This window comes from Vibrio sp. Vb1337, assembly GCF_033338715.1.
GTDB lineage: Bacteria > Pseudomonadota > Gammaproteobacteria > Enterobacterales > Vibrionaceae > Vibrio > Vibrio alginolyticus.
In genome coordinates, this window is the sequence record NZ_JAWOTD010000015.1 from 57,672 (window position 1) to 115,342 (window position 57,671).

Sequence of the window (57,671 nt, forward strand, 5' to 3'; positions counted from 1 at the left end):
AAAGGCTTGCGCCTATAAGCTTTTGTTTTAATGATAATTTCATATTTATAGTTTTTTGAGTTGGGAGAACAGTTAAGGTGCATGAATATTACACACTTTTTTACGACTATTCACTAATTTTTAAAAAACAAAATAGCACATTAACTCTTTGTAAAATATGAACTTTCATGTGTCATTTTTTTGTCTCGAGCGTCATAAAAACCGCACAAAAAAAGCCAGCAAATTGCTGGCCTTTTGATTAATTGTTAGTCAGACGGTTTTATAAAATGCCGAATTACTGACGCTCAGTTCGCATACCCATCAATAAGCTCACACACATTGCAAGCAGAATGAAGGTAAATGGCAATGCTGTAGAAATGGCACCGGCCTGAAGAGCTTGAACCGCCTCGGAGCCACCAATCCATAGCAGAGCAACCGCAATTGCACCTTCCATGAATGCCCAGAAGACACGTTGAAGTACAGGAGCATCGACTTTACCACCTGCCGTGATACTGTCGATAACAAGTGAACCAGAGTCAGAAGACGTAATGAAGAACACAAGTACCAGCACAACAGCGATGATAGAAAGCATGCTACCAAATGGAAGAACATCAAACATTTGGAACATAGCAAGTGATACGTCAGTCAAGCCATTTGTGCCCAGCTCACCTACTTTATCAACAACTTGCTCGATCGCCAGACCACCAAATACAGACATCCAAACAACGGTAACCGCAGTTGGAACCAGTAGAACTGCTGTGATGAACTCGCGAACGGTACGACCACGAGAAACACGTGCGATGAACATGCCTACGAATGGCGACCATGAAATCCACCAAGCCCAGTAGAACACTGTCCAGCCTTGGAACCAAGCTTCGTCCGTACGACCAAACGGGTTACTTAGTGGGATGATATTCTCTACATATGCCATAAGTGTGGTTGGAATCGAACCTAGGCTCGCCGCCCAACCGATAAGACCAACAAGGAGAAGTAGCAAGAACGCCACAACCATGTTGATGTTACTAATGACTTTAACACCACCATCGATGCCGCGTACGACTGAAACAACAGCAAGTAAAGTCACCACGGTAATAACGACGATTTGCAGACCTAGGCCTGGCTCAACACCAAATACGTGATGAATACCACTTGCTGCTTGCTGCGCACCTAGACCTAGGGATGTAGCAAGACCAAATAAAGTCGCAAGCACAGCCAGAATGTCCACAATGTGGCCAGCCCAACCCCATGCACGATCACCCAGAAGTGGGTAGAAGATCGAACGCATAGATAGCGGTAAACCTTTGTTGTAGGCAAAGAATGCTAAAGAAAGTGCTACAACACCGTAAATTGCCCATGGGTGAAGGCCCCAGTGGAACATCGTTGCACCCAGTGCCAATCTCGCGGCTTCTGGTGTATTTGCCTCAACACCAAGTGGCGTTTCATACCAACCGGTGAAGTAAGCGACAGGTTCTGCAACACTCCAGAACATTAAACCGATACCCATACCAGCTGCAAATAGCATTGCAAGCCATGACATAAACGAGTAATCGGCAACAGCGTCTTTACCACCTAGTCGGATCTTACCCATTGGTGAGACGATAAGCGCCAAACAGAAAATAACGAAAATGTTACCTGCAATAATGAACAACCAATCGAATGAACCAATAATTTTCCACTTCAGCCCATCAAGTGCCGTCTTTGCGGTATGTGCATCTAGAACTAATGCAGCGACAAGAAACAGCGCAATTAAACCTGCACTAATACCAAAAACTGGGTTATGAACATCAAAACCCCATTTTTGAACGTTGTCCTGACCTACCGTATAGTCGGTACTATCGATACTGTACTTATCTATACCCTTTGTCATCGTTCCTCTCTATTTTTGTAGTGTTTTTACGTACCAAACAAAAAAATCTTTCGAACACGATACGTTTTGCATTCCGTGAAGGCGCAAGATCCTATCATTTGACACGTTTTTGTCTATCTTTTTGCTATTAAAAAATCCAATAACTTACTTTTCACTGTGTGGTTACGGCCTTTGATAGAACAAATCACTACTACAATAGTTAGACCACAAACATTTATTGCTATAATAATTTTAGCTCTTCTTATTTTGTCGAAAAGGCGCGACAAAATGGTATTGAGGACACGGCGTAAAATTGTAGAGGTAATTTTTGATTTCCCCCCTTTAAATAAGGGCGCATTTAAGTTAGTGTCGCCTCGATAAATGTTCCCTACAGACTGGATGAATAAATTGGAAAAGTACGAAGAAGTATTGGTCTCGATTCGTCAGATCATCCGCGCTATTGATTTACATTCTAAAAAGCTGAGCAAAGAGTCTGGATTGACTGCTCCACAGTTGATTTTGATGCGCGCTATCAATGACTTAGATAACGTGACGATTAAACAGTTGTCTAGCCACACTAACATGAGCCAAGCGACCGCAACGACCATTCTAGATAGACTAGAACGAGGCCAGTTTGTTGAGCGTCAGCGCAGTGTTCAAGACAAGCGTAAAGTGCATGCTGTACTTACGAGCAAGGGCCAAGAAGCCTTAAAACAAGCACCAACGCCGCTGCAAGAGCACTTCATTAATCGATTCCAAAAATTGGAAGAATGGGAGCAATCCCTTCTACTATCTTCCGTTCAACGCATCTCGACGATGATGAATGCAGAGGACATCGATGTTGCTCCAATGCTAGAGCTTGGTAGCATTACCAAAGCCGATTAGTTTCGCTCCCACGTGCTCGCTTTTTGCGGGCACTACTCTCCTACTCAGTCAACCCAGTTTCAAACGCATATTTTGCTAACTCTGCCGTCGAATGTAAGTCCAACTTGTGCTTAATGTTATGGCGATGCGTCTCTACCGTTCGATAACTAATATTGAGTAAAGTGGCGATTTTCTTGCTGCTGTTTCCTTGAGCAACTAATTTAAGTACCGCTTCTTCCCTGCGGCTGAGAGGATTCGTTTTTTGCGTGGCAGGCACCACTTCTTGGGTAAAGAGTGTTTGTGTGACGGATTCACAGAAATACGTCGAGCCTTGGTTCACCGTTTTTATTGCTTGCACCATTTTCTCGGCCGAGATTTCCTTGAGCATATATCCTACGGCACCAGCTTGCATGACCTTCATGATGTACTCGCGATTATCGTGCATGGTCAACATCAGTATTTTGCTCTCTGGGCGCGCTTCTTTAATTACACCAGTCGCTTCAATACCGTTCATTATTGGCATGCTGATATCCATCAATATGACGTCCGGTTGCAAGTGCTTTGCGACCTCTATCGCTTCCAAGCCATTACTTGCTGTACCCACCACTTCGATGTCAGGCTCTAACTCCAAACGAGCCATGAAGCCATCCAATACTACTTGATGATCATCGACAATCACTACACTAATCGGTTTATCCATAAACTATTTCATCCAAATTAAGCAGCACAGTAATCTCTGTTCCCAAGCCAAGCTCACTCATTAGCTCAAATTCACCACCGATGAACTCTACACGCTCTTGCATGTTCCTTAACCCAATCCCTTGTTGGTGCACTGCATGGTTAACCACAAATCCAACCCCATCGTCACGTATGAGTAATTGCAGCATATTGCCCATTTTTTGCAAAGTAACCGTTACTTTTTTCGCTCGCGCATGTTTTTCAATGTTATTCAAAGACTCCTGAGCGACGCGATATAGCGTCGTTGCGACTTCCGAAGTCAGTTTGTGCTGCTGAGTATCGAAATTGCTCTCGATATCAATCCCGGAATGGGAATGAAAATCCTGTAGCAAGGTCGTCAGTGCTGCTTCTAAACCGATATCATCGAGGGCGCTTGGACGGAGCTGATGAGAAATATGCCGCACCTCATTTATCGCGGTGACGAGCGATCGTTGTGATTTATCTAAGTGGGATTTGAGTTTTTCGTCTTCCAGTCTATGACTCATTAAGTCTAAATGACATTTACTGGAGACTAACAACTGATTGATTCCATCATGCAGTTCTCGCGCTAAATGCTTTTTCTCATCTTCTTGGAACATCACGGTTTTATGTGCCAATTCTTTCAGGTTCTTATCAGCGAGGCGATGCTCGTGCAGATTGATCGCCAGAGTGAGAACAATGATTACAGCAACGGTCACCGCTAAGATCACGACGACTGAGAAAAATGTCGTTTCGATATTTTTGTTCACCGCCGCGCGCATATTGGCGACTTCTCGGCTTACATCCTCAATATACAGCCCAGTCCCTATCATCCATTCCCACTTATCGAGCCATGCAGCGTAACTAAGCTTAGGGACAACTTCACCCGTAGATGGCTTTTGCCACAGGTACTGATGAAATCCACCACCGGATTGCGCTTGATACAATAGAGCTTCGATTAAGCGATCGCCATTTTCGTCTTCAAGATAGAGTAAGTTTTCCCCGACAAGCTCAGGAAGAACTGGGTGTACAAGGTTGGTACCATATTTATCATAAGCAAAAAAATAGCCGTCCGACCCATAACTCAAACGATTTAAAATCGCTTTCACACGCGTTTTGGCAACACTCTCTTCTAAAGTCGGATCGTTGTAGATGTAAGAAATGGAGTCAAAAGCGACGTCGACCGTATCTTTCAGCGCCGCTTCTTTTGATTGGATCAGGTTTTGATGAAAGATCTCTACCTCCCTTTTGCCAAGGGTCTTGGTTTGATAGATAGAGATCCAGCTGATACTCGCTGACACCAATACCACGGGTATCAGTGTCAGCAGAATTAACTTTGCTTTGAGAGGCATCCCTTCCCTCCATGAAACGCTGCCTTTACAGCTTACTATCTTAGCAGTACAAACGAATCGATTGTGTCTGCATAGACATAATTAACAGCTTAACAACTTGTCTCAAAAGGTAAAAACTCTCAGTTCACAAAATCTCTTTATTATCGAGTGATTAACTCATACCGTAAAAACCTGGGAAAAACAGCAAAGACGCCAACACAACAATCTGAATCGCGATGAACGGCATCACACCTTTGTAGATATCACGCGTAGTAACCCCTGCTGGAGCGACACCTTTTAGATAGAACAAACTAAAGCCAAATGGCGGTGTGAGGAACGACGTCTGCAAGTTCATCGCAATAAGAATCGCAAACCACGTCATATTAATGCCCATCAATTCAGCGACTGGCGCAATAATTGGCACGATGATAAAACAGATTTCAACGAAGTCGATAAAGAAACCTAAAATCAGAATCACCACCATGGTAATAATAAGGAATCCCCACTTTTCACCCGGCAGTTCTAACATCCACTCTTCAACTAAATAATCACCACCAGTGTAGGTAAATGCCATTGAAAAGGCGGTCGCACCAAGTAAGATCGCAAAGACCATTGCGGTTACTTTAACTGTCTCTTTTGATGCATCATAAATCATCGACCAACTAAACTGCTTATACAATAGCGATAAAATAATCGCACCTGCACCACCCAGTGCCGCTGACTCTGTTGGTGTTGCAATCCCTGCAAAGATGGAGCCCAATACCACGATGATCAATGCTAAAGGTGGCAATACAGCTTTCAGTGCGGTGAGCACTTCTTGTTTACGACTGATCGACTCATCACGCTCTATCGCCTGTGCGGCTTGAGGGTTCAACTTCGCGTAGATGAGAATATAGATCACATAGGCGCCAACAAGTGTAATACCGGGCCAGATCGCAGCTTGAAATAGGTCCCCTACCGGTACGCCAAGTACATCACCCAACAAGATCAACACGATAGAAGGTGGGATAATTTGGCCCAACGTGCCAGACGCACAAATAGTCCCACACGCTAAACCTTTGTCGTAATTGTACTTGAGCATCACAGGAAGAGATATTAAGCCCATCGCAACAACTGATGCGCCTACCACACCCGTTGAAGCTGCAAGCAATGCGCCAACTAACACGGTAGAAATAGCGATACCACCGCGAACGCCACCGAACAAACGCCCCATTGATTCTAGTAGCTGTTCAGCAAGCTTCGTTTTCTGTAGCACTAGCCCCATAAAAACGAACAGCGGTACGGCCATTAGCACCGTATTTTCCATAATGGACTGAATTCGATATGGCATAAAAGCAAACATCTCGATGCCTTCAGCCCAAACACCAAAAATCAGCGCGATACCACCAAAAGTAAAAGCAACGGGAAATCCCAATAGAAGCGCAAAGAGCGCAACAAAAAACATCACTATACCGATCATAATGACTTCCTTTTACGACTTACCGTTATTACCGGCATAGATAAGATGAGGGTTGACAATTTTGTTGATTGAATGAAGTAACAATCCAATACCACTCACCGCCATAAAGAAAAATGACAGCGGAATCATCGCTTTGATAATCCAACGATATGGTAAGCCACCTGGGTCACCAGACGTCTCGCCTAACGCGTAACTTTCCTTAGCGAAATCAACACCAAACCAAGCTACCAGTAGGCAAAAAGGGAATAAGAAAAATAGTGTGCCTATGATGTCGATGATGGATTGTGCTTTGTAAGATAAGCGTTCATAAAAAATGTCGACGCGAACATGGCCACCGGACTTAATTGCGTAAGGCACACCAAGCAAGAACACGGCAGAGAATAGATGCCATTCCATTTCTTGGAATGCGATAGACACATCATTAAACACGTAACGCATGACAACGTCGTACACAACGTTTGCTAACAACAAAGTAAACAGGATGCTGGATAACCATCCGAGAAAATCGCTAAAGCGGTTAAATAATCGCTCAATATAAATAAGACTTCTCATTCCGAACTCCGTGGAACGTTTAGATGCGCTCCGCTATGGTGCGGAGCATTCATTATGAAGTTTTCTTGGGCTTCGATAGCAGGCTAAACCTCTCGGCATCGCCTGCTTCATAACGTTATTGTTGAGCTTGACTGTTTAAGTACGCTCGGTGCGAAATATCTGACCATGGTCGAACTTGATTCATATAGTTCGCTTGCGACTCTTGAATCTCTTTCGCCAAAGCATCTTTTTCTGCATGTTCTTTCAACAAACGATCGTTTGCTTCTCTCAACGCAGCTACTACTTCAGGTGGGAAATCTTTTACTTCAACATTTGGGTATTCAGACTTAATAGATGCCCAGTTTTTGCCGCTTTCGTGTTTCGATTGCGTGTACATATCGTAAGCGGCCGTTTTCATGGCTACTTGCAAAATCGCTTTTAGATCATCAGGTAGACGGTTCCAGGTGCGCTTGTTAACGAGGAACTGAAGCTCAGTCGCTGGCTCATGCCAACCTGTGTAGTAGTAAGGCGCGATTTTGTGGAAGCCCATACGTAGATCCAGCGATGGACCAACCCATTCCAAGGCATCAATTGTGCGACGCTCTAGAGAAGTATATAGCTCACCAGGGGCGATATTCGTTGGCTTGGCACCTAACTCAGCCAAAATCTCACCAGCAAACCCTGGGATACGCATTTTCAAACCCTGTAAGTCCTCGACGGACTTGATCTCTTTTTGGAACCACCCCCCCATCTGAGTATCGGTATTACCCCCAGGGAAAGACATCAAGTTATGTGGAGAGTACACTTTTTCCATCAGCTCCATACCACCGCCGTAGTAAAACCATGCATACTGCTCAGTTGGCAACATACCGAAGGGCATAGAAGTGAAGTAAAGTGTGTTTGGAACCTTACCCTTCCAGTAATAAGACGCTGAGTGACCCATGTCATACTGACCCGACTTAACCATATCAAACACCCCAAAAGGCGCTTTATGCTTGTTTGCGGAATCAATGCGGATTTGCAAACGTCCGTTGGACATCTCTTCCGCCATTTTGGCCATGTTTTTTGTGGTATCACCAAAAATTGGGAAATTAGGCCCCCAAGTTTCAGCAAGCTTTAAACGATAGACTTTTTCAGCAGCGTTTACAGAAGTCGCTGCGAGTGCCATCGCGGCAGCGACAGCGGTTGTTTTGAGCACTCGTTTTAAAGATTTTTGGATTAGACTCATCGTTCACGTCCTTTATCACCAAGGTTATTGTTGTCATCCATTTCATTAGGATTGGCTGTATTCGGTATAAAAGATGTAACAATGTTGTCTAATGCGAAATGGGCATGAACACGGAAGCGAGTAATTCATCAATAAGGTATTAGCCTAAGGTATTACGTACAAGTACGTAGGAAAACCGTCATGACAAAAGACTAATAATAGCAAAATCAATAAATTATATTTTTATCTATGAATAAAAATAAAAGACAATACTTACGTATTTTTCTGCCAAAAAATTTACATAGTATTTAAGAAAATGTGACAAACCACTTATTGGTAGTGTTAAAGTCAGTACTTAATGCATTATTTCCAATACCAAGATAAAAAAATACCTCGGCATCAGCCGAGGTATTCAATCTAGAACGGTAGCGGTAATTAAACTGCTTTGTAGATAACTTTGTTACCTGCTAACTGCTCTTTTTGAACTAGGTTTTCTTCAAGAAGCTTCTTTAGTGCGCCAGTAGCCCATGATGCCGCTTTAGTATCTTCTTGACCTGCAGCTAGACCGATGCCTTTAGGGTTAATACCTTCAGCATTCGCAATAACGATGTCTAATACTTGTTGTTGCTTAGGAGTAAGGGCAACATCAACTGTTTTCACTGCAGCTACTTTTTTATCAGCTACTACTTTCTCCGCAACAGCTTTTTCAGCAACAGAAGGTGCTACTGCTTTTTCCGCAACAGGCTTCACTGCTTTAGGTGCTGCAGCTAAGTTTGCTACTGTCGCTTTAATGCGTTTTTGCAGTTTCATCTGCACTTTACGCTTATGAGCAAGTCTCATTGAATATTTCTCCAGTTCACTGCATCTCAGCAGGGATGAAAATTTGAAGCGCGTTTTATACCAAAATTCACAAGCAATTTGTAGGTTTTAGCGGCGAAACGCGATGAAAAATGCGCTCAAAGCATAGAACGTCTACTATTTAATCAGATATTTTATGAACGGATTTATTGAATACTGGGTATAAAAACAGAGGTTTGTTTTATTTTAAATGCAAATCAATGCACATAAAGCTGCCCACTCATTTTTGGACAAGTATTCGATGAGGTTATAAGCATGGAAACGCTGCACCTAACAAATTCACATTTCAAACCCGACTCCCCTATCAACAGAATACTTTTGTTGCTTGTTGCACTCATCACTTTGTTTTTGGTTGCCATTTCTCCGGGATGGAAGCAAGCCATGTTGTCGGTCATCTTGATGTCTGCAATCGTTGGTTTCGCCATCTTGATGATTAAGAAAAGCCAAGTCACTTTTACGCTGACAGCTTCTCACTTTCAGCAACACCTTTTTAAAGGAGGTTGGGTCGTCAGATGGCGAAATATTGAGTCAATCGGTATTTGTAGCTACCAACAGGAAGGCTGGCACCAACCGCTACCTTGGATCGGTATTCGTCTAAAACACTACTCACCCTACTTAAATTCAATCTGCCCTCGTATAGCGACTGAAATTCTCCTCAGCCAGCGAGCACTGCTTTACTTAGGCGCGAAACAAAATCAGTGTGAAGATAAGTTTGAGGATATGGTGCTTGACCCTAAACCATATATAAACAGAGATGGGATTGAGTACAAAGGTTTGTTAGCGATGCTCGCCAACCGGATGAAGTATCAGAGAGGTTTCTACGGCTACGATCTATTTATATCAGCAAGTGATCTAGATCGTGAGGCTGAGGACTTTGTGGGACTGACTCGGCGATACTTAGCTGCCGCCGAGCCAGAATAATGCTTAGTACACGCACTTTTAGTAAAGCGGCATCTCGTCAGCAACGAACGGGTTAGTTTTACGCTCGTGACCGAAAGTCGATTGAGGGCCGTGACCAGGGACAAACGTGACATCATTGCCTAAAGGCCACAATTTCTCTTTGATAGAGCTAATCAACGTATTGAAATCGCCTTGTGGGAAGTCAGTTCGACCAATGCTACCGTTAAACAAAACGTCACCCACAAACGCTAAACGCGCTTCTTCGCTGTAAAGCACAACGTGACCAGGTGTATGACCAGGTGTATGGAATACGTTCAGCACTTGATTACCGAAAGTGACAGTGTCACCCTCATTTAGCCATTGGTGCGGTTCAAACGCTTCTGTCAGCGGGAAACCAAACATTTGGCTCTGACCTTCCAAACCTTGCAACCAGAAGTTATCTGCCTTGTGAGGACCTACAATCTCTGTACCGCCAAGCAGTGCAGACAGCGGCTCCGTGCCACCTACGTGGTCCAAGTGACCGTGTGTTAGCACTAGGTTTACCACGTCAACACCCAGCTCTTTGATAAGCATAGCGAGCTGCTTTTCATCGCCGCCTGGGTCAACCACAATGCCTTTCATGGTTTCGTCACACCAGACAATAGAACAGTTTTGAGAGAAAGATGTTACTGGAACAACTTGGTATTTCAGAGCCATAGATAACCTATACCGAATAAATTTGCGTGAAAACTGCCGCAACTATGACACTAAGGCCTATCGACTTCAAGCTTTGAACTGTGGGTAATCGACGACGTTCTGAGACTAGAAACCTTGTCTCAACTGGCACTACCAGGAACGAACAGCACCCGTATCGATATGAACAAAGTTACTGCCTGGATAATAACCCACGCCACCGGCTTTTAGGCTTAAGGCAGCATCACGAACCGTTGAAAGCTTCACACCGTCTAAACGGAAATCAATGGCCTTTCCTTCCATGTGCATGCTCTTTTTCGCTACACGAGAAGACCCGTTGCGCAGCGAGGCATTAGTGGCAGGAGAACGGTAACCTGAAATGACGATCACCTCTGCTTCTGTACCAATTAACTTTTGAATTTGACTTATTTGATCGAACAAGCGTCTATCCATGGGATGAACCTCATTTCGTCGATGGTCTCGACAAAACTCATTCAGCCTTTGCAGTTCATCATTAATGTATCGTTTTCCATCGAAATAGCATGTTTCGAGGATCTCTCCAGTATTAAGGTTGTTCATCGCCAGCGCACGTGGCTCGTCAGGGAGTGAAGCCCAAGAAAATGATGGCAGGGCAGACGCCAACACCACACCACCAGCGGTCATTTTAAGGAAATCTCGGCGGGAAAAGTTACGACTTACCATTTCAAAATACAGTGCTCAACAACTAGACAAGTCGTGGACATTAACCAAACACATTTGTCACGTCAAACGCATAAAACACTCCATCTTGATTTTCAGACGCAGTAATTATTGTTTAATTATTGAACGAAAAGAGAATTCTTCGTTTTGTAAATTTTCCTTAAAGATTTCAACTGCGGTGATCGTACTTATAGATATCATCACGGTAGTAAAGCGTTCCCTCTTCCAACCATGCTGTTTGATAAATGATGTGTACTTGAATGCGCTCTCCCAAAGGAACTGACGTGTTAGACCGACGAGAACTTTCTCGCTTTTTCGCTAAACGTTCTTCCAACCCCTGAGTTTTGAACAGAAGTTCTGCTAACTGGCCTGCATGTTCTACACGAACACATCCTGAGCTGAATGCGCGTCTGTCCTGTTCAAACAAGTTCTTACTTGGCGTGTCATGCAAATAAATAGCTTGTGGGTTAGGCATATTGAACTTGTACAATCCCAGTGCATTTTGTAAGCCCGACGCCTGTCGCATACGATAAGGAAATGTTCTCGGATTCACCGTTGCCCAATTGATGGTTGTAGGGTCAATAATTTCGTTCGAAGTCCAAGACCGAATGATTTGAATGTTATGGTTAATCAAATACATCGGATTACGTTTTACTTTAGGAATAATGTCTTTAACCATGATAGTCCAAGGCACGTTCCAAGTTGGGTTGAGAATAACTGAATCCAGTGCTACCGACATGATGGGCGTTTTTCTTGATGCTCTCCCTACCACAACTTTAGACTCAAACAAGGGTTGACCGTCATGCCAATACGTGACTTCGTATCCAGGCACGTTAACAAAGACAACATTATCCCTTTCTTTCGACCAAATTCTTGAACGCTCAGAATTCAACGCCAGCAGATGCAATCGCTCTTGAGGAGAAAAGTTGATCCATCGAATGGTATTCGGGCCGATAACGCCATCTTCTTTCAAACCATGAATACGCTGGAACTCTTTTATCGCAAGCTCTAATTGTTCGTCATATTCTTCAGTGACTAAATCCAAGTAAGAAACATCTACGCCTACGATCTCCATTCGCTCAATCAATAGGGGTCTGTTTTCTAATATATCGCCAACACGTGCTAGCCCAGTTTGTTGATAGGCAGGATATTGGTACTGAGAATGTTCCGATAGCGAAGAATATGCGGAGTAGAAAGCATCATCTGTTTGTAATGGAGACCGGAGACTTGCCAAAAACTGACCAAGTTTGCCAACCGTAATCTCATTACTCAAAACCGATAAAGTATCGATGCTAGGAGCGGGTAACGTAACATGGGCTTTGTCTGTAAATAGCCAATTAATCCCTTCTTCGGGGAGTTGCTCAAGATAACTAAGGTACATCAAGAGTGAATCTGTCATCACTAAATCGAAGTCGAGATTATCTCCCTGCCACCTTACTTGGTTTATCCGGTGAAGTTGATTTTCGAATTCATCGGTGACATCCGCAAGTGCAACCAGGTTTACTTGAAAAAGAAACTGCTCAATATCACTTTCATTTTCCCAGTTCAAACGGTAATTGGTGCTTTGATACAGTTGATCAATCACCTCTGGATAATGGATCATTTTTTCTACAGACAGCTTTTGTACCGCTCCCTCTTGCTCGACTTGCGCTGAAGCTTCGAGAGAAACGACGGTGGAAAAGCTGCAAAACGGCACCAGAAGTGCCGTCATGATTAAAACCCTAGCAAACACTGAAATGATCCTTGCGCTACTTGCCATAATAAAAAGTATGGCAAATATCTCACAGCTTGCAGGTTTAAAATTAAGAATCTGATGCCGAAAACGACAACAAAATTCTCAATAAGTGCTTACTCAATGATCTTTCTAGGTAATTCTCGACCAATGGTTATCCCATTGCACACCGCTCGCGAAGGTATTTTTTGACTCTTCAGGCCTTTGTTCAACCACTTTTCCCGCCCCAGAACTGACTCGGAACTCATCGCCATAGACCACAACACCAGAGGCATCTGGTAACGCACTTAGCTCGACCAATTTGCCCGTAGATTTAGACCATATACCATAACAACTGCCCGGAGGCGAAGTGGCTAAGATCCATTCATCGGTTGCTGCAATACTCGCAACGTAGTGATTCAAACGCGCCCACTCTTCAGGCTCAGCTTGAAGATCTTGCATTTCACCACCACGCGTGTGCATGGCGATCAAGGCTGGATACTCGTCCGGCTCACCACGATATTGCTGACCACAAAGCACGGTTTCCGCACCATCATGAGCTAAATGGCGAATACTCAACTTATGATCCGGTAAAGACACTTGATCCAATAGCTCCCCTTCCTGTGAAAGGTAACTCAGGCTAGGTCTCATGCTATCAAGATTGAGAGGTTCACGGCCGTTGGTGTGTACGCCACCGACGCCAATCGCTAATGCGCCATCAGGCATCATGATCACTTCATGAGGACCAAGACCAAAACCCGTTAACTCATCGATCTTTTGATATTGCTTCTGTACATCATAAACACCAATGATCCCACGGCTTGTCCCCCTCTCACCTTCTGTGGCAAATAGTAATGTGCCGTCATGGGAGTAAACGCCATGCCCATAGAAATGACGATTTGACTTTGCTAGTTGCAGTTTGATCATCTGCTCTGAGCGATAATCAAACACCATGAAGAAAGTACCTGGTCGACGACCAAAAACTACGGCGTGGCCTTGTTGGTTTGTTGCCACACCGTGACCACGCCCAGGAATCGGCAATGAAGATAGCGGCATACCATGCTCATCCGCCACCACCGCTGCGAATTTATCTCGACCAATGATAGAACAGCCGATCAACGCAGGTTCACGTGAGCTTGTTGAAGCACAACCAAATGGCATCATAGGTATAGCCGCCCCGAATAGAGCGGCTTTCAGCAAGGTTCGGCGGGTTTGATCAGTCACCATCGGTTGCATTAAATCCTATAACTACGCCAAGCTCGATCGCCACTTCTTCGTGAATCAGGTACTTCAATTGCTCTAGCTTATTGTATTGAGAGAGCACCATGCGATAGCCTTCTTTTGTTTGTAGTGCAGCAAACAAGCTCTTATCTTCTGGCCAAGTTTCTAACGCCATTTCAAACTGATGAACGACACGGTCTGCGAGATCTGCATGGCCTTGCTCTCTAAGTAGCGCATCTAAACCATTCCCGTTAGCAAAGTACAACGCTTCCATCCCTTGAAGGTTGGCTTTTAAGTTTGAAAGCGAGGTCTCGGAACGCCACGATTCTGAGAAATACGGGCGAGGCTTACCAATCTTCGCTAGCGGTCGGCTCAACTTCTTCATGCTGTATTCAAGCTGATTCGAGAGCAGTGAAATGTACTCAGATTCCCATTCCGTCATCTCTAGCGATTTCCAAGGGTTCTCTGCCCAAGAATCCGCGATGATCTGCGCTTTGTCATCAAGGTTTTCAGCAATCGAAACGCCTGTCGCACAAGTATTGCCGTTGCTAGATAAGGTCGACGCTTTATCGTAAAGCAGCCATTCCAGAGCCCCTAAACCTTGCACGGTGACACTTTGGGTGGAAATATCTTCTGCACTCCAAACTTGATCAGATTTCGTCAGTACAGACATTTTACGACCAGTGGTGTTCTTTTTATCTGGCCAAAACTGAACATTCCAGCTTTGCTCCAATGCCGTAGCAGGGCCACGTTCTTGACCTTGTAATGCCATCCACGCAAGCATCGTTTGATGCCACTGCTGTTTTACTTGTGCATCATCTTTCGACTCTGATGCGCAGTAATCCGCGAAGCGCTGTTCAAGTTCTGTGGTTTGCGCTAAAAACGTCTGAGCTGATTGAAACTCGACCTCGTACACGCTTTGAGAAATATGACTTGTACTCTCAGGCTTGGCAGAGCTCGAACCGATGGTCGATTGGCAACCAACCAAACTTAACGTTGCGGCAATCGCACTCACTAATAGTGTTTTTTTCATGGCTGCTTCCTTATAGAGAATTCAGAAACGCAATCAATGCGTCACGTTCTTTTTTGTTCAGTGCTAAGACGTTTTGTTTCGCCGTTTCAGCTTCGCCGCCGTGCCACAACACCGCTTCCATCAGGTTACGAGCGCGGCCATCATGTAGAAAGTAAGTGTGTCCGTTTACTTCTTCGGTATAACCAATGCCCCATAGCGGTGCTGTTCGCCACTCGCGGCCGTTTGCTTGATATTCCGGACGGTTATCGGCTAAGCCTTCACCCATGTCATGCAAAAGCATGTCGGTGTATGGGTGGATAAGCTGCTCAGAAAGCGCTGGTAACTCTGGTCGTTTCGCCGTTTTAACACTGGTCTTGTGGCAGCTTTCACAGCCAGACGCAGCAAAGATTTGCTGACCAAGTTTCACGTTAGGGTCATTGACATTACGGCGAATAGGTACAGCTAAGTGCAGGCTGTAAAACTCTACGAAGTCGAGAATATTTTCACTCACTTCTGGTTTGCCGCCATTTGGCATGTCGTCACAAATGCTTTGTTTCGAGGTACAGTTTTCATTTGGGAATAAATGGCTCGTAAGACCCACATCACCATTAAATGCTGCTGCATTTTGCTGCATTAGCGTCGGTTGTCCTGCTTTCCAGCCAAAACGACCAATCGAGAAGTCGTCCTTCTCAATATCCCACACCTTATTGACTTTGCCTGAGATACCGTCTTTGTCGGCATCTTGTTCATCAGCCCAAGCAAGTAGCGTTTCGTCGGGAATACTCTCTAACAAACCAAGGCCGATCATTGGCGGTGCCACGCGTGCTGAGAACTCGGTATCAGGGTGCATATCGCCGTAACCCAGATCGGTAATGTTCAAATGAGGTTTTCTTAGCGTCACCGTCGTACCGTCTTTAAATTTCACTGGGACATCGGTGTAAGTGATTTCGATTATGCCTTCTGGCGTTTGATCCTGCAGGGCGAAATCTTGAAGCTGACCACCATAAGTCGGCTCAGGTATGCCACCGTCTTTGATGTAGGCTTTCTTTTGTTCTGGCGTCATCGCAGGAATGCTTAAGCGCACTAACATAGACACGGCATGTAAATCATCTTTCTCTGGCGGATGACCACGACCGTCTTTGATGTGACAGTTCTGACAACCATTGGTGTTAAAAAGCGGACCTAGGCCATCACGAGCGTCTGTTGACGCTGGCGCTTGTACCCAAGGGTTGCGGAAAAAGCTGTTACCCACACTAAAATCTAGGCGTTTGCTCATCGGCAGGTTGGCAGCAGGAAGAGAATAGGCATTCGCGCCATCTTTTTTAACACTGGTTTTGCCACCAGACTTAACATCGTAAGCCATGGCAGAAGAAGAAAGGATCGCGGCTAGCGCAGAAATTAGGTATGGCTTCATATCATTGCTCTACATAGACAACAAGGGTGATAACAACGAGCTCAAACGGCAAAAGGGCTCACAAAGAGCCCTTATTTATTATGGTTTTCTTATTAAAACTCGTGGTCAGCAGTATCAGGGCTTAGGCTGTCGATGCCGACAATGTTTGCCGCTCGCTCAATCGCACCAGTTTGCGCTACCAACGACATGATGGTGTCGTTTACCAGCGCGTTGCCTTGTGCGTTACCCGCCGCAATAAGTTGGTCAAAATGCTGGTTATTCTTCTCTGCAGAAGTCACTAGCTCACCAACTTGGCTAAGTGTTGTATCAAACTGCTTTTGAATGTCGGTCGCGGCTTTCTTATCTTTTTGAGCAACAAGATCAGCAATACTTGGACCAGATAGCTCTTTGCCGTTTACACCTTTGTATGTACCTGTGTAAACGTTGTAGATGCCTTGCTCGTTGTAGTAGTGAGAATTATGCGTGTTGTCTGAGAAACAATCGTGCTCGTCTTCAGTTGAGTTCGCTTCTAGTGCCACTTTCATGCGCTCACCCGCTAGCTCACCTAGAGAAAGAGAACCCATGCCGAATAGCATCTTACGTAGACCATTGTCCGCTGAGTCGTTCAGTAGCTCTTCACGGTAGTTACCTTTTACTTCAGCAGACCACTGCTTTTCCATCCACTCAAGGTCTTGAACCAGTAGATCAGCGGCTGCTTTTAGGTACTCTCCACGACGCTCACAATGGCCATTCGTACACTCAGAACCCACAACGAAATCAGTGTAAGCGCGTTGACCTGCGCCTGCGTTAGTGCCGTTTAGGTCTTGGCCCCAAAGCAAGAATTCAATCGCGTGGTAACCTGATGCAACGTTTGCCTCAGAACCACCTACTTCGTTTAAATCTGCTAGTAATTCTGGCGTAATTTTTGAAACGTCCAGTTTAGAAGCACCAATCTGCAGACTTGTGTTTGCGATGATGTTTGCAGCCGCACCTTCGTTACCCAATTCGTATTGGTAGTCCGCTGCTACGTAGTCGATCAGACCTTCATCAAGTGGCCACGCGTTTAACTGACCTTCCCAATCGTCAACAATCGCGTTACCAAAACGGAAAACTTCAGACTGTTGGTAAGGCACGCGAGAATCTAGCCAAGCTTGTTTTACTTCTTCAAGCTTTTTCGCTGATGGTGATTTTAGAAATTCGTCGATTTTTACGTCAAGCGCCTTCGCTGTTGTTACTGAATCAGCAAACACAGCATGGGCAACGTCCGCGTAATGTTCGACTACTTGTTGTTTAGTTACTGTGGCAGCAACGGTAGAACCACTGGCAATGAGGAGTGATGCAGCAATAGATTGGACTAAAACTTTTTTTGCATTCATCTGAAGCATCCTTGTTGAGCTTTTCAATTATCGTATTGGTAGTGCTAATTATTCTTATTTGCACTTTAGTCTCGAGATAATACAAATTTACAATTTATTTGCAACTCCAGATACAAAAAAACCTCATAAAAATGAGGTTTTTCACAGGCTTTATTGTCAGTTTTATCTTTAGGATTAAACCTTTAGGTCATGTTTTCCGTGAGAGACTTTTGCCTTCAGATAATTTTCGTTGCCATCTTTGATATGTGCAGAGGTATTGACAACCTCGCCAATTTCAATTCCGTACTCAGATAACTCACGAATTTTCTTAGGGTTGTTCGTCACGAGGCGGATCTTATTCACGCCTAAAGCTTCTAGCATTTGTGCTGCTTCTGTGAAATCACGCAGGTCATCATCAAAGCCCAAATGGTTGTTAGCTTCGTACGTGTTCATGCCCTGGCTTTGTAAGCGGTATGCATCGATCTTATTGTACAAGCCAATACCACGACCTTCCTGACGGAGATACAAGATGATACCACCGGACTCGCCCATGCGATTGATCGTCTCTTCTAGTTGCTCACCACAGTCACAGCGTGAAGAGTGGAACACATCGCCTGTCAAACACTCAGAGTGCATACGAACTAAAGGCATGTCCTGAGTTTGGTCCGCTTGTTTAAAGATAATAGCAACATGCTCTTTGTCTGTCTTCAGACCATGGAAAGACAGAATTTCGGCATCAATGTTACTTTTTGCCCCGACTTTAAAATCTACTCTGGCACGTACTTCCGCCATATCTATACTCACTCGATTTATTGCTTGATGCGCTTGATGCGTTTTCGTTATTGCATTCATGGGATTTACTCGTTGCTCTTCAACTATGGGGACTGATACCGCATTTTGCAATATAGAGATCACAATTGAGGGCAGTTATCCACTCAAGACAGCAAAAGAGAACCACTCTCCAACTGAACAATTGTTATATTATAACAATTTAAAAAAACTACAATAAAAAACCCCAGACAAATTTTGTCTGGGGTTTCAAGAAGGTCGTTTGGTCTATCTTTTAATGGGTCTGACTGCGCTTCCAAACGGCGAGTTCAATCCAAACTGCTTCGAGTTCTTGGATTTCCTCGTCGGTCAACACGGCGAGCGTTGAAGTAACTTGAGGCAGGTTCGGTGATTGCAATGCACGAATCTGCGAATAGAAGTCTTTTTTAAGTTGTAATATAACTGAATCCACTGCGTGCACCTATTTCGTTCTTTTATTACTTATCCAGCTCAAAATTTTTATTTTCTTTATACTGGAAACTTCATAAATTCGGAAAAATGATAACATTCTGCTTGTTAAGTGCACAATTTATTTTTAATAGTGGAATAACGGTCACATTAATTACGCTTCACCATTCGGATCGAATATAAGACAAAAAAGATCAAAAATAGCACAGGAAAGATCCACAACAGCGCCGTGGAATAATTTAATGGTGGTTGATACAGAACAATATTCCCATAACGAGCAACTAGATAGTCCTTTATTTCTTGATCTGAGCTGCCTTCATTGGCCATCGTATACACTTTCAACCTCAGGTCTTTGGCCGCCTGTGCATTAGACTCGACAAGGTTTTGGTTTTGACACTGCGGGCAGCGTAATGTCTTGGCTAGCGAGGTTGCACGCTGTTGCACTTCAACAGAATGAAACTCAAACAGATCAACATTCTGTTCTAAATCCGCACTTATCGTGAAAGGAGAAAATAGTATAAATAGGATTAAAGTGAGGAGAAGATTATTAAATCGAAACATTCAAGTATCCTGAAAATATATCGTTCCATTTATCTGCCGTTATCTCTCCACGATATTTGATCAATATACGACCATTTGGATCAATCAAGTAAGTTTCCGGCGTTCCGATAACACCTAGCTCCACAGCGAGCTTTCCATTAGGGTCACTAATTACTTCAATATATGGATTTCGTTTAGAGCTCAAATATTCACGAGCGGCTTGTTTTTGATCTCTATAATTCAGCCCAATAATAGGCACACCGAGTTCTGCTAACTGCAATAACTCTTCATGCTCTCGTTTGCATACTCCGCACCAAGATGCCCAAACATTCAATAATTTATATCCGTCGCTTTTGAACAACTGCTCAGAAACCATGTCATCAGAGATCAGAGAAGTAGAGCGAAAATTCGGTGTCTCTAAATTTCGTTGTGGGGACAATTCAACATGTGGTCGCTCAGACAAAGCCACCGCAGTTACTACAGCAAACACGGCAACAGCCACAAACAGACCTGCGAGTTTAAGCGTATTTCTCGATCGCATTGATAGCCTCTCTCCTTTTCTTTAGGCCGGTTAATAGCGCACCAAACACAGCTAGTAGCCCGCCAGACCATATCCACCAAATACCTGCGCGGTACTGAACTTTAATCGCATAAGCATGAGTATCGACTTTGTCACCCAATGTCACGTAATAATCGCCATGCCATAGTGAACGAATCGCAGGCTCGGTCATATTCATCACTCGCACAGGGTAATGACGCTTTTGCGGGTTGAAATTGAGCATGCGGCCATCTTCCAAGTGCAAGGTGATCTGTCCTTGTTCCGCGGTATAGTTCGGCCCCACCAGCCATTCGATACCATGATAATCGATAGTGATCCCCGCCCTTTGTTGAGAACTGCCGGGGTCGACACGTAAATTGTATTCATAAGAGTAGTGACTATTGAATACAGCCCCACTCACCGCCAGTGCAAAACCGATATGTGCCATCACGATTGGCATGAGTTTACGCTTATTGGAACAGCGAAACAGCATAACGAGATGCGCCACAATCACCCAAGTAGCCAACGTTATGGTTAACAATACTTCGAAATGCAGTGCATTCACTGAGAACATAAACCCGATCCCAGAGACTAGAGATAACGCGATACTGATCGCGATATCAGCGCTTACACTCAGCACTGTGCCTTTTGTCCATTTCAGCACCGGCATCAAAGCTAAAGCAATCAGAGCCAGTATGCTTAATGGGAAGATCAGACTATTAAAGTAAGGCGCGCCAACTGAAATGTTCCCTAAGCCGAGCAGTTGATAAACCATCGGATAAAAAGTGCCAAGAAAAACGATGGCAGTCGCAACAACCAGCAGCCCTTTGGCGATGTAAGCAGTGTAAGCTCGGCTCGTTAGAGATTGAAGTTTAAAACGAGGGAGTTGTTCTCCTCGCAAAATCAATACGCCAAAAGTGATGATGACAAGCAAGCTCAATACACCAAGCAGCACCAAACCTTTAGTTGGGTCCACCGCAAAAGCATGCACTGAAGTCAACACACCAGAGCGCACCACGAATGTCCCTAAAATGCTTAGGCTGAACGTAGCAAACGCCAGTGCGTAGGTGCTCCAAATTGCGCCTCTGCTGCGTGTTGCGACAACACCGCTGTGCAACAAAGCAGTACCAGTAAGCCAAGGTAGTAAAGAAGCGTTCTCCACAGGGTCCCAAAACCACCAGCCGCCCCACCCTAGCTCATTGTACGCCCACCATGATCCCACCAAGATACCCATCGTGAGCGTTCCCCATGCAAAAAACGCTGCGCTTCGAGCAACCACATACCAATCGCTCATCGGTTGTTTACCCAATAGCGCCGCTAATGCAAAAGCTAATATTGCTGCGTAACCGACATAACCGAGATAAAGCAATGGTGGATGAATGATAAGCCCAACGTCTTGCAACATTGGATTTAGATCTCGCCCTTCCGAAGCCAATAATTGGGCATATTCGAACGGGTTAGAGGTCATTAACGTGAACCATGCAAACGTCCCAATCAGAACGTTCATGATTCCTAAACAGTCACCAGTATATTGGGCGTTGAGCGGTGACTTAAATGCAATAAACGACGCCCATAAACTCAAGGTTACGACCCAAAACAACATGGAGCCTTGGTGCCCGCCCCAAGCGGCAGCAATTTTGAATGCTACGGGAAGTTGACTGTTTGAATGCGTAACAACATATTCCAACGCGAAGTTGTCTTGCACGAAGCAGACGATCAGAAGTGCTAAACAAATGATGGAAGCTAAGCTAATGATGTGGGACATCGCGACTTGATGCGGCAATGTCGCCTTCTTACCCATAGCACGACGTAGCCAATGCAGCAACGATGCACAAGTCGATGTTACAGCCACCAATATCAGTAAGAAGAACCCTAGCTCAGCCTCCATTTTTCCCCCTTACACTATGGTCATTTGACCGGCATAGAGAATGAAAGTACGTAGCATAAGTACGCCAACCAAGCTCAACGTCGTGACCACAAAAACGTAACTGCCTTTGTGGCGCACTTCTGAAGGCGTTAACCAATTGAGAGTCAAAGGCGTAATCATGCCGATGAACACTACGCCAACCCAGAACCATTGAGCCCAGAATCCACTCGAAATAGCATTCCAAGCCGCGACTTCGTTCTGACCACCGCTGAAGATCAATCCAGTAAAGAAGGTCACTAAGACAAACAACTCAAACAACACTACTGGGCGTTCAAATCCGTGCACCCAAGACACACTTGGGCTGCTGGTCGACTCTTTAAACACCAAGATGCCGAACATCAAGCATGCCGCTGCACCCGAGGACAAACTAGAGAACAGGAACAAGATTGGCAGTACTGGATTGTTTAGCATTGGGTAAGTCTTCAACGCAGACAATAGAAAGCCAGTGTACGCTGCAAGTACGATGGCTAAGAAGCCCAAGAATAATTCAATTGCGTTGTTGGCTTTCCCCGCCTTAATCAAAATGCCATCGGCAAAATCCAGCAGTTTGCTTGGTAACTTCCCTTCACAGAAGCTGATGATTTGATGGCGGAAGATAACGCCAATCCAAACAAACAGCACTAGCATGTACACTTGGAACAAGATCACGCCCATCGACATCACAGACGTTGGGTTGTAGTAGATCATGATCTTCCAAAACTCTAAAGGCTTGGTTAAATGGAAAATCAAAATTACCAACCCAGCAATGATGCCAAATGGTGCGAGCCAAGCCATCGCTTTCATGATGCCGTTGTTTGCAGGATCACCTTCAATCACTTTGCGTTTTAAATAGATAGAAATAATCACCGCACCCGCTGACATCCCAGCAAGGAATAAGTAAATCGCGATGATCCAATCCCAGACTAACGAGTCAAAGTGGAATGCACTTTCGAAGCCGTTCATGATGACACCTCCCCTTTGCTATGCGGAATTTTGTACAGTTTAGGTTGCGTACCTAAATGCGATTTATCGCGATAGACAACATGGCTTTCGATAGCTTTGCTCACCTCGCTAGTTGGGTCATTTAAATCACCAAAGATGAGTGCTTTTGTTGGGCAAGATTCCACGCAAGCTGGCTGCTTACCTTGCGCTAGGTTGGTATCACGGCAGAAGTTACATTTATCCGCAGAGTGATCGACTGGATTAAAGAAGCGCACTTGGTAAGGGCAAGCAGCAAGGCAATAACCACATCCGACACATTTCTCTTTGTGTACATCCACGATGCCGGTCGCTTCATCTTTGTATGCAGCGCCTGTTGGACAAACGTATACACATGGTGGGTTATCACAGTGCTGACAGGATTCACGAGTAAACTGGTATTCCACATCTGGGAACTCGCCAATCGGTTCACTGCGATGAATTTTAAGTCGCGTTACGCCTTCAGGGACTTTATTTACTTCGCGACAAGCATCGGTACAAGCGGTACAGCCAATGCAGGCATTTTCATCATGAACCATACCCATGCGTTTCGCTTGTTCACGGTTGCTGGCATAAAGAGAGGAGCTAACAACGGAAGTGCCTGCAACGCCTGTAGTTAAAATCAACGCGCCGCTGCCGGCTAAAAAGTTTCTTCTCGAACATTTCATGCTATCTCTCCTCTTCTTTGGCAAGTTCAGGTTCGACGGCAAATTCAGAGTGACAATCCACACACTGCTTGATCAGTTGTTTTCTGTCGTACGACAACGCTTTGGTTTTCGCTGCGTGTACATCGTGGCAATTTGAACAAGTGAGGTTTTTGGCGTGCACATCGTGCGTCCAGTGGATTTCTCTCAGCTGTGTCGGTGCGTGGCAATCCACACATTGGCTGTTGGCTTTAAGAATCATGCTTGGATCAAGGAACACTTTGTCGTGTACCTCTTTCGATTGCGCGGCAGAAAACTTAATCACATCAGGCGCGCCCTCACGATGGTCGGGACCAATGTTGCTATGGCAATTGGTGCAATTAAGTTGCTTCCCTTGGCTGAGTAGAGCTTGCGGGTCATGCGAAAGGTTCAGAGTCTCTTTTGCATCCTTATGACATTGCAGACACTTGTAGTCACGGTCACGGATCAACTCGACTTGATGACGCTCAGCTTGAGCACCTTCAATCGGCTCTGAAGAAGTCGCATGGGCGGCGATGGAGAAACCATAGATGGCAAAGACGAAGAGAAGTTTCAGCATTGTCTCTATGGTCAATTTTATATTGCCCATATTGTTCTTTCCTTAGCTCGATAATAATTGATAACTATTCTCAATTATTTATTTGAGCGACAATTAATTTCCTCTGAAGATATTTTTTAGATCTTCAAATGACATCAATTCTTATTTCGGAAAGCCACAACGCTAAACCTATATTTATAATACCTCTATTATTCATAAGGGGTAGAAACGCCTGCTCAAAAAGCGAACTAAATCACCCTATTCTTAAAAAGGTTAAAACCCAAAGCATTGCAGAACAATGACTTAACAACTACCACTTTAGAGGTATATAAATTCAAACATGACTGAGATCACTGGTGTAAATTGATCTAAAACAAGACAAGATTCACTCACTATTTCATCTATCCAATTAAGCAATATTATTAATCGTAGATCTCCAGTTCTTATTTGGAATAGCTCCTCACAACGCTGCTAATAAAAACGAATATGGAGATAACACTGTGAGCATAAAACACTGGATGAGCGCACCTATTGCGGTTGCGACCTTATTCGCCAGCCAATTATTTTTGGTTGACGCTCCGTTAGCGGCAGAAGAGAAGGATTTTATCGATCCTCGTAACGATGTCTTTGAACAGAACCACCCTGATCAATACCATTCTTGGAAAGCAACATCCGAAAGTGAGCACATTGAAGATGCTCTAAGTGAAGACCCAAACATGGTTATCCTGTGGGCAGGTTATGGCTTCGCGAAAGACTACAACAAAGCGCGCGGTCACTTTTACGCAATTGATGATGTTCGTCAAACCTTACGTACCGGCGCACCGACTGATGAAAAATCCGGCCCTATGCCGATGGCGTGCTGGAGCTGTAAAAGCCCAGACGTTGCTCGCGTGATTGATGAACGTGGTGAAGACGGTTATTTCGAAGGTAAATGGGCACGCTTAGGCTCAGAAATCGTCAACCCTATCGGTTGTTCCGATTGCCACAACACAGGCTCTGAAGCCTTCAAGAAAGGCGAACCTGCGCTAGCACTGACTCGCCCATACGTCGAGCGTGCTTTTGATACTATTGGTAAAAACTTTGATGAACAGTCTCGCCTAGATAAGCAAGCATCGGTCTGCGCTCAATGTCACGTTGAATACTACTTCACCGGCCCAACTAAAGCGGTTAAATTCCCATGGGATATGGGCACCACCGTTAATGACATGGAGAAATACTACGACGCGTTGAATTTCAAAGATTGGACGCATGCCGTATCTAAAGCGCCGATGCTAAAAGCGCAACATCCAGGTTTCGAAACTTGGAGAGCGGGTATTCATGGTAAAAACAAAGTGGTGTGTGTGGACTGCCACATGCCTAAAGTGACCAAAGAAGACGGTACGGTGTACACAGACCACAAAGTGGGTAACCCATTTGATCGTTTTGAAGACACCTGTGCGCAATGCCATACCCAAACTAAAGAGCAGCTACAAGGCATCGTTTCGACTCGCAAAGCGCAAGTACTGAACATGAAGCTAACCGCCGAGAAGCAAATCGTAGCGGCACACTTTGAAGCAGGAGCAGCGTGGAAAGCAGGTGCAACAGAAGCAGAGATGGAACCTATCCTACAAGATATTCGCCATGCACAATGGCGTTGGGACTACGCGATTGCTTCTCACGGTGTTCACATGCATGCTCCTGAGGTAGCACTTGAAGTACTAGGTACTGCAGTTGACCGCGCTGCTGACGCCCGTACCAAATTGGTTCGTTTACTGGCAACCAAAGGCATTACTGACCCTGTTCAAATTCCAGATATCTCGACCAAAGCGAAAGCACAACAAGCACTGGGCATGGATATGGATAAGATGAACGCAGACAAGAAACACTTCCTAGAAACAGTAGCGCCAGAGTGGGATAAAGCAGCAGCTGAACGCGAAGCCACGTATTAGTCTAACTGGCAACGGTTAACTTATAGATACAACAAGGGGCGTACTGAACGCCCCTTTTCTTTCTTTATTATCTTTATCTCTTCATCCTGATTCTATCGAGAGACAAAAATCGAATGTACTAGCGACGAGGAAGCCTAGGTCTAGGTTGAATATTTGGACGTGCTTTAGGTATCTGCACATTTGGACGAGCAACTGGACGCTGGATCTTCGTTTCCGGTAATGCTTTTCTTTGTTGAACCTTTTCTTTCACCGCCTTGCCTTGTAAAGTCGCTGGTTCAATATGCTCCGGACGATTCTCCCATTGGGTTCGAATCTCTTGCTTTTGCTCGTCAGGCAGTGATTGCCAATGATCGTCAAGTTGGCGTTTCATGTTATCGATATTGGCGGACATATCGTCGTCTTTCCAATCTTCGATTTTGTCTTTGATGGATTGCTGTTGGTCTTCATCTAAACCATTCCACCACTCTTCCAGTTTCTCTTTGTATTCATCGTCGTTATCGCAACAGCCCGGATAGTAATAAATCCAGTAGTCGTCATGATCGTACCACCACGGGTCGTAGTAACCCGATGAATAATAAACCGTAGAGGAAGAGCCAGAATGATCGGAAGAGCTACAACCCGACAGCACAGAGCCGCACAGCAAAACCAATATGCTTAGTGCTTTATTTTTCATTCGTTGCCCACCTTTCCCTCTATTGCTTGTTAAATTGTACGCTTACAACAGCTCTTTTGCTTTGTTAATAGAGTTAATGATTTGCACCCTATCTAAATTTGGATCATTAGAATCTAATAATAGTACCCAGGCATCAATCGCTTCCTGAAATCGGAATGACAGAAAATGATCATTTGCGATCAAAGACAAAGCGGCTTCATTGTGCGGTTCTATCTGCAAAGCTTGCTCCAAAAGCAAGCTAACTTCTTGCGTCATTGATTGCTGGTGAATGTAGTACAAGGTCGTCGCTTTTGCGGCAAGTTGCGTGGCACTGACTGGCTCAGTCAGTTGGATCGCGTAATCAAAACAAATCAGCGCGCCATCAAATTCCCCCTCTAGCAGGTAGCCCTGCCCGAGTTGGAACCACAATTCAGCGTTGTTCGGATCTTCACGCAACTGGTCTTGAATCTCTTTCATGATGTCACGAGCAGTCATCATTCGTGACATTTCCGCTTGTATTGATTTAGGCGGAGTTTGATGCAGCAATAAGAAACTGGCACTCGTCACGACAAGTACTAACAGGCAAAAGCCAAACCATTGAGCAGGTTTAACTTTTGATGCACTCAGTGATAAGAGTACGATAAACAGCCCCATCAGAGTGATGGCAGCGAAAAACCAAACAGACATAACACGTCCTGTAAACAAAGATAACGTCAGTGTACGCATTTCTTACTTTAAATGCGTTGATACAGATACAAAAAAGCCGAGCAACTAAGGCTCGGCTTTTCATATCAGGATAACGATGTAAGATTACTCTTCGTTACCTTCCTCTGCATCATCAGCAGCTGGAGCGTCTTGCTGCGTATTTTCGTCTGTTGACTCTAACGCTTCTGCATCTTCATCAGCAGGCAGCTCTTCATCATCAACTTCTTCAATACGTTGCAAACCAACAACTGATTCATCTTCCGCAGTACGGATAAGCGTTACACCTTGTGTGTTACGACCAACTTGGCTAACTTCACCCACACGAGTACGTACTAACGTGCCAGCGTCGGTGATCATCATCATTTCATCACCTTCAACAACCTGGATAGCACCAACTACCGGGCCATTTCGCTCAGAAACTTTGATAGAAACTACACCTTGAGTGCCACGACCTTTTGTCGGGTACTCGCTAAGTGCTGTGCGTTTACCATAACCGTTTTCTGTAACCGTTAGGATGTCGCCTTCGTGCGAAGGAACAATAAGTGATACAACTTGGTCATTTTCAGCCAGTTTCATACCACGAACACCAGAGGCGGTACGACCCATAGGACGAACACCTTTAAACTTGATCTCTGGCTGACCATTCTCATCAAGAACTGGTTTACCATTTTCATCAAGTACTGGAATCTCTTCTGCTTCTTTAAAGCGAACCACTTTACCCGCTTTAGAGAACAGCATGATTTCATTTTCGCCGTTAGTGATATCCACACCGATTAACGAATCGTCTTCACGTAGGTTCACAGCGATTAGGCCGTTTGAACGTACGTTTGCAAACTGGTTCAACGGCGTTTTCTTAACCGTACCGTCACCTGTTGCCATGAAGATGAATTTGTCTTCAGAGAATTCATCAACACGTAGAATCGCGGTAATGCGCTCACCTTCTTCGAGTGGAAGGATGTTTACGATTGGCTTACCACGCGCAGTACGGCTCGCTAGAGGCAATTGGTAAACTTTCAGGCGGTATGTTTTACCACGAGTAGAGAAACACAAGATGTTATCGTGGGTATTCGCCACTAGAAGACGCTCGATATGGTCTTCATCTTTCATCTTAGTCGCACTCTTGCCTTTACCACCACGGCGCTGTGACTCGTAGTCGCTCAGTACTTGGTACTTAACGTAACCACCGTGAGATAGAGTAACCACAACGTCTTCACGTGCGATCAGCTCTTCCATGTCAATATCATGGCTCGCAGCTGTGATTTCTGTACGACGAGCGTCACCAAAGCCGTCACGAACCGCTTCAAGTTCTTCACGGATCACTTCCATCAAACGCTCAGTGCTCGCAAGGATATGCATGAGTTCAGCGATTTCTTCTAGAAGTGTTTTGTATTCGCCAAGAATCTTCTCGTGTTCTAGACCTGTTAGTTTATGTAAACGTAGATCTAGGATAGCTTGTGCTTGTTGCTCAGTCAGGAAGTACTGACCATCACGAATACCGTATTCAGGCTCTAGCCATTCAGGGCGCGCAGCATCTGTACCAGCACGCTCTAGCATTGCTGAAACGTTGCCTAAATCCCAACCACGAGCGATAAGACCCGCTTTTGCTTCAGCCGGTGTAGGTGCCTTACGGATAAGCTCAATAATTTCATCAATGTTAGCAAGCGCTAGAGCTAAACCTTCAAGGATATGAGCACGTTCACGCGCTTTACGCAGTTCGAAAATAGTACGGCGTGTCACAACTTCACGACGGTGATCAACAAAGCACTTCAACATATCTTTTAGGTTGAATAGCTGTGGCTGGCCATTGTTTAGGGCCACCATGTTGATACCGAAAGTGGTTTGCAGCTGAGTCTGAGCGTAAAGGTTGTTTAGAACTACTTCGCCCACAGCATCGCGCTTACACTCAATAACAATGCGCATACCGTCTTTATCTGACTCGTCGCGCAGTGCACTGATACCTTCTACTTTCTTATCTTTAACTAGCTCAGCGATCTTTTCGATCAAGCGAGCTTTGTTCACCTGGTAAGGAATTTCAGTGACGATAATGGTCTCTTTACCATTCTTCTCCACTTCGATGTCCGCTTTCGAACGCATGTAGATTTTGCCGCGACCTGTTTTGTACGCGTCTACAATGCCTTTACGACCGCTGATAAGCGCCGCCGTTGGGAAATCAGGACCAGGAATGTAATCCATTAGTTCATCAATAGTGATTTCTTCATTATTGATGTATGCAAGACAGCCATCAATCACTTCGCCAAGGTTATGAGGCGGGATGTTGGTTGCCATACCTACTGCGATACCAGAAGCACCGTTAACCAATAGGTTTGGAATTTTAGTTGGAAGAACCGCTGGGATCTGCTCAGTACCGTCGTAGTTTGGTACGTAGTCTACGGTTTCTTTATCTAGGTCAGCCAATAGTTCATGGGCAATTTTTGCCATTCGAACTTCGGTGTAACGCATTGCCGCAGCAGAGTCGCCATCGATCGAGCCAAAGTTACCTTGACCATCGACCAGCATGTAACGAAGCGAGAACGGCTGAGCCATACGTACGATTGTGTCGTACACAGCACTATCACCATGTGGGTGATATTTACCGATTACGTCGCCGACAACACGGGCTGATTTTTTATATGGTTTGTTCCAATCGTTGCCTAGTACGTTCATCGCGAATAAAACGCGGCGGTGTACTGGTTTTAGGCCATCACGCACATCTGGAAGAGCACGACCCACGATGACTGACATCGCATAGTCTAGATATGAACCTCTAAGCTCATCTTCAATGTTTACGGGCGTGATCTCTTTAGCTAAATCGCTCATAGAGCCATTATCCCTCTATTATCTGATCGTAATTACGATACGTGTAAGGTGCAAAAATATAACACACAATTCATCACTTCGGCATCACTTTCCCTCTCCTTTTATCAGGTTGTGAGCTTGGTTATGAATCAAATGTCGAGAATTTGCACACTCATCCCATATCTTTCTGATTAGTGGTTATATTTCGGTCAATATTGAGCAAAATCGGACTCTTTACGCGGAAAAGCGAGGTAAATTCCTTTAACCACACAACGCGAAAATGCAGGTTTTAGAGTTATTGTCACTGGCACTAGTTCAAGGATGAACCAAAAACAATAGCTAGCGCTTTAAAAATTACAGGCACCTGTCTCGATTGCCGCGCCAGTGAACTCTGTCATTGTCCCTTAACTAAGCACATCGAGGTTGTTTGGGTGTAAAACGTTGGAGTATACTGGCGCCCTCTAAAGGACTCAGATTGAATGCAATAAAACCAATTATGACTAAAGCACAAAACGTCGACCCAAGTGAAATTAAGAAATTCGAGGACATGGCTTCTCGATGGTGGGATTTAGAAGGCGAGTTTAAGCCGCTTCATCAAATTAACCCACTTCGTTTGAACTATGTACTTGAAAAAGCAAATGGCTTGTTTGGCAAGCGAACACTTGATGTCGGCTGTGGTGGTGGCATTCTTGCTGAAAGCATGGCAAAAGAAGGCGCTATTGTGACGGGGCTTGATATGGGTAAAGAACCATTAGAAGTCGCGCGACTACATGCATTAGAAACAGGCACTCAACTGACCTACATTCAGAGCACAATAGAAGACCACGCTATAGAAAACGCAGGAACTTACGATGTCGTGACTTGTATGGAGATGCTTGAACACGTTCCAGATCCTCTCTCCGTTATCCGCTCTTGTGCTGCGCTAGTCAAACCCGGTGGTCACGTGTTTTTCTCAACTTTGAACCGAAACATTAAGTCGTACTTATTTGCTATTGTCGGTGCTGAGAAGCTTCTTAAGATTGTTCCTGAAGGCACTCATGAGCACGATAAGTTTATCAAGCCAGCCGAAATGATGAAGATGATAGACCAAACTGACCTGACGGAAATGGGCATTACTGGGCTTCATTACAACCCTCTAAATGACAGCTACAAACTCGGTCGTAATGTAGATGTAAACTACATCGTTCATACTAAAAAATACTGAACGCTATTAAGTTAAAAAATGAGTTTTGTGATTGACATTTTTTAAAGAAAATGAATCGGAAGCGGTAGCACAAAGTTGCCGCTTTTTTTGTCTTTTTATGGCTAAAATTCGTGCTCTAGATTCCATTTTGACCAAGCCATTTTTCGTAGATAAAAACGGCCAAAGATCAAGGAAAATATTTTTGCATGCGGTTATTTCTAAACCGATCTCGAAACCGTACTTTTAACCATTCAAGTCTGCCCTTTTCTCATCGGTTAGTGTTCACTTACTGATTTTTTTCATTTTGTCAGTTATCCACAAGTCATCCCCGATCTGTACCTTGATAAATCAGTGTAATAGCACTATCTTGTAACCCGCAAACAAATGAACCCCTATATGTTGTGTTTAAGCGACAATATATAGATAGACTTTGATCACAAAGCCGCCGCAAGCTTTACTCATATTGCACATAAACAAACAAAAATACGGCTTTTATCAGTTTTCTTAGGGAAATAAAGCAGAATGAACCAACAACTTACCGTCACCAAGCGTGATGGCCGTAAAGAAAGTATCGATCTGGATAAAATCCACCGCGTTATCACTTGGGCTGCAGAAGGTCTAGATAATGTTTCGGTTTCTCAAGTAGAACTTCGCGCTCACATCCAGTTTTACGACGGCATCACAACGACAGATATTCACGAGACAATCATCAAGTCTGCGGCAGACCTGATCTCTGAAGAGACTCCGGATTACCAATACCTAGCTGCTCGCCTAGCGGTATTCCATCTGCGTAAAAAAGCGTATGGCCAATACGAGCCACCAACGCTTTATGATCACGTGTCTCGCCTCGTCGATATGGGTAAGTACGATCAACATATTCTAGAAGACTACACAAAAGCAGAACTCGACGAACTTGATGCGTACCTCGACCATAAACGCGACCTAAATTTCTCATACGCGGCAGTTAAGCAGCTAGAGGGTAAGTACTTCGTACAGAACCGTGTTACGGGCCAAATTTACGAAAGTGCTCAGTTCTTATACATCCTTGTAGCAGCGTGCTTATTTGCGAAATATCCAAAAGCGACACGTCTTGATTACATCAAACGTTTCTACGATGCGACATCGACATTTAAGATTTCTCTACCTACGCCAATTATGTCTGGCGTGCGTACCCCTACTCGCCAGTTCAGCTCATGTGTTCTGATCGAGTGTGGCGACAGTCTTGATTCTATTAACGCAACAGCAAGCTCAATTGTTCGTTACGTATCTCAGCGCGCTGGTATTGGTATCAACGCAGGTCGTATCCGTGCATTAGGCTCAGAGATTCGCGGTGGTGAAGCATTCCACACTGGTTGTATTCCGTTCTACAAGTACTTCCAAACAGCAGTAAAATGTTGTTCACAAGGTGGTGTACGTGGTGGCGCAGCTACTGTGTTCTACCCAATGTGGCACGGTGAAGCACGCTCACTAATGGTACTTAAGAACAACCGTGGTGTTGAAGAAAACCGTGTTCGTCACATGGACTACGGTGTTCAGTTAAACAAACTGATGTACCAACGTTTAGTTGAAGGCGGCAATATTACGCTATTCTCACCATCTGATGTACCTGGTCTGTACGACGCATTCTTCGAAAACCAAGAAGAGTTTGAGCGTCTATACGTGAAGTACGAGAACGATCCTTCAATCAAGAAAGAAACGGTTAAAGCGATTGAAATGTTCACTCTGCTAATGCAAGAGCGTGCATCAACGGGTCGTATCTACATCCAGAACGTGGACCACTGTAATACTCACAGCCCATTTGATTCTGAAGTCGCTCCAGTTCGTCAGTCGAACCTATGTTTAGAAATCGCACTGCCAACGAAACCATTAACTAACGTTGAAGATGACTCAGGCGAGATCGCACTGTGTACGCTTTCTGCATTCAACTTAGGTGCTATCAAGTCTCTAGATGATTTCGAAGAGCTATCCGATCTTGTTGTTCGTGCGTTAGATGCACTGCTTGATTACCAAGATTACCCTCTACCAGCGGCATACAAATCGACTATGAACCGTCGTACGCTAGGTGTTGGTGTGATTAACTTTGCTTACTACTTAGCGAAGAATGGCGTGAAATACTCTGACGGTAGCGCGAACGGCCTAACTCACCGTACGTTCGAAGCAATGCAGTACTACCTATTGAAAGCATCTGTAGCACTGGCGAAAGAGCAAGGTAAGTGTCCTTCATTCGACGAGACGAACTACGCGAAAGGCTTACTGCCGATTGATACGTATAAGAAAGATATCGATCTAATTTGTGACGAAGCGCTGCACTACGACTGGGACAGCCTACGTAAAGAAATTATGGAGCACGGCCTACGTAACTCAACACTGACTGCACTAATGCCTTCTGAGACTTCTTCTCAGATTTCAAACGCAACTAACGGTATTGAGCCACCACGTGGTTACGTTTCAGTAAAAGCTTCGAAAGACGGTATCCTGAAGCAAGTTGTACCAGAGTTCACAGAACTTAAAGACAGCTATGAACTGCTTTGGAATATCGGTTCGAACGACGGTTATCTACACCTTGTGGGTATTATGCAGAAGTTTGTTGACCAAGCTATCTCTGCTAATACTAACTACGACCCGTCACGTTACGAGACTGGCAAGGTTCCAATGAAGAAACTACTTCAAGACCTGCTAACAGCGTATAAGTTTGGTGTGAAAACGCTTTACTACCACAACACTCGTGATGGCGCGAAAGATGAACAGAAAGACGCTGTTCAACCACAAGATGACGATTGTGCTGGCGGCGGTTGTAAGATTTAATCTTCCCGTACCTAGCGAACCCGTAAAGACAGACTATCGATAACCTCCCCCTTACGGGGAGGTTTAAAAGGAATTGAGGCATTATGGCTTACAGTACTTTTAACCAAAAAAAGAATGACCAATTGAAGGAACCTATGTTCCTAGGTCAATCAGTAAACGTTGCACGTTACGACCAACAAAAGTTTGAGATTTTCGAAAAACTTATCGAGAAACAACTTTCTTTCTTCTGGCGTCCAGAAGAAGTAGACGTATCTAGCGACCGTATCGATTACAACAAACTGCCAGATCACGAGAAGCACATCTTCATCTCTAACTTGAAGTACCAAACGCTTCTTGACTCTATTCAAGGTCGTAGCCCTAACGTGGCACTGCTGCCGCTTGTGTCTCTGCCAGAACTAGAGACTTGGATTGAGACTTGGTCTTTCTCTGAAACGATTCACTCTCGTTCTTACACACACATTATTCGTAACATCGTGAACGACCCTGCTGTAGTGTTTGATGATATCGTTGAGAACGAGCACATTCTGAAGCGTGCAAAAGACATCGCGCACTACTACGACGATTTGATTCAAGCGACGAATGATTACCATCGCTACGGTGAAGGTGAGCATGTCCTTAACGGTGAAACGGTTAAGGTTAGTCTGTACGATCTTAAGAAGAAGCTGTACATCTGTCTGATGTCTGTTAACGCATTAGAAGCTATTCGTTTTTACGTAAGTTTCGCATGTTCTTTCGCTTTCGCAGAACGCGAACTAATGGAAGGTAACGCGAAAATCATCAAGCTGATCGCTCGTGACGAAGCACTTCACTTAAACGGCACGCAGCACATGATCAACCTGCTACGTAACGGTCAAGATGACTTCACTTTCATGCAAATCGCAGAAGAGGCAAAACAGGACTGTTTTGACCTATTCAAAGAAGCGGCTGAGCAAGAAAAAGAGTGGGCAGAGTATCTATTCAAAGATGGCTCTATGATCGGTCTAAACAAAGACATCCTAAGCCAATACGTTGAATACATCACAAATATTCGTATGCAAGCGGTAGGTCTACCAGCAGCGTATCCAGAAGCAACAACCAACCCAATTCCATGGATTAACGCTTGGTTGTCTTCAGATAACGTTCAAGTTGCGCCTCAAGAAGCAGAAATCTCTTCTTACCTTGTGGGTCAAATTGACAATGAAGTTCGCGCAGATGACTTCGAAGGATTCGAGCTGTAATGGCAACACTCAAAATCAACAAACTGATCAGCATTGAATCCAACCCTTCCAATACGATTTTGGAAACAATGGAGCAAGCTGGCCTATTACCAGAATACAACTGCCGTGATGGGCACTGCGGCGCCTGTCGCTGCAAATTGGAGTCTGGTGAAGTGGAGTATGTTGGTTTTGCCATGGCTTACACACAAAGTGATGAAATATTACCTTGTATCTGTAAAGCAAAATCAGATTTGTCACTTAGCGGCGTTAACTACGCGATGAAAGAAAAGCAGCGCGCATAACGTTGACTCGACGGTATAAAATGCAAAAGCCAAGGTAATCACCTTGGCTTTTTTGTCTCTGTGTATTGTCTCTCAGACTACTGTATAGAGCTTTGGTTATAAAGCACTGCTCGGGAGGTGCATCTCTTTAACTTTCTCTAAAAATGCATAATGCGCAAACATCGGTTTACGTTCTAGGTAGCGACGCAACAAGTCTAGTGCTGCCGTGCTGATCACTTTAACTTGATCACTGCGCTGATACTTTTTCGAGAGTTTATATAACGCTCCCCACTCGCCTGACGGTGTCGATAAAGCGACGGAAAAAACGCCCTCTTCAATATGGCCAGTGACGAGTGATAAATCCGTCCCACACTTCTCTCGCGTAGCACCAGCCAGAGCAAACGTTTCTGCTAATGGATCTCCGCTGTTGGCCATCGCTTGAGTCAGGCTCGGTAGTATCCAACCATGCCCTAGTTGTTTTTCAGCGTTTTCATCACCGTTTAGCCAGTACGTTAAGTATCCTCCGCTACTTTTTTCGGAGGTCGACACTGTTAGTCCTTTATCGACCAACAACTGGCCGACATTTTCAACCATAGGCAAGTCAATACTAACGGTATTACTCTCAAGGTGTTTATTAATTATCTGTACTAGTTTCAAACGCTGTTCAATCTGATCTGAAGGACCAAAAAGTTTCACTTCAATAAAAGGCAAGTAAGAGCGGTACCCTAGCTCATAGCCTTGAGGAAGTTTTAGCTGATCTAGCTTATCTGAAATACCGGATTCAGATAGACCAAACGTGTAGATTCGACTACAACATGAACCTTGAACATCGGGAAACACTCTTCTCAGATCGGGAAGAATTTGCGTCTCTGCCATGAGCTTAAATTCACTTGGTACACCCGGTGTGAAATAAAAAATGGCATCATTAATCAGCATTTTGAAACCGCAAGCAGTGCCTATCGGGTTGTCCAATATCTCTGCCGTTTCTGGCAGCATTGCTTGCTTTAAATTACTGTCCGGCATAGGGATGCCACGTCGAGCATACAAACTTTCTAGATGCTGCAACCACTCTTTGAATAGCACCAGTTTACAATCGGCGGCTCTCGCGGCGGCGGCAGCACTCATGTCATCCGTTGTAGGGCCTAAACCACCATTAACAATAACCACATCGTTGTTAAAGCTGAGCATTAAAAACTCTTCAACCAAACTCGATAGGCTATCGCCAACCGTTGAGCGCTTTGTTAAGCCAAATCCATGTTGATAAAACAGGCTAGACAACCATGCCGCATTAGTATCAACAATATCACCGTGGAGGACTTCCTCACCAGTACTAAGCATTGCTATTTTCACAACTGACTCCTGAACGTAAGCACAATCCTATTTTCGTTATAGCGCTTATTTTTCTTTTTATTTGGACAAATCTCGCCGAGGTTTGTTGGGACTAAATAAGGGTCAAGTGTTTAAATGATTGATGTTTTGAGGGATAATTACGAGCCCGAACATACACCATTAACTCGGAGACCTTTGTGTCAAAATCATCCATGTTCAAGACGACTCTAACAGGCCTTTGCTTGGCTTCGTCAGCGCTTGCGCACGCAAGTCACTATGACCTAAGCCGTCATACAGAGTTTTCTTACACACCTGATTGTTTGTCAGGTTACTGCGAAACGACGACTCTGTACACCTTCGAGGCTCAAAATCGCGGTGTTATGTATGAACAGAATAATGATGATTCGCTAAACCTTGACGCAGGGCTTCAGCCTAAACATCTCATCATCCCTCAAGATAAAGACTGGGATTATCTGATGGGTCAAACCTACACCATTCTAGGTCTCAGTATCGCGACCGTAGGCATGATGACTTTTCTTCCAGAAAGTATCACCAAATGGGACGAAGAAGACCGGGACATGAGTAAGTTGGGGCAAAAGTGGAAAGATAATGTCTCTGACGGCCCCGTTTGGGATCGCGATGAACATGTCCTCAACTACATCATGCACCCATATTTTGGCGGCGTTTACTACACGGCAGCACGTCACGCTGGCTATAATGAATTTCAGTCGTTTTTGTACTCCGCAACTATGTCGACGTTCTTTTGGGAGTATGGCGTAGAGGCGTTCGCAGAAGTACCATCTTGGCAGGATATTTTTATCACACCGTTCTTTGGTGCTGTTGTTGGTGAAATGATGTTAACGGCTGAGCAAGACATTATTGCCAACGGTGGCGAAGTTATGGGCTCTGAAACCGCAGGTGATGTTTCGCTCTTCTTCTTAAACCCTGTTGGACATATTCATTATTGGGTAACTGATGCATGGGGCGGTAGTGCAGAACTACAATTCAATTCATCACCTTGGTTTGGAAACCAAGATGTTGCAAAATTCGCCATGGACGCAGGCGCAAACTACGACAGTCAATTTTATGGTGTCGAGTTAAAAGTAACCTTCTAATCCTAAGTTGATACTCGGTAAAAAGCAGCCTTACGATGGCTGCTTTTTTGTGCTCTGAACATTGTTTTAATTATTTCCATCACGAATTAGTGTTAAAAATTGACTTTCATCAAACATTACCCGCCCTTAGCACCTACACTAAATAAAAGGATTTATTCCAATAACTTAAGTAGCACGTTTATTCGTACTGCGTCCAAACCTTGATTCCAGGAGGGGACATTATGAACACCGTATTTATTGTTAATTTTGTCGGACAAGCGTCACCCGCCACGATTAAAGAGCTCGCTGCAATCACACACGAAAACGGCGGGAAATGGCTGATCAGCAAAGTAAACTTTATCGAAGACCAAGTTGCAGGTGTCATCAAAGTAGAGCTTCCAAGAGAAAATGCCGACATCGTTAAACAGGCGTTCTCTTCTTGTCAGACTCTTGTTGTTAGGTTCGTCGACTCTGAGCCTCATTCATATCGTGAAGACACTATCTTCCAACTTCGTTTAGATGCCAACGATAGAGCAGGTATTGTGAATGAAATTACTCACGTTCTCGATAATCAAGGTATCTCAATTTTAGATATGGATTGTCAGCGTGTATTCATTGCTGGAGGCGGAGGGGTAAGCTCTAGCTTATTCAGCGCTAAAATGGCGATAAAACTGCCTAGCGAGCTAGAAATTGAAGACATAGCCAATGAGTTAGAATCTCTGAGTGAAGACACTCGTGTGATTGTGGAGAGTTAATCACGTACTGTTATCGTTTCCCCAATAAAAAGAGCAGCGATTAAGCTGCTCTTTTGGTGCTTATGGCGCGATACGTCTTATTTCACTGACCACTGAGATAGTGAACGTTTGAAATCAGAGTAGTCAAATTCATTCAGTTTTTGAATGTCACCATTCGAGCGTTCACAGTAGACCGACGGCATACGTAGACCGTTAAACCAGTTCAATTTCACCATGGTGTAACCCGCACTATCAAGAATATGCAGACGTTGTCCAATTTCTAGCGGCTGTTCAAAGTTCGCCACGCAGAACTGGTCACCCGCAAGGCATGAGCACGAGCCGATCACATACTCATGTTCACCATTTTCAGACGCTTCTAGAATCGATGCAGGCTCGTCGTAAATCAACGTATCTAAGCGGTGAGCTTCTGTGGCTGAATCGACAATCGCCGTCTTCTTTACGTTCTCTACAATATCAACCACTGTTACAACGAGATCAGTGGTCTTAGTAATTATCGCTTCACCCGGCTCTAAATACATTTGTACGCCGTGTTTCTCTGAGAACGCTTTAAGTGCTAACCCCAACTTCTCGATATCGTACCCCGGCCATGTGAAGAACACGCCGCCCCCCATGCTTACCCAGTCCAGCTTATCTAGGTACTCGCCAAACTGAGCTGAAATAGCATCGAGTAAGCCGATAAACGCATCCACGTCTTTGTTCTCACAGTTCATGTGGAACATTACGCCATCAATACCATCAAAAATTTCCGGTTTGATGTGATCAGCCTGAACACCAAGACGAGAGAATTGACGCGCTGGGTTTGCTAAGTCTTGCCCTGCATAGCTCACACCTGGGTTCAGGCGCAAGCCAATCGATGCTTTACCTTCGACAATATGACGATAAGCCGCTAGCTGTGACTGAGAGTTAAAGATCATCTTGTCACAGATGTCCGCCACATCGCGAACGTCATCTTCGCTGTAACCCACGCTGTATGCGTGTGTCTCACCACCAAACGTTTCGTAGCCAAGCTTCACTTCAAACGGGCCAGAACTTGTTGTTCCGTCTAGGTAAGGCTTGATGATGTCGAATACACCCCATGTTGAGAAGCACTTCAGTGCTAATACAAGCTTCACACCAGAGATGTCTTTTAGCTGTTTTGCTTTCTCTAGATTCTCAATCAGCTTGTCTTCATTGATCATGAAGTATGGCGTTTTTAGTTCGTTTTGTTGCATTTTGATACCTTACGTCCCTTCGCCTTAGCAAAGGCACTATAAAATCGAACAAAGCCGACGCAAGTGCATCGGCTTAAACGTACAAATAAGAGTCGCTAAATTCTTACTTCAATTTATGGATAACAGGTTGCCCTGGCTCCAGTTCTTGAACATGCCAATCTAGACCAATAGATGGCATGGTTTCTAGGAATGGGTCTGGATCTAGTTGTTCCATGTTGAACACGCCTTTGTCTGCCCACTTGCCACGGAAGAACTGCAAAGCCGCAGTGATCGCTGGTACGCCAGTGGTATATGAGATAGCTTGGTGTTCAACATCTTCGTATGCGACTTCGTGATCAGCGTTGTTGTAAATAAATACACTGCGCTCTTTGCCATCTTTCTTACCTTGAACCCAAGTACCGATACACGTTAGGCCAGTGTAGCCTGGTGCGAGAGATGTTGGATCTGGTAGTAGTGCTTTTAGCACGTGCAAAGGTTGAACAACCGTACCGTCGTGAAGCGTTAGTGGATCTGGGCTGAGTAGACCGATGTCGCGCATCACATTGAAGTAGTTTAGGTAACGGTCACCAAAGCCCATCCAGAATTCGATGCGTTTCGCCGGGATGAACTCTTGCATAGATCGAACTTCGTCGTGCGCCATTGAGTACACTTTGTGTGAACCACAATTCGGGAATTCAAACTCAAGCATACGTGAGTGACAAGGTACTTGTTTCCACTCGCCGTTTTCCCAGTAGAACGAATCGCCTTGAATCTCAAGCATGTTCGTTTCTGGATCAAAGTTAGTTGCGAACTTCTTACCGTGGTCGCCTGCGTTTACATCCATTACGTCGATAGTATCGATTTCATCGAACAGATGCTTCACTGCGTATGCGGCAAACACCGATACTACGCCCGGATCGAAACCAGCACCAAGAATACCTGTAATGCCCGCTTCTTCAAACTTCTCACGGTAACCCCACTGCCAATCGTAAGCTTGAGGTACTTGTTGGCCTTCAGAGCACAAATCAACCGCAACAGATGTATCAAGGTATGACACTTTAGCTTGGTAACATGCTTCCATAATAGACATGTTCACCCAAGGAGGACCTGCGTTGATCACTAAGTCAGGTTGTACTTCTTTAATTAAAGCAACTAAAGAATCTACGTCGTCCGCGTTTACCGCTCGCGCTTCTAATTTCTTAGTTGAATCTTTCAGATTGTTTTTCTTCTGAATCGATTCGATGATTTTCTCACACTTACCTACGGTACGTGATGCGATTGTGATATCACCCAGAACGTCGTTGTTTTGTGCTGCTTTATGTGCAACTACCCAGCCAACGCCGCCTGCACCAATCTGTAGAATTGCCATAGTTTTCCGTTACCTTTGTTAAACTAGCTCTGCCGCTAGCGTATTGATTTTTGAGAGCAAAGATTCAAAGTCCGCCGTCGTCAGACACGGGTTCAAAATCGTAAATTTCAATGCAGTTTTATCGTCGACAATGGTTTCACCCAATACCGCGATACCGCGTGTTAACGCTTCTAAGCGCAACGTTTTGTTCAGTTCATCAAGATCCGCTGATTCATGTGTCGCGCGGAACAGAACCGTAGACAGTGATGGTTCAGCCAACAACTCAAAGTGTTTGTTATCTCGAATCATGTCCGCCACTTCAAGCGTCTGTTCAAGCAAATGATCATACATATCGCCTAGGGCTTTTGGCCCTACGCTTTGCATCGTCATAAACACTTTGAGCGCATCAAAACGCTTAGTTGTCGCAATAGACTTATCCACCAAGTTCGGTAGTTCGTCGTGTTCGCGGTTCAAGTAGTCCGCATGGTGAAGCAGGAATTTAAAGTTAGACTTGTCATTTACCAATAGCGCACCACAACTGATGGTTTGGTAAAACAGCTTATGGAAGTCTACGCTGATGGAGTGTGCACGCTCACAACCTTTCAGACGTGTTTTTTGGCTACTTAGAATCAGAGCTCCACCGTATGCACCGTCGACGTGCATCCACATGTCATGTTTCGCTGCGATATCGGCGATAAAGTCTAAGTCATCAATAGCACCGTGATCCGTTGTACCCGCGGTGCCAACAATGGCAAATGGGATCAAACCTTCTGCTTTGGCCTGATTGAGAACTTCGTCTAATTTAGTGACATCCATCGTTCCATCGGCATTAGCATCGACGGTCATGACCGCTTTTTCACCCAACCCCATCCAAGACGCTGATTTTTGAACCGTGAAGTGGGATTTTTTCGAACATACAATACGTAGCTTGTCTGCGTATTCAGGAAGGCCAAGCTTTTGAATTGAGTGTGCACTGAGTTTGTCAGCAATCCAATCTCGCGCAAGCATCAAACCCATTTGATTACTTTGCGTGCCGCCGCTCGTGAAGATACCGTCCGCTTTTTCACCTAACTCATATTTATCGCATAGCCAGTTCACAACTTTCTGTTCAACATAAGTCGCTGATGAAGCTTGATCCCATGAGTCCATAGACTGGTTCAAAGCCGCAATCATTGCCTCTGCCGCAATCGCTGGCATCAAAGGTGGAGTATGCAGGTGAGCAATACAATCTGGATGTTGAGTAAAAATTGCGTTTTTCGCGACCAGCTCAGCAGCATCGTCGATAACGGTTTTAAGAGGCGCATTTCCATTATCAAGATCAACGTCGTGAATCGCTGCTTCCAATGCTTTTGGATCCATACCTGAATACGGTGTAGTCACTTGTTCAAACACTGACTTCATTGCCGTAGTAGTGTGATTCATCACCGAAGCAAATTCATTGCTGCCCATCTCTCCAGTGTGGATGAAATGCTTCTTCCATTCATCTTGTGGCTGAGTTTCGATGTGACTACCGCCAGCGGCTAAAATCGCGTCTTCAAATACACGTAAAGCAAAGTCGATTTGCTCAAACGAGATGATAAGAGGAGGAAGGAAACGAATTACTGCGCCTTCGCGTCCACCTTTCTCAACGATCAAGCCACGCTCGAGTGCTGCGCGTTGAATAGAAAGTGTGAGTTCACTATCCGCTTGAGGTTCACCAAATTTATTGAGCTCACCGTCTGGATTTTTAATCTCCACGCCTAGCATCAAACCTTTGCCACGAACCTCTGCGATACAGTTCACACGCTTTTGAATACTTTCGAGGCCGTAGCGCAAGTACTGACCCGCAATATTGGCATGCTCAACAAGATTATCACGCTGGATAATTTCTAATGCTTTCGCACCAGAGACCATAGCTAGCTGGTTACCACGAAATGTACCTGTGTGCTCGCCCGGCTTCCATGTATCATGTTGCTTGTTGATAACCAATAGCGACATTGGTAAGCCACCACCAATTGCTTTTGATAAACACAGAATATCTGGAACAATGCCCGACTCTTCGAACGCGAAATTGTAGCCAGTTTTACCAACACCACACTGGATCTCATCGAAGATCAGTAAGATACCGTGTTCATCACAAATACGACGTAACTCTCGTAGCCAGAATGCTGGCGCAGGAACAACACCACCCTCACCTTGCACTGGCTCCACGATAATCGCGGCAGGCTTCATAATGCCTGACTCATCATCGTTTAAAAGACGATCGATATAGCGAATGCTTGCTTTCGCACCTTCGTCACCGCCAAGCCCAAAAGGACAACGCAGGTTGTATGGGAAAGGCATAAAGTGCACATCCGACATCAAACCAGTTCGACGAGCTTTCGTGCCTAAGTTACCCATCATCCCCATCGTACCATTAGTCATACCATGGTATGCGCCACGGAAGGCAAACATAGTGTTGCGACCGGTAGTCTGTTTCGCGAGCTTGATAGCAGCTTCAACCGCATCAGCTCCAGACGGGCCACAAAATTGGATAACGCTGTTCTCGCTTAACTCTTGAGGAAGAAAAGACTTAACAGATTGAATAAACGTCGTTTTTGCTGATGTTGCAATATCTAGCGTCTGATATGGCAGTCCTGAATCTAATTGCTCTTTCAGAGCTTGGTTTATTTCAGGATGGTTATACCCCAAAGCTAGAGTGCCTGCCCCCGCAAGGCAGTCTAGAAAGATCTGTCCACGCGTATCTTCAACCAAGCACCCAAAGGCTTGTTTAATTGCGATCGGCAAACGACGTGGATAAGAACGTACTTCAGATTCATGCTCAGCCTGATCAATCAATACTTGATCTGGCGTTAAGTCATACGTTCCCTCAACGATAGGAACCTGAGACGAAAAAATGTTTGCGATATTGCTATCGACTTCAAAGGCAGTGCTCATACTACATAATCCCTTGAATTATAATAATTCTGTATCCTGTATTAATAATCATTAGAATGAAATTACAGGAGGTGTGAATACCCCTCCGCATTTGTCAGTGCATAAATGACAAATACAGATCATCCGCCACGATACTCGCGGCTTTATATGTAAAAGGGATTAATCAAGGTTCTGTAATGCACCCGTTTTGTAAAACAGGACATTTCGGCAGTATGAAGCTGATTAGTGTGTGTTTATTCAAAGGTTTCAATGTTGGGTTTCCCATTAATATGCCGCGTTTACAGCATTAGTATCCCGTCTATCGACAAAAGGCTTTGCCGATACCTACCCTACGCAGTGTCACAATCAGCTTGAATGGTCACTACGCGTATCCCCCAGAGATCAAACGTTGTTAATTACGCTCCGAGATTGCGCGCGAATTTATCACAAAATAAAATCTTCTGGCAACGATTTTTCATATTAGTAACAGTGATGTAAATCACAACAAAACATACCCCATTGCAACTCACATGTTCATATTCATGAGCTATGCTTTTCTGCTTCTCTCAAATAGCTGTTATTTAAACAAATATTCTTGAGATATCATCACCTCATCTAAACAGAGGTTTAAGGTTGTGCTGCTTAATCGTAAAACATTCCTTTCTATATCCGGAACATTTAAAAAGATAGCATTCTCGTCACAGCTTTACCTGGAGTAAGAGTGGTTATTCACCACAAGTGATGGTTTAAACATAGACTAGTAGGAATAGCTAAGATGTTTTGCAATGGCAGAATTAACAATCACTTGAGTCAATGAGACAAAGGGTTCGCTACTTAACGAAGTCTGTGACAGAAAAGAAGTTTGAGATTTTCAAAAAAATACGAAAAAGGCCTAACATTTTCATGTTAGGCCTTAAATCTGGAGCGACACACGAGGTTCGAACTCGTGACCTCAACCTTGGCAAGGTTGCGCTCTACCAACTGAGCTAGTGTCGCATTTAATATGAGATGGTGCCCCGGGCCGGACTTGAACCGGCACAACGCGAACGTCGAGGGATTTTAAATCCCTTGTGTCTACCAATTCCACCACCAGGGCACACAAATATTCTTTGTGATGCCTTTACAGAAAAGTAAAACACCATCTGATATCGCCAATGCCATATCAATAAAATTTGGAGCGACACACGAGGTTCGAACTCGTGACCTCAACCTTGGCAAGGTTGCGCTCTACCAACTGAGCTAGTGTCGCATTTTTCTCGAAAGCCATTCGCTCTCAAAAGAATAATGGAGGCGCCTCCCGGAGTCGAACCGAGGTCCACGGATTTGCAATCCGCTGCATAGCCACTCTGCCAAGGCGCCTCATTTGTGAATAAAACTAAGCTTTTTCACCACCCTTTCGAGCCGTGCTCTCTTGGGTACGGGATGCATTCTACGGATTCGAGCGATCGAGTCAACACTATTTTTATTTTTTTAAATCGTTTGACTAGAATTTGTGCGAAAGACGATGGATTGCTTAGTTTTAATACTAAAAATCGCTTAAATACACTTGTTTATCATAAAACTTTGGCTACGCCTTACACTGCTGGCCGTGCGTTGCGTGCATTGAAGTATTAATAATCAGAAGACTCGCCTCTCTAAGACTCTCCAAGGACAAAAACAAGACTTAGATCACAAATAGAACCCTATCGAAGCAAAAGCCCCAGATACAAATTGCAAACATGGCCGTTAGCAAGCATTGAAAAGCGAGAGAAGCCAAAAAATGCTGTAGATTGTCTTAGATACAAAAAAGCAGGCTATTAAGCCTGCTTTCTAACATCAGAATTTAATGGTGCTCTTCATTCAACAGATCGTCTTTCGCAGCAGCCAAATATTGAATCATTGACCAATATGTCAAGAAAGTTGCCACATACAAGGCCGCAAAGCCTAGCCAAACCATCCATTCATCGTAACGCCATATCAACACCCATAAGGCGAACATTTGCGAAACAGTTTTTACTTTGCCAACCCAAGATACCGCAACACTTGCTCGCTTACCGATTTCAGCCATCCATTCTCGCAATGCTGAGATAATGATTTCTCGCGCAATCATCGTTACCGCAGGAATGGTCACCCAAATTGAATGATAATGTTCCGTGATTAGAATCAATGCCGTTGCCACTAGCACTTTATCAGCGACAGGATCAATAAACGCGCCAAAACGAGAAGTTTGACCAAGTTTACGGGCCAACATGCCGTCAAGCCAGTCAGTAAAACCCGCTACCCAAAACACCATTGCTGCTGCAAACGGTGCCCATGAATAAGGTAGATAAAAGACAACCACAAAAACAGGGATTAGGAACAGTCTAAGAAGAGACAGAATGTTCGGGATATTCAAACGCATTTTATTATTCTCTTACACATTGCGGCTTAATGTTGCGCGATTTTCCTTATTGTTTCAATGCTTGGAAAATAATTTCTGCTAAAGAGTGACTTATTCCCGGTACTTTGGCGATTTCTTCGACACTTGCACGTTTAAGTTCTTGTAACCCACCCATGTACTTGAGTAACGCCTGACGTCGTTTAGGGCCGATTCCCTCAATCCCTTCGAGTGCACTCGTACGTCTGGTTTTACCTCGCTTAGCACGGTGCCCCGCTATAGCATGGTTATGGCTTTCATCACGAATATGTTGGATAAGGTGCAGCGCAGGAGCATCGCTTGGTAAATGAAACTCCTCCCCATCGACTGTAATCAGCGTTTCTAAACCTGGTTTGCGAGTAACGCCTTTTGCAATACCAATCATGATGGGACGCTTTGGCCAATCCCCCCAATATTGCGAAATGATGTCATGCGCACGATTTAACTGACCTTTACCGCCATCGATAAAGATGATGTCGGGAATTTTCTCTACGTCCAATTGCTTCGAATAACGGCGCTCCAACGCTTGTCCCATTGCTGCGTAATCATCACCACCGGTAATCCCAGTAATGTTGTAGCGACGATACTCTTGCTTTACGGGGCCTTCGTTGTTGAACACCACACATGACGCAATCGTGCTTTCCCCCATCGTATGGGAGATATCAAAACATTCCATTCGAGCTATAGACTCCAACTTCAATGTTTCGCGAAGCGCATGAAAACGCTGATTAATCGTCATCTTGTGATTGATTTTTGTGGTAATCGCCGTTAGTGCATTCGTGTTCGAAAGCTTGAGATACCTTGCTCGAGAGCCAGTTGGCGACGTATGAAAATGAACCTTACGCCCTGCCACTTCACTTAACGCTTTCTGTATTGGCGCAATATCTTCTGCCAACTCATGATTCAAAATAATACGAGAAGGAATTGTACGTGCTTCGTTATGGCTCAAATAGTATTGAGTCAGAAAACTATCGAACACTTCCTGCTGGCTTGTATTTTGTGGGATTTTCGGAAAATGGCTACGGCTACCAAGCACTTTGCCTTGGCGTATCATCAGGATATGGATACACGCGATACCATTCTCCTGAGCAAACCCGAGTACATCCATATCATCCATGCTGTCTTCTGAGACGTACTGCTGCTCTTGAACACGCCTAATCGCTTGGATTTGATCGCGAAATTTAGCGGCATCTTCAAAGCGCAATTGCTGACTGGCATCTTCCATTTTCTCAATCAACTGTTTGAGTACTTGCTGATCTTTGCCTTGCAAAAACATGCGCACAAAGCCAACCAACTCTGCATATTCTTCATCAGAAATGATGGTATTAACGCATGGTCCTGCACAACGACCAATTTGGTACATCAAACATGGGCGCGTTCGGTTGGAATAGACAGTGTCTTCACACTGGCGCACAGGAAATATCTTTTGCAGCAAATGCAATGTTTCTCTTACTGCACCAGAATCTGGGTAGGGGCCAAAATATTCACCTTTGCGCTTCTTGGCGCCACGGTGGATAGAAAGCCGTGGGTGCTTATGACCGCTAATAAAGATATAAGGGTAAGACTTATCATCTCGCAGCAACACATTGTATTTCGGTAAATACTGCTTGATGTAGTTATGCTCTAAGATCAGCGCTTCTGTCTCAGTATGAGTCACCGTGACGTCTATTTTGGCGATATTACTGACAAGCGCGCGAGTTTTCTCACTGTCTACTTTTTTTCGAAAGTAGCTTGAAAGGCGCTTTTTAAGGTCTTTGGCTTTACCTACGTAGATTACAACAGCTTCGGCGTTGTACATTCTGTAAACGCCGGGCTGATGAGTTACTGTCTTGAGAAAGGAAGCCGAATCGAAAGGAGGATTCACGCTAAAGGGTCTCGGTGTCCAGCATTCCGTGGCGAATCGCTAAGTGAGTTAACTCAACGTCACCATTAATGTCCAATTTACTAAAGAGTCGGTAGCGATAGCTGTTGACTGTCTTTGGACTTAAATTAAGTTGCTCAGAAATATCCGTTACCTTTTGGCCTTTGGTGATCATAAGCATGATCTGCAATTCACGTTCGGATAAGTCTTTAAAAGGGTTCTCAGAGGCTGGAGAAAATTGACTCAATGCCATCTGCTGCGCAATCTCTGGCGAGATGTAACGCTGCCCACTATTAACTACACGAATCGCATTCACCATTTCGTCAGGGCCAGCACCTTTGGTTAAATAACCAGACGCACCTGCCTGCATCACCTTGGTTGGAAACGGGTTTTCTGTATGAACGGTAAGTACGATGATTTTCACATCAGGATTCACGCGAAGAATTTTTTTAGTGGCTTCCAAGCCGCCAATTCCTGGCATGTTCATGTCCATTAAAACGACGTCAGCATGATTACTGCGACACCATTTTACTGCATCTTCACCGCTGTCAGCTTCTCCTGCTACGTTCATTCCACGGACGTCTTCAATAATACGTCGTATCCCTGTGCGAACCAGCTCGTGATCATCTACAAGGAAAACATTTATCAAACTTGTATCTCCACACTTTGTATTGGTTCTGCACCCACATAACCATTATTTGTTAAATGTGGATATCAGTATGACTGCCTATATACTAACGTAATCGACAAAAAATTGCTTTCTATGAATATGTGCTGAAACGCAAACTTTAGCAAGAACTTATTCATAAACCACTCTATTATTTTAGAGCGTGATGAGCAGAACCGAAATCTAAGAAAAGACAATTAACAACATTAAGTACAATAAATCAAGTAACTAGGTTTCATATTGCCCAGAGAAACACGCTATAACTTAAAATGACACTGTCCCTCTTGCACCAAAGACTAACTTGTAATCACTAATTCCAGCAAAAATTTGAGACGCTTTCTTTACTGGTTATTTTTACAGTTCTTAGTGTTAAACTAACGTTCTTCAAGTTTTCTAAGGTTTCTCACATTTGAATATTCAACAAGGCTTCCTGCTAACTCGACATACACGAGACATCAAAGGTCAAACTCAAATCGAGCTGTGGCTTTCGACAGAAGCAGGCCCTACTCAGTTACTTATTAATGGTGAGAAGCCAGTATTTTTCATCGCTCAGAAACACTCAGAGCAAGCAAAGACACTCGCACGAGAAAAAAACATATTCGTCGACATCCGCCTTTTGGATCTCAAAACGTTTGAACATACGCCTCTTGCTGCCTGCTATACCAATGTAACCAGAGACGCTCTCGCACTCAAAGACACATTCGCTCAAAAAGATATCACTACGTATGAAAGTGATATTCGCCTCGCCGATCGCTACCTAATGGAACGTTTTATCAAAGGCAGTATCGAGTTTACAGGCAATGTGACTCGCACCAATGGCTACCAACACGTCCAGAGCGCAAAATGCCGTGCGGGGCAATATGAGCCGAAGTTAAACGTTGTCTCGTTAGATCTAGAATGCTCTGAGAAAGGCATTCTTTACTCAATCGGATTAGACAGCGTCATGGATTCCCGCGTTATAATGATCGGAGAACCAGAACCTTCGGATACACCGATACAATGGGTCCAGGATGAAAAGGCGCTTCTAGAAGCACTCATCGATTGGTTTAAACAATTCGACCCCGATGTCATTGTCGGTTGGAACGTCATTGATTTTGACTTTCGCCTGCTACACAAACGAGCAGAATGGCACAACATGAAGCTAATGCTTGGCAGAGCAGACCAAACCAGCTTTTTCAGAAGTTCATCTCAAAGCCAACAAGGGTTTATTTCCATTCCCGGGCGAGTTGTAATGGACGGTATCGATACGTTAAAAACGGCGACTTATCACTTTCGGTCTTGGTCATTAGAGTCTGTATCTCAAGAACTCTTGGGGGAAGGGAAAGAAATCCACAACGTTCATGACCGTATGGATGAAATCAATCGTATGTACCGCTCCGACAAACCATCGCTGGCTAAATATAACTTACAAGACTGCGTGTTGGTGAACAAGATTTTCAATCACACTCACCTGCTTGACTTTGCAATAGAGCGCTCTCGTCTCACTGGTGTCGAACTGGATCGTGTCGGCGGTTCGGTTGCAGCATTCACAAACCTATACATGCCTCAGATACACCGAGCAGGCTACGTTGCCCCAAACCTACACCCTGAAAATTGGATTGCGAGCCCCGGCGGTTACGTGATGGACTCCATCCCTAACCTATATGATTCTGTTTTAGTATTGGATTTTAAGAGTCTATATCCATCGATTATTCGCTCTTTCTTGATTGATCCTATGGGTTTAGTTGAGGGGTTATTGCTCGATATTGGAAAAGAAGAAAATCAGGCTGTACCTGGCTTTCGCGGTGGGCAGTTCCATCGTACGAAACACTTTTTACCAGAAATGATTGAAAAGCTTTGGGCAGCACGTGATGTTGCAAAGAAGAACAATGAAAAAGCTTTTTCTCAGGCAATCAAAATCATCATGAACTCCTTTTATGGCGTACTGGGCTCATCGGGATGTCGTTTCTTTGATACTCGGTTAGCTTCTAGTATTACCATGCGCGGACATGAAATCATGAAGCAAACTAAGGTGCTGATTGAGGAGCAAGGATATCAAGTGATTTACGGCGATACGGATTCCACATTCGTGTCTTTGAATCGACCATACAGTCAAGTAGAAGCTGACACTGTTGGAAATCAATTAGTTGATTACATCAACTCTTGGTGGCAAGAACACCTGCGTTCTGAGTACAACCTAACATCTATGTTGGAAATCGAGTATGAAACCCATTATCGCAGATTCCTTATGCCAACGATTCGTGGCGCAGAAACTGGATCGAAAAAGCGCTATGCGGGTTTAATCGGTGAAGGAGAGCAAGAACGGATTGTATTTAAAGGGTTAGAAAGTGCCCGTACTGACTGGACCTCGTTAGCACAGAAATTTCAAAATACACTCTATAGCATGATTTTCCATGGTGAAGATCCAAGCGACTATGTCCGAGAGATGGTTGAGAAAACTAACAACGGTGAATTTGATGAACAGTTAGTGTATCAAAAGCGACTGCGCAGAAAACTGCATGAGTATCAGAAGAACGTCCCGCCACAAGTGCGTGCAGCTCGTTTAGCCGATGAGATAAATGCCAAGCTTGGCCGCCCATTACAGTATCAAAACAAAGGACGAATTGAATACATTATTACCGTGAACGGTCCTGAACCTTATGAGTACCTCAATAGTCCGATTGATTATCAACATTACATTGATAAACAACTCAAACCCGTTGCAGATGCGATTCTCCCTTTCATTGGGACGGACTTTGACAGGCTTTCAGCGCCACAAATGGGGTTGTTTTAGCCGATACGAAACTCTGTTTTCTGGTACTGTTTGACTAACCAATCACCAAACGCATCAATTAGCCCGATAACAGAACGCTTGGGAATCCCCCGGCCAGAAAGTAAAATTTCTAGCCGCTCGATCTCAAGCTGCTTTTCAGGATGATAAGTTAAGAATACCTTGCCACACTCTACGGGGTCATCAAACCAACGTTTATCTCGATACATCACCAAAGAGTATGACGCTCTTAGTAACTTTTTAGCAATCACGCGCTGGGCGGCCACCTGCTCTTCTATCGTCTTCGCTTGTACGATTTTTTTGCGATAAGCCGTAATCCAATCTTCCACATCCATATTCCAGTGCTTAGCAATTTCCCAACTTGGGACGTAATCACCAAAACAGTCTGCTAGATCATCACCATAAACACAGACACAGCAATGCTTAAGCATAAAGCCCCAAGTGAAAATACTATCTAAATTAGCTACTTCGCTCACTAAGGCTGTACGGACCGATACACCATTAACGTGAGGGTAACTCTGCTGCGCACGCCACTTAATTGTGTTGAGCAAAGTCGCGCGATTGTGCTCAAAGGATGATTGAGTAACGACAACCAGGTCTAAGTTCGACTTCCCTGCGATCGCTGTTTTACGAGCAACACTACCGTATACATAAACGCTGTGTAAGTTTTGCCCCAGTCCACCTTTGAGACAAGCGGTGACTTCCCTAATTAAAGGCGCAAACTCTGGTTGAAATGGTTGTTTAGGATCGATAACAGGCAGAGACATGACTTAAAACGTGTTCTCAGATGGTTCAAGAAGTTGGGCTATATGTTCTCTTAGCCGACTCACTGAATCAAGTCCATTCATGTGTTTAGTCATGGGAGTAACAACAAATTTCTGCAATGAATTTTAATGCTAGGCGGCTAACTTAGCGCTATAATCACCGAGTTTTGCTTAATAAGTATGAATAGGAATATACAATGCCAAAGGCAAGTGAAATCAAAAAAGGCTTCGCAATCGAGTCTAATGGTAAAACTCTTCTAGTTAAAGACATCGAAGTAACGACTCCTGGCGGTCGTGGCGGCGCTAAAATCTACAAAATGCGTTGTACAGATCTAAACACGGGCGCACGTGTAGATGAGCGTTACAAGTCTGATGACGTTGTTGAAACGGTAGAAATGAACAAACGTGCAGTTGTGTACTCATACGCTGACGGCGATGAGCACATCTTCATGGATAACGAAGACTACTCACAATACACATTCAAGCACAATGAAGTTGAAGACGACATGCTGTTCATCAACGAAGATACACAAGGTATCCACATTATCCTTGTTAACGGTGCTGCAGTGGGTATTGAACTACCATCTTCTGTTGAGCTAGTGATTGAAGAAACTGACCCTTCAATCAAAGGTGCTTCTGCATCTGCTCGTACTAAACCAGCACGCTTCGCTTCAGGTCTTGTCATCCAGGTTCCTGAGTACATTGCAACTGGTGACCGTGTTATCATTAACACAGCTGAACGTAAATACATGAGCCGAGCATAAGCATGTCTGATTTGATTTCTTACGACGACGTCATCGACGCAGCGTACGACATTTTCCTTGAGATGGCTCCAGATAACCTAGAGCCTGCTGACGTGATTCTGTTTACTGCGCAATTTGAAGATCGTGGTGCCGCAGAACTTGTTGAAACTGGTGATGACTGGGTTGAACATGTTGGCTTCGAGATCGACAAAGAAGTATATGCAGAGGTTCGTATCGGCCTAGTAAATGAGGAAAATGACGTTCTTGATGACGTATTTGCTCGTATGCTAATCAGCCGAGACCCTGAACATAAGTTCTGCCATATGCTTTGGAAACGCGATTAACGTTTCTTCATCATGAACAAAGATACCAGCCTAGTGCTGGTATTTTTTATCTGTTGTTTTCGTCTAGCTGAGATATTTGTTTATACAAAGCACCCTGCTCTATATAGGCTTTAGATCCTTTTGTTATGTAACAGATAAGAAAAAGGCTTGCCGAATTGGCAAGCCTTTCTGATGTTTTGCTATCGATTAACGATGCTTGTTGCGTGCGCCTTGGTCACCAGCAGTCTTCTTCGGCTTACGACGAGAAGGGTTGTTGCTGCGACCTTTTGGCGTGTTAACACGCTCTTCATGGCGCTTAACTGCGCGACGAATTTTTTGGCTGCGTGCACGCTCACGTTTGCGTGACGTGTTGTCTTTGTTCAGATCAAGCATGGTTTCTTTCTCTGGACGAAGCTCTACAAGCTCACGCAAGTAGTTTACTTCTTTCAGGTCAAGCTCCATCCAACCGCCACGAGGCAGTTTCTTGTCTAAGAAGATGTCGCCGTAACGAACACGTTTCAGACGGCTAACGGTACACTCTTGCGATTCCCATAGTCGACGAACTTCGCGGTTACGACCTTCGTTGATAACAACGTAAAACGTGTGGTTCATGCCTTCACCACCCGCGTAAACAACATCTTCAAAGCGAGCTAAACCGTCTTCCAGTTCAACACCTTTCACTAGATTACGAACTTTCTGTTCAGTTACTTCACCGAACACACGTACTAGGTATTCACGTTCAACTTGGCGGCTTGGGTGCATTAAGCGGTTCGCCAGTTCACCATCCGTTGTGAAAAGTAGAAGACCAGAAGTGTTCGCATCCAGACGACCAACTGAAATCCAACGAGAGCCACGAATTTTTGGCAGACGATCAAAAACAGTACGACGACCTTCTGGATCGTGACGAGTACACAGTTCACCCTCAGGTTTGTAGTACGCAAGTACACGACAAATCACTTCTTCTTGAATCTTTGCAGAGACAATGTGACCATCGATACGAACTACGCTGCTCTCGTCTTCAAGTCTTTCACCAAGCTTAGCGACTACACCGTTCACGCTAACGCGACCAGATTTAATTAACGATTCAATCTCACGACGAGAACCGTGACCAGCACGTGCTAATACTTTTTGTAACTTTTCGCTCATTTATCTACCTATGTGTCGTCTTCACAGACGTCTAGACCAGGATTGGTCTGCATTTTGCTATTTACCCATTTCAGTGGGATTTTTCGGTCGGACATTATACGTAACTTTCTTAGTTAATGTAAGCTAAATCGGCGCCATTCTCCACACCAAAATTCACTTCAAAAATGACCGAAATATTTGTCCTATTCTGCAACTTTTTTACTACTTAATGCAGGCATTGCTTAACGAGAATCCCACTAATATCGGTCTTCCTGAACCACTTTAACCACGCTGTACCTGATAAAATTGTCAGGGTTACAACAATAACCACTTGGGGTGTGTTTACTGTTCGTATTGCTAGAAAGCAACGAAGAATAAGCCGTCCCTGTTTGCTGCTAAGTAATACCAATCACCGCAGACAATGAGCGCTCATAGCAAAACAAGGTCGTGGGTAACAAGACAAAAATTGTCTTTAAGTCATTAGTTCACATCAAAAATAACACTAATGCTATCGTGTACTCTGACTCTCTAGGTTCGCTCTGCACTCTTGGCGATTGGCATAAATCAGACAAAAAGGAATAGAACAATGTCTATGCTAAATCTCGACCTAAATTGGATTTTTGGGACATCTCAAGATGACGATATGACAGGCACAAAAGGCTCTGAAACAACCGATATTTTCTTCGGCTTCTGTGGTGATGATAAGTTTGTAGGATACGGAGGTAATGATATTGTCTTCGGTGGCTGGGGAGATGATACCTTGCTTGGTGGCCGAGGTAACGACTTTGTTTCTGGCGGCTTTGGAAACGATTTCCTATCCGGCGGATTAGGAAACGACAAACTCTTTGGTGGCTGTGGCGACGACACAATTTTTGATTATTCAGGCAACAACTACTTGAGTGGTGGCTGGGGTAACGACACGCTCGTTATTGGTGATGGTGAATCGGTACTGAGCGGTGGCTGTGGAGACGACACCTTCGTGCTTACAAACCGCCTGGCTATTGGTGTACCTGATCAGCCAGTGTCTTCCAACGATATTGATGTTAAAGCCGACATTGTCGATTTTAATATTTTCCATGACAAACTTGTCTTTGATATGGGCCGAGACACTGATAACGATGGCATTCGAGATACGTTCTTGGATTCAGCGGATGATCTGACTTTATCTTACAATGAATGTGGCTGGGCAGTATTCTCAAGTGATGAATACAATGTTGAAGTGACACTAAACGGTGTGAGCTCTGCATACATCAACTATGCAGAACAAAATGGTATCGACATTTTCGATTTCGCTTAACCTCAATCAGTTAAGTTCAATGAGATATTCGATATGACAACTAAAATAGGAGGCGCGATGCCTCCTATTTTGTTTGACGGTGGTGTGCGTCTACTATTCGAATGGTGCAGGGTCACCAGATCCCAAACGAACCACAACAGGTTCACCTTCGCTAAAGTCAATTACAGTCGTAGGTTGTTCACCTAAGTAACCGCCATTAAGAATCACATCAACCGCATGTTCTAGTTTATCGCGAATATCCTCTGGATCAGATTCTGTTACGTCACTGCCAGGTAGAATCAACGACGTAGACATCATCGGCTCACCTAATGCTTCCAACAAGTCCAAGGCAATTTGATTGTCTGGAACACGGATACCGATGGTCTTACGTTTTGCATTCATCAAACGACGCGGCACTTCTTTTGTGCCTTTGAAGATGAAGGTGTAAGGACCTGGTGTGTTATTTTTCAGCAGTCGGAATGCAGAGTTATCCACTCGCGCATAGAGAGAAAGCTCCGACAAATCACGACACAGTAAAGTAAAGTTATGCTTATCATCCAGACGACGAATCTGACAGATTCGTTCCAGTGCCTGTTTGTTCTCCAACTGACAGCCAAGTGCGTACCCTGAATCAGTAGGGTAAACCACAACGCCGCCGTTACGAATGATTGCTACTGCTTGATTAATCAAGCGAGCCTGTGGGTTTTCTGGGTGAACGTAAAAAAACTGGCTCATTGTAATTCCTCATTATCGAGCCTCTCGGCTCTATATTTTTATGGGTTCTCGACTTCGTATTACTGAGTATTATTCAACGAAGGATCTATTCCCCAATCTTTCCAAACTGGTTCGACGCCAGCAGGCAACCATAGGTTCCTTCCTAGCTCCATCCACGGTGATGGGTAGTGAAAATCACTGCCTTGAGAGGCTAATAGTTTGTATTGTATAGCATAATCAGCCAAGTTGCGCCTTTCTTGTTGCGCTTGCTGTGGCTGTGCAACTTCCATCGCATCACCACCCGCTTCGACAAACGCTGCTAGAAGACGCTTAATCCACTTCGCTGTCAACTTATATCTACCAGGATGCGCTAATACCGCCATTCCACCAGCCGCATGGATAGCATCAACCGCATCCTTCATCGAACACCAATTCGGTGGTACATAACCTGGGTTATTACGCGTTAGGTATTTTTTAAACACCATTTGCATGGTTTTTGCGTAACCATTATCTACCAACCATTTCGCGAAATGCGCTCTTGTCACTGGAGCATCACCGGCGATTTGCCTTACCTCTTCAAGCACACCTACTCGAGTTGCTTTTTGTAGTCGCTCTGCAATTAACTCAGATCGTGTTATGCGATGCTGCTTCTGCTGTTCTATAAGGGCAGATAATTGTTCATTTTCCGGATCAATATTCAGGCCGACAATATGAATGTCTTTG

Annotated in this window: 50 protein-coding genes and 4 tRNA genes (2 of these 54 cut by a window edge); 13 read left to right on the forward strand and 41 right to left on the reverse strand. The window is 44.4% G+C overall.

What is annotated here, in order from left to right:
• Both R7E42_RS16780 and R7E42_RS16785 read right to left on the reverse strand, forming a co-directional pair.
• Positions 1-43, reverse strand: partial view of a methyl-accepting chemotaxis protein gene (locus R7E42_RS16780; RefSeq protein ID WP_005376880.1) — the 5' end (the start) only. The gene continues 1,841 nt to the left of window position 1, outside the view; 43 of the gene's 1,884 nt are visible here — the first part of the coding sequence; its start codon is at positions 41-43; its stop codon lies off the left edge, out of view.
• Positions 44-274: 231 nt separating this feature from the next.
• Positions 275-1,846: a BCCT family transporter gene (locus R7E42_RS16785; RefSeq protein ID WP_005376879.1), complete on the reverse strand. Its 1,572-nt coding sequence runs from the start codon at positions 1,844-1,846 to the stop codon at positions 275-277.
• 387 nt (positions 1,847-2,233) lie between these two features.
• On the opposite strand from R7E42_RS16785, the gene R7E42_RS16790 reads away from it, so the two are divergent.
• On the forward strand, positions 2,234-2,710 hold the full coding sequence (locus R7E42_RS16790) for a MarR family winged helix-turn-helix transcriptional regulator (RefSeq protein ID WP_005376877.1): 477 nt from the start codon (positions 2,234-2,236) through the stop codon (positions 2,708-2,710).
• A 40-nt stretch (positions 2,711-2,750) separates the two neighbouring features.
• On the opposite strand, the gene R7E42_RS16795 is transcribed toward R7E42_RS16790, so the two are convergent.
• From R7E42_RS16795 to R7E42_RS16820, 6 genes are all read right to left on the reverse strand, one after another.
• Entirely contained in the window at positions 2,751-3,389 is a 639-nt protein-coding gene (locus R7E42_RS16795) for a response regulator (protein ID WP_005376875.1), read from the reverse strand.
• Positions 3,382-4,737 (reverse strand): cache domain-containing protein, encoded by a 1,356-nt coding sequence (locus R7E42_RS16800; RefSeq protein WP_005376873.1) that lies wholly within the window; start codon positions 4,735-4,737, stop codon positions 3,382-3,384. The genes R7E42_RS16795 and R7E42_RS16800 overlap by 8 nt, the downstream gene beginning before the upstream one ends.
• Before the next feature lie 151 nt (positions 4,738-4,888).
• Positions 4,889-6,175 carry a TRAP transporter large permease gene (locus R7E42_RS16805; protein ID WP_005376871.1) on the reverse strand — a complete coding sequence of 429 codons (1,287 nt, stop codon included), beginning with the start codon at positions 6,173-6,175 and terminating at the stop codon, positions 4,889-4,891.
• Positions 6,176-6,187: 12 nt separating this feature from the next.
• Positions 6,188-6,727: a TRAP transporter small permease subunit gene (locus R7E42_RS16810; RefSeq protein WP_318072846.1), complete on the reverse strand. Its 540-nt coding sequence runs from the start codon at positions 6,725-6,727 to the stop codon at positions 6,188-6,190.
• A 115-nt stretch (positions 6,728-6,842) separates the two neighbouring features.
• Positions 6,843-7,934: a TRAP transporter substrate-binding protein gene (locus R7E42_RS16815; protein WP_017636112.1), complete on the reverse strand. Its 1,092-nt coding sequence runs from the start codon at positions 7,932-7,934 to the stop codon at positions 6,843-6,845.
• A 414-nt stretch (positions 7,935-8,348) separates the two neighbouring features.
• The gene (locus tag R7E42_RS16820; RefSeq protein ID WP_047103233.1) at positions 8,349-8,753 is read right to left on the reverse strand and encodes a hypothetical protein; all 405 of its coding nucleotides are present in this window, start codon (positions 8,751-8,753) and stop codon (positions 8,349-8,351) included.
• Positions 8,754-9,026: 273 nt separating this feature from the next.
• Here R7E42_RS16820 and R7E42_RS16825 point away from each other — a divergent pair, with 273 nt between their 5' ends.
• Positions 9,027-9,692 (forward strand): DUF2982 domain-containing protein, encoded by a 666-nt coding sequence (locus tag R7E42_RS16825; protein WP_005376857.1) that lies wholly within the window; start codon positions 9,027-9,029, stop codon positions 9,690-9,692.
• 18 nt (positions 9,693-9,710) lie between these two features.
• On the opposite strand, the gene R7E42_RS16830 is transcribed toward R7E42_RS16825, so the two are convergent.
• From R7E42_RS16830 to nrfB, 15 genes are all read right to left on the reverse strand, one after another.
• Positions 9,711-10,367 carry an MBL fold metallo-hydrolase gene (locus R7E42_RS16830; RefSeq protein WP_005376855.1) on the reverse strand — a complete coding sequence of 219 codons (657 nt, stop codon included), beginning with the start codon at positions 10,365-10,367 and terminating at the stop codon, positions 9,711-9,713.
• A 129-nt stretch (positions 10,368-10,496) separates the two neighbouring features.
• Positions 10,497-11,045, reverse strand: a complete 549-nt coding sequence (locus R7E42_RS16835; protein ID WP_031778936.1) for a DUF882 domain-containing protein — start codon at positions 11,043-11,045, stop codon at positions 10,497-10,499.
• A gap of 166 nt (positions 11,046-11,211) precedes the next feature.
• Positions 11,212-12,753: a murein L,D-transpeptidase gene (locus R7E42_RS16840; RefSeq protein ID WP_318072847.1), complete on the reverse strand. Its 1,542-nt coding sequence runs from the start codon at positions 12,751-12,753 to the stop codon at positions 11,212-11,214.
• A 153-nt stretch (positions 12,754-12,906) separates the two neighbouring features.
• Positions 12,907-13,989, reverse strand: a complete 1,083-nt coding sequence (locus R7E42_RS16845) for a DUF1513 domain-containing protein (RefSeq protein ID WP_318072848.1) — start codon at positions 13,987-13,989, stop codon at positions 12,907-12,909.
• Positions 13,970-15,007 carry an imelysin family protein gene (locus tag R7E42_RS16850; RefSeq protein WP_053304296.1) on the reverse strand — a complete coding sequence of 346 codons (1,038 nt, stop codon included), beginning with the start codon at positions 15,005-15,007 and terminating at the stop codon, positions 13,970-13,972. The genes R7E42_RS16845 and R7E42_RS16850 overlap by 20 nt, the downstream gene beginning before the upstream one ends.
• Positions 15,008-15,017: 10 nt before the next feature.
• Positions 15,018-16,400 (reverse strand): di-heme oxidoredictase family protein, encoded by a 1,383-nt coding sequence (locus R7E42_RS16855; protein ID WP_318072849.1) that lies wholly within the window; start codon positions 16,398-16,400, stop codon positions 15,018-15,020.
• A 92-nt stretch (positions 16,401-16,492) separates the two neighbouring features.
• Complete coding sequence (locus R7E42_RS16860; protein ID WP_199266795.1) at positions 16,493-17,755, reverse strand: imelysin family protein; 1,263 nt, start codon at positions 17,753-17,755, stop codon at positions 16,493-16,495.
• A gap of 174 nt (positions 17,756-17,929) precedes the next feature.
• Positions 17,930-18,526: a GTP cyclohydrolase II gene (locus tag R7E42_RS16865; RefSeq protein WP_025767283.1), complete on the reverse strand. Its 597-nt coding sequence runs from the start codon at positions 18,524-18,526 to the stop codon at positions 17,930-17,932.
• A 271-nt stretch (positions 18,527-18,797) separates the two neighbouring features.
• The gene (locus R7E42_RS16870; RefSeq protein ID WP_020480909.1) at positions 18,798-18,974 is read right to left on the reverse strand and encodes a hypothetical protein; all 177 of its coding nucleotides are present in this window, start codon (positions 18,972-18,974) and stop codon (positions 18,798-18,800) included.
• Positions 18,975-19,120: 146 nt separating this feature from the next.
• Positions 19,121-19,531, reverse strand: a complete 411-nt coding sequence (nrfF, locus tag R7E42_RS16875) for a heme lyase NrfEFG subunit NrfF (protein WP_017636119.1) — start codon at positions 19,529-19,531, stop codon at positions 19,121-19,123.
• Positions 19,518-20,051, reverse strand: coding sequence for a DsbE family thiol:disulfide interchange protein (locus tag R7E42_RS16880; protein ID WP_318072850.1), 534 nt, complete (start codon positions 20,049-20,051; stop codon positions 19,518-19,520). Before R7E42_RS16880 ends, nrfF begins: the two co-directional genes overlap by 14 nt.
• Entirely contained in the window at positions 20,029-21,936 is a 1,908-nt protein-coding gene (locus R7E42_RS16885; protein WP_318072851.1) for a heme lyase NrfEFG subunit NrfE, read from the reverse strand. The genes R7E42_RS16880 and R7E42_RS16885 overlap by 23 nt, the downstream gene beginning before the upstream one ends.
• A gap of 9 nt (positions 21,937-21,945) precedes the next feature.
• Positions 21,946-22,917, reverse strand: a complete 972-nt coding sequence (gene nrfD / locus R7E42_RS16890; RefSeq protein WP_017820466.1) for a cytochrome c nitrite reductase subunit NrfD — start codon at positions 22,915-22,917, stop codon at positions 21,946-21,948.
• Positions 22,914-23,600, reverse strand: coding sequence for a cytochrome c nitrite reductase Fe-S protein (gene nrfC, locus R7E42_RS16895; protein WP_086046905.1), 687 nt, complete (start codon positions 23,598-23,600; stop codon positions 22,914-22,916). The genes nrfD and nrfC overlap by 4 nt, the downstream gene beginning before the upstream one ends.
• A 1-nt stretch (position 23,601) precedes the next feature.
• Positions 23,602-24,204: a cytochrome c nitrite reductase pentaheme subunit gene (gene nrfB / locus R7E42_RS16900; RefSeq protein ID WP_017820468.1), complete on the reverse strand. Its 603-nt coding sequence runs from the start codon at positions 24,202-24,204 to the stop codon at positions 23,602-23,604.
• 449 nt (positions 24,205-24,653) lie between these two features.
• On the opposite strand from nrfB, the gene nrfA reads away from it, so the two are divergent.
• Entirely contained in the window at positions 24,654-26,081 is a 1,428-nt protein-coding gene (gene nrfA / locus R7E42_RS16905; RefSeq protein WP_021033971.1) for an ammonia-forming nitrite reductase cytochrome c552 subunit, read from the forward strand.
• Between the two features lie 118 nt (positions 26,082-26,199).
• Here nrfA and R7E42_RS16910 read toward each other — a convergent pair whose 3' ends face one another.
• From R7E42_RS16910 to gyrA, 3 genes are all read right to left on the reverse strand, one after another.
• Positions 26,200-26,754, reverse strand: a complete 555-nt coding sequence (locus R7E42_RS16910; RefSeq protein WP_054729065.1) for a hypothetical protein — start codon at positions 26,752-26,754, stop codon at positions 26,200-26,202.
• 42 nt (positions 26,755-26,796) lie between these two features.
• Positions 26,797-27,420, reverse strand: a complete 624-nt coding sequence (locus tag R7E42_RS16915; RefSeq protein WP_017636127.1) for a tetratricopeptide repeat protein — start codon at positions 27,418-27,420, stop codon at positions 26,797-26,799.
• Between the two features lie 123 nt (positions 27,421-27,543).
• A complete protein-coding gene (gene gyrA, locus R7E42_RS16920) occupies positions 27,544-30,255 on the reverse strand; it encodes a DNA topoisomerase (ATP-hydrolyzing) subunit A (protein ID WP_017636128.1) in 2,712 nt (903 codons plus the stop codon).
• A gap of 475 nt (positions 30,256-30,730) precedes the next feature.
• On the opposite strand from gyrA, the gene ubiG reads away from it, so the two are divergent.
• The 4 genes from ubiG to yfaE all read left to right on the forward strand — a co-directional run bounded on the left by ubiG (position 30,731) and on the right by yfaE (position 35,720).
• Positions 30,731-31,438, forward strand: coding sequence for a bifunctional 2-polyprenyl-6-hydroxyphenol methylase/3-demethylubiquinol 3-O-methyltransferase UbiG (ubiG, locus tag R7E42_RS16925; protein ID WP_017636129.1), 708 nt, complete (start codon positions 30,731-30,733; stop codon positions 31,436-31,438).
• Between the two features lie 501 nt (positions 31,439-31,939).
• On the forward strand, positions 31,940-34,222 hold the full coding sequence (gene nrdA / locus R7E42_RS16930) for a class 1a ribonucleoside-diphosphate reductase subunit alpha (protein ID WP_005376819.1): 2,283 nt from the start codon (positions 31,940-31,942) through the stop codon (positions 34,220-34,222).
• A gap of 83 nt (positions 34,223-34,305) precedes the next feature.
• Positions 34,306-35,439, forward strand: a complete 1,134-nt coding sequence (gene nrdB / locus R7E42_RS16935; protein WP_005376818.1) for a class Ia ribonucleoside-diphosphate reductase subunit beta — start codon at positions 34,306-34,308, stop codon at positions 35,437-35,439.
• Complete coding sequence (gene yfaE, locus R7E42_RS16940; protein WP_005376817.1) at positions 35,439-35,720, forward strand: class I ribonucleotide reductase maintenance protein YfaE; 282 nt, start codon at positions 35,439-35,441, stop codon at positions 35,718-35,720. The genes nrdB and yfaE overlap by 1 nt, the downstream gene beginning before the upstream one ends.
• Before the next feature lie 96 nt (positions 35,721-35,816).
• Here yfaE and R7E42_RS16945 read toward each other — a convergent pair whose 3' ends face one another.
• A complete protein-coding gene (locus tag R7E42_RS16945) occupies positions 35,817-37,049 on the reverse strand; it encodes a CinA family nicotinamide mononucleotide deamidase-related protein (protein WP_115386155.1) in 1,233 nt (410 codons plus the stop codon).
• 191 nt (positions 37,050-37,240) lie between these two features.
• On the opposite strand from R7E42_RS16945, the gene R7E42_RS16950 reads away from it, so the two are divergent.
• Together R7E42_RS16950 and R7E42_RS16955 are read left to right on the forward strand one after the other, a co-directional pair.
• Positions 37,241-38,143: a DUF3943 domain-containing protein gene (locus R7E42_RS16950; RefSeq protein WP_005376815.1), complete on the forward strand. Its 903-nt coding sequence runs from the start codon at positions 37,241-37,243 to the stop codon at positions 38,141-38,143.
• 221 nt (positions 38,144-38,364) lie between these two features.
• Complete coding sequence (locus R7E42_RS16955) at positions 38,365-38,877, forward strand: glycine cleavage system protein R (protein WP_005376814.1); 513 nt, start codon at positions 38,365-38,367, stop codon at positions 38,875-38,877.
• Between the two features lie 77 nt (positions 38,878-38,954).
• Here R7E42_RS16955 and nspC read toward each other — a convergent pair whose 3' ends face one another.
• From nspC to uvrY, 10 genes are all read right to left on the reverse strand, one after another.
• Positions 38,955-40,088 (reverse strand): carboxynorspermidine decarboxylase, encoded by a 1,134-nt coding sequence (gene nspC / locus R7E42_RS16960; RefSeq protein WP_318072852.1) that lies wholly within the window; start codon positions 40,086-40,088, stop codon positions 38,955-38,957.
• Between the two features lie 103 nt (positions 40,089-40,191).
• On the reverse strand, positions 40,192-41,436 hold the full coding sequence (locus R7E42_RS16965) for a carboxynorspermidine synthase (RefSeq protein WP_012841628.1): 1,245 nt from the start codon (positions 41,434-41,436) through the stop codon (positions 40,192-40,194).
• An 18-nt stretch (positions 41,437-41,454) separates the two neighbouring features.
• Positions 41,455-44,331, reverse strand: coding sequence for a pyridoxal phosphate-dependent class III aminotransferase (locus R7E42_RS16970; RefSeq protein WP_318072853.1), 2,877 nt, complete (start codon positions 44,329-44,331; stop codon positions 41,455-41,457).
• An 899-nt stretch (positions 44,332-45,230) separates the two neighbouring features.
• A tRNA-Gly gene (locus R7E42_RS16975) sits at positions 45,231-45,306 on the reverse strand.
• 13 nt (positions 45,307-45,319) lie between these two features.
• Positions 45,320-45,406: transfer RNA gene (locus tag R7E42_RS16980), tRNA-Leu, on the reverse strand.
• A gap of 77 nt (positions 45,407-45,483) precedes the next feature.
• Positions 45,484-45,559: transfer RNA gene (locus R7E42_RS16985), tRNA-Gly, on the reverse strand.
• Between the two features lie 36 nt (positions 45,560-45,595).
• A tRNA-Cys gene (locus tag R7E42_RS16990) sits at positions 45,596-45,669 on the reverse strand.
• Between the two features lie 463 nt (positions 45,670-46,132).
• Positions 46,133-46,690, reverse strand: coding sequence for a CDP-diacylglycerol--glycerol-3-phosphate 3-phosphatidyltransferase (pgsA, locus tag R7E42_RS16995; protein WP_005394805.1), 558 nt, complete (start codon positions 46,688-46,690; stop codon positions 46,133-46,135).
• A gap of 46 nt (positions 46,691-46,736) precedes the next feature.
• Positions 46,737-48,569 carry an excinuclease ABC subunit UvrC gene (gene uvrC / locus R7E42_RS17000; protein WP_318072854.1) on the reverse strand — a complete coding sequence of 611 codons (1,833 nt, stop codon included), beginning with the start codon at positions 48,567-48,569 and terminating at the stop codon, positions 46,737-46,739.
• 1 nt (position 48,570) lies between these two features.
• A complete protein-coding gene (gene uvrY, locus R7E42_RS17005; RefSeq protein ID WP_005386783.1) occupies positions 48,571-49,215 on the reverse strand; it encodes a UvrY/SirA/GacA family response regulator transcription factor in 645 nt (214 codons plus the stop codon).
• A 427-nt stretch (positions 49,216-49,642) separates the two neighbouring features.
• Here uvrY and R7E42_RS17010 point away from each other — a divergent pair, with 427 nt between their 5' ends.
• Positions 49,643-52,006, forward strand: coding sequence for a DNA polymerase II (locus R7E42_RS17010; protein WP_318072855.1), 2,364 nt, complete (start codon positions 49,643-49,645; stop codon positions 52,004-52,006).
• On the opposite strand, the gene R7E42_RS17015 is transcribed toward R7E42_RS17010, so the two are convergent.
• Positions 52,003-52,770, reverse strand: coding sequence for a hypothetical protein (locus tag R7E42_RS17015; RefSeq protein ID WP_005386779.1), 768 nt, complete (start codon positions 52,768-52,770; stop codon positions 52,003-52,005). The two genes, R7E42_RS17010 and R7E42_RS17015, sit on opposite strands and share 4 nt — an antisense overlap.
• Positions 52,771-52,964: 194 nt before the next feature.
• On the opposite strand from R7E42_RS17015, the gene yeiP reads away from it, so the two are divergent.
• Entirely contained in the window at positions 52,965-53,531 is a 567-nt protein-coding gene (gene yeiP, locus R7E42_RS17020) for an elongation factor P-like protein YeiP (RefSeq protein ID WP_005376801.1), read from the forward strand.
• Positions 53,532-53,533: 2 nt separating this feature from the next.
• Positions 53,534-53,854 (forward strand): HI1450 family dsDNA-mimic protein, encoded by a 321-nt coding sequence (locus R7E42_RS17025; protein ID WP_005376800.1) that lies wholly within the window; start codon positions 53,534-53,536, stop codon positions 53,852-53,854.
• 186 nt (positions 53,855-54,040) lie between these two features.
• Here R7E42_RS17025 and rluB read toward each other — a convergent pair whose 3' ends face one another.
• Positions 54,041-54,979, reverse strand: a complete 939-nt coding sequence (rluB, locus tag R7E42_RS17030) for a 23S rRNA pseudouridine(2605) synthase RluB (RefSeq protein WP_005376798.1) — start codon at positions 54,977-54,979, stop codon at positions 54,041-54,043.
• 565 nt (positions 54,980-55,544) lie between these two features.
• On the opposite strand from rluB, the gene R7E42_RS17035 reads away from it, so the two are divergent.
• Positions 55,545-56,255, forward strand: coding sequence for a calcium-binding protein (locus R7E42_RS17035; protein WP_318072856.1), 711 nt, complete (start codon positions 55,545-55,547; stop codon positions 56,253-56,255).
• Positions 56,256-56,348: 93 nt separating this feature from the next.
• Here R7E42_RS17035 and R7E42_RS17040 read toward each other — a convergent pair whose 3' ends face one another.
• Together R7E42_RS17040 and rnm are read right to left on the reverse strand one after the other, a co-directional pair.
• A complete protein-coding gene (locus tag R7E42_RS17040; protein WP_005376791.1) occupies positions 56,349-56,969 on the reverse strand; it encodes an L-threonylcarbamoyladenylate synthase in 621 nt (206 codons plus the stop codon).
• A gap of 59 nt (positions 56,970-57,028) precedes the next feature.
• Positions 57,029-57,671, reverse strand: partial view of an RNase RNM gene (gene rnm, locus R7E42_RS17045; protein WP_005386777.1) — the 3' portion only. Its footprint extends 215 nt past the window's final position; 643 of the gene's 858 nt are visible here — the last part of the coding sequence; its start codon lies off the right edge, out of view — the gene reads right to left on this strand; its stop codon occupies positions 57,029-57,031.

Coding starts and splice junctions, on each gene's coding strand:
- R7E42_RS16910 (WP_054729065.1), bottom strand. CDS start 26,754: ATGAAAAATAAAGCACTAAGCATATTGGTTTTGCTGTGCGGCTCTGTG.
- gyrA (WP_017636128.1), bottom strand. CDS start 30,255: ATGAGCGATTTAGCTAAAGAGATCACGCCCGTAAACATTGAAGATGAG.
- R7E42_RS16885 (WP_318072851.1), bottom strand. CDS start 21,936: ATGGAGGCTGAGCTAGGGTTCTTCTTACTGATATTGGTGGCTGTAACA.
- R7E42_RS16810 (WP_318072846.1), bottom strand. CDS start 6,727: ATGAGAAGTCTTATTTATATTGAGCGATTATTTAACCGCTTTAGCGAT.
- R7E42_RS16950 (WP_005376815.1), top strand. CDS start 37,241: ATGTTCAAGACGACTCTAACAGGCCTTTGCTTGGCTTCGTCAGCGCTT.
- R7E42_RS16835 (WP_031778936.1), bottom strand. CDS start 11,045: ATGGTAAGTCGTAACTTTTCCCGCCGAGATTTCCTTAAAATGACCGCT.
- R7E42_RS16970 (WP_318072853.1), bottom strand. CDS start 44,331: ATGAGCACTGCCTTTGAAGTCGATAGCAATATCGCAAACATTTTTTCG.
- R7E42_RS16880 (WP_318072850.1), bottom strand. CDS start 20,051: ATGCGATCGAGAAATACGCTTAAACTCGCAGGTCTGTTTGTGGCTGTT.
- nrfD (WP_017820466.1), bottom strand. CDS start 22,917: ATGAACGGCTTCGAAAGTGCATTCCACTTTGACTCGTTAGTCTGGGAT.
- nrfB (WP_017820468.1), bottom strand. CDS start 24,204: ATGGGCAATATAAAATTGACCATAGAGACAATGCTGAAACTTCTCTTC.
- R7E42_RS16965 (WP_012841628.1), bottom strand. CDS start 41,436: ATGGCAATTCTACAGATTGGTGCAGGCGGCGTTGGCTGGGTAGTTGCA.
- ubiG (WP_017636129.1), top strand. CDS start 30,731: ATGACTAAAGCACAAAACGTCGACCCAAGTGAAATTAAGAAATTCGAG.
- R7E42_RS16785 (WP_005376879.1), bottom strand. CDS start 1,846: ATGACAAAGGGTATAGATAAGTACAGTATCGATAGTACCGACTATACG.
- R7E42_RS17015 (WP_005386779.1), bottom strand. CDS start 52,770: ATGTCTCTGCCTGTTATCGATCCTAAACAACCATTTCAACCAGAGTTT.
- R7E42_RS16825 (WP_005376857.1), top strand. CDS start 9,027: ATGGAAACGCTGCACCTAACAAATTCACATTTCAAACCCGACTCCCCT.
- R7E42_RS16830 (WP_005376855.1), bottom strand. CDS start 10,367: ATGGCTCTGAAATACCAAGTTGTTCCAGTAACATCTTTCTCTCAAAAC.
- R7E42_RS16845 (WP_318072848.1), bottom strand. CDS start 13,989: ATGCAACCGATGGTGACTGATCAAACCCGCCGAACCTTGCTGAAAGCC.
- R7E42_RS16840 (WP_318072847.1), bottom strand. CDS start 12,753: ATGACGGCACTTCTGGTGCCGTTTTGCAGCTTTTCCACCGTCGTTTCT.
- R7E42_RS17025 (WP_005376800.1), top strand. CDS start 53,534: ATGTCTGATTTGATTTCTTACGACGACGTCATCGACGCAGCGTACGAC.
- R7E42_RS16955 (WP_005376814.1), top strand. CDS start 38,365: ATGAACACCGTATTTATTGTTAATTTTGTCGGACAAGCGTCACCCGCC.
- R7E42_RS16820 (WP_047103233.1), bottom strand. CDS start 8,753: ATGAGACTTGCTCATAAGCGTAAAGTGCAGATGAAACTGCAAAAACGC.
- R7E42_RS16815 (WP_017636112.1), bottom strand. CDS start 7,934: ATGAGTCTAATCCAAAAATCTTTAAAACGAGTGCTCAAAACAACCGCT.
- nrfF (WP_017636119.1), bottom strand. CDS start 19,531: ATGTTTCGATTTAATAATCTTCTCCTCACTTTAATCCTATTTATACTA.
- R7E42_RS16865 (WP_025767283.1), bottom strand. CDS start 18,526: ATGGCGGAAGTACGTGCCAGAGTAGATTTTAAAGTCGGGGCAAAAAGT.
- R7E42_RS16860 (WP_199266795.1), bottom strand. CDS start 17,755: ATGAATGCAAAAAAAGTTTTAGTCCAATCTATTGCTGCATCACTCCTC.
- R7E42_RS16805 (WP_005376871.1), bottom strand. CDS start 6,175: ATGATCGGTATAGTGATGTTTTTTGTTGCGCTCTTTGCGCTTCTATTG.
- nspC (WP_318072852.1), bottom strand. CDS start 40,088: ATGCAACAAAACGAACTAAAAACGCCATACTTCATGATCAATGAAGAC.
- rluB (WP_005376798.1), bottom strand. CDS start 54,979: ATGAGCGAAAAGTTACAAAAAGTATTAGCACGTGCTGGTCACGGTTCT.
- yfaE (WP_005376817.1), top strand. CDS start 35,439: ATGGCAACACTCAAAATCAACAAACTGATCAGCATTGAATCCAACCCT.
- R7E42_RS16855 (WP_318072849.1), bottom strand. CDS start 16,400: ATGAAGCCATACCTAATTTCTGCGCTAGCCGCGATCCTTTCTTCTTCT.
- R7E42_RS16850 (WP_053304296.1), bottom strand. CDS start 15,007: ATGAAAAAAACACTATTAGTGAGTGCGATTGCCGCAACGTTAAGTTTG.
- R7E42_RS16795 (WP_005376875.1), bottom strand. CDS start 3,389: ATGGATAAACCGATTAGTGTAGTGATTGTCGATGATCATCAAGTAGTA.
- nrdA (WP_005376819.1), top strand. CDS start 31,940: ATGAACCAACAACTTACCGTCACCAAGCGTGATGGCCGTAAAGAAAGT.
- R7E42_RS17040 (WP_005376791.1), bottom strand. CDS start 56,969: ATGAGCCAGTTTTTTTACGTTCACCCAGAAAACCCACAGGCTCGCTTG.
- R7E42_RS16800 (WP_005376873.1), bottom strand. CDS start 4,737: ATGCCTCTCAAAGCAAAGTTAATTCTGCTGACACTGATACCCGTGGTA.
- R7E42_RS16915 (WP_017636127.1), bottom strand. CDS start 27,420: ATGTCTGTTTGGTTTTTCGCTGCCATCACTCTGATGGGGCTGTTTATC.
- pgsA (WP_005394805.1), bottom strand. CDS start 46,690: ATGCGTTTGAATATCCCGAACATTCTGTCTCTTCTTAGACTGTTCCTA.
- nrfC (WP_086046905.1), bottom strand. CDS start 23,600: ATGAAATGTTCGAGAAGAAACTTTTTAGCCGGCAGCGGCGCGTTGATT.
- nrdB (WP_005376818.1), top strand. CDS start 34,306: ATGGCTTACAGTACTTTTAACCAAAAAAAGAATGACCAATTGAAGGAA.
- yeiP (WP_005376801.1), top strand. CDS start 52,965: ATGCCAAAGGCAAGTGAAATCAAAAAAGGCTTCGCAATCGAGTCTAAT.
- R7E42_RS17035 (WP_318072856.1), top strand. CDS start 55,545: ATGTCTATGCTAAATCTCGACCTAAATTGGATTTTTGGGACATCTCAA.